The organism is Pseudobacillus badius (assembly GCF_002189605.1).
In the GTDB taxonomy this organism is placed as follows: Bacteria; Bacillota; Bacilli; order Bacillales; family Domibacillaceae; genus Pseudobacillus; species Pseudobacillus badius.
The window spans coordinates 1-42,709 of sequence record NZ_MWMM01000020.1 but is presented as its reverse complement, the minus strand read 5'-3'; the positions used below and the strand labels follow the sequence as shown (position 1 = coordinate 42,709).

General features: G+C 40.3%; 34 protein-coding genes and 2 pseudogenes. 24 read left to right on the top strand and 12 right to left on the bottom strand.

Annotated features, from left to right (window positions below; all coding sequences use genetic code 11):
- Positions 1 to 98: 98 nt before the first annotated feature.
- The 3 genes and pseudogenes from B1A98_RS18330 to B1A98_RS18315 form a co-directional block, all read left to right on the top strand.
- Positions 99 to 2,975 (top strand): annotated as a pseudogene (locus B1A98_RS18330) (Tn3 family transposase); the annotation flags it as partial.
- 303 nt (positions 2,976 to 3,278) lie between these two features.
- Complete coding sequence (locus B1A98_RS18320) at positions 3,279 to 4,655, top strand: phenylacetate--CoA ligase family protein (protein ID WP_082821782.1); 1,377 nt, start codon at positions 3,279 to 3,281, stop codon at positions 4,653 to 4,655.
- Positions 4,656 to 4,834: 179 nt separating this feature from the next.
- Complete coding sequence (locus B1A98_RS18315) at positions 4,835 to 5,038, top strand: hypothetical protein (RefSeq protein ID WP_125474375.1); 204 nt, start codon at positions 4,835 to 4,837, stop codon at positions 5,036 to 5,038.
- Between the two features lie 105 nt (positions 5,039 to 5,143).
- Here the strand turns inward: B1A98_RS18315 and B1A98_RS18310 are convergent, their stop codons facing one another.
- Complete coding sequence (locus B1A98_RS18310; protein WP_082821783.1) at positions 5,144 to 7,543, bottom strand: ATP-binding protein; 2,400 nt, start codon at positions 7,541 to 7,543, stop codon at positions 5,144 to 5,146.
- A 427-nt stretch (positions 7,544 to 7,970) separates the two neighbouring features.
- Between B1A98_RS18310 and B1A98_RS18305 the strand changes: the two genes are divergently transcribed.
- Positions 7,971 to 13,514 (top strand): S-layer homology domain-containing protein, encoded by a 5,544-nt coding sequence (locus B1A98_RS18305; protein WP_063385357.1) that lies wholly within the window; start codon positions 7,971 to 7,973, stop codon positions 13,512 to 13,514.
- Between the two features lie 125 nt (positions 13,515 to 13,639).
- Here the strand turns inward: B1A98_RS18305 and B1A98_RS18300 are convergent, their stop codons facing one another.
- The 4 genes from B1A98_RS18300 to B1A98_RS18285 form a co-directional block, all read right to left on the bottom strand.
- The gene (locus B1A98_RS18300) at positions 13,640 to 14,401 is read right to left on the bottom strand and encodes an SDR family NAD(P)-dependent oxidoreductase (RefSeq protein ID WP_063385358.1); all 762 of its coding nucleotides are present in this window, start codon (positions 14,399 to 14,401) and stop codon (positions 13,640 to 13,642) included.
- 21 nt (positions 14,402 to 14,422) lie between these two features.
- The gene (locus tag B1A98_RS18295; RefSeq protein WP_063385359.1) at positions 14,423 to 15,691 is read right to left on the bottom strand and encodes a TRAP transporter large permease; all 1,269 of its coding nucleotides are present in this window, start codon (positions 15,689 to 15,691) and stop codon (positions 14,423 to 14,425) included.
- Positions 15,692 to 15,707: 16 nt separating this feature from the next.
- Positions 15,708 to 16,211 (bottom strand): TRAP transporter small permease, encoded by a 504-nt coding sequence (locus B1A98_RS18290; protein ID WP_041098677.1) that lies wholly within the window; start codon positions 16,209 to 16,211, stop codon positions 15,708 to 15,710.
- 68 nt (positions 16,212 to 16,279) lie between these two features.
- On the bottom strand, positions 16,280 to 17,209 hold the full coding sequence (locus tag B1A98_RS18285) for a TRAP transporter substrate-binding protein (RefSeq protein WP_256682632.1): 930 nt from the start codon (positions 17,207 to 17,209) through the stop codon (positions 16,280 to 16,282).
- A 615-nt stretch (positions 17,210 to 17,824) separates the two neighbouring features.
- On the opposite strand from B1A98_RS18285, the gene B1A98_RS18280 reads away from it, so the two are divergent.
- Positions 17,825 to 19,252 (top strand): sigma-54 interaction domain-containing protein, encoded by a 1,428-nt coding sequence (locus B1A98_RS18280; RefSeq protein WP_240492488.1) that lies wholly within the window; start codon positions 17,825 to 17,827, stop codon positions 19,250 to 19,252.
- A 178-nt stretch (positions 19,253 to 19,430) separates the two neighbouring features.
- On the top strand, positions 19,431 to 19,772 hold the full coding sequence (locus B1A98_RS18275; RefSeq protein ID WP_125474377.1) for a hypothetical protein: 342 nt from the start codon (positions 19,431 to 19,433) through the stop codon (positions 19,770 to 19,772).
- Between the two features lie 116 nt (positions 19,773 to 19,888).
- Here the strand turns inward: B1A98_RS18275 and B1A98_RS18270 are convergent, their stop codons facing one another.
- A complete protein-coding gene (locus tag B1A98_RS18270) occupies positions 19,889 to 20,446 on the bottom strand; it encodes a cysteine hydrolase family protein (protein ID WP_063385362.1) in 558 nt (185 codons plus the stop codon).
- A 342-nt stretch (positions 20,447 to 20,788) separates the two neighbouring features.
- On the opposite strand from B1A98_RS18270, the gene B1A98_RS18265 reads away from it, so the two are divergent.
- Positions 20,789 to 22,699 carry an FUSC family protein gene (locus tag B1A98_RS18265; protein ID WP_063385363.1) on the top strand — a complete coding sequence of 637 codons (1,911 nt, stop codon included), beginning with the start codon at positions 20,789 to 20,791 and terminating at the stop codon, positions 22,697 to 22,699.
- Between the two features lie 74 nt (positions 22,700 to 22,773).
- On the opposite strand, the gene B1A98_RS18260 is transcribed toward B1A98_RS18265, so the two are convergent.
- A complete protein-coding gene (locus tag B1A98_RS18260) occupies positions 22,774 to 23,661 on the bottom strand; it encodes a DMT family transporter (RefSeq protein ID WP_082821785.1) in 888 nt (295 codons plus the stop codon).
- A gap of 127 nt (positions 23,662 to 23,788) precedes the next feature.
- On the opposite strand from B1A98_RS18260, the gene B1A98_RS18255 reads away from it, so the two are divergent.
- The 8 genes from B1A98_RS18255 (at position 23,789) to B1A98_RS18225 (ending at position 28,696) form a co-directional block, all read left to right on the top strand.
- On the top strand, positions 23,789 to 24,694 hold the full coding sequence (locus B1A98_RS18255) for a LysR family transcriptional regulator (protein ID WP_063385364.1): 906 nt from the start codon (positions 23,789 to 23,791) through the stop codon (positions 24,692 to 24,694).
- 130 nt (positions 24,695 to 24,824) lie between these two features.
- Positions 24,825 to 25,613, top strand: coding sequence for a CPBP family intramembrane glutamic endopeptidase (locus tag B1A98_RS18250; RefSeq protein WP_063385365.1), 789 nt, complete (start codon positions 24,825 to 24,827; stop codon positions 25,611 to 25,613).
- A gap of 146 nt (positions 25,614 to 25,759) precedes the next feature.
- On the top strand, positions 25,760 to 25,990 hold the full coding sequence (locus tag B1A98_RS18245; protein ID WP_158286043.1) for a DUF3953 domain-containing protein: 231 nt from the start codon (positions 25,760 to 25,762) through the stop codon (positions 25,988 to 25,990).
- Positions 25,991 to 26,159: 169 nt separating this feature from the next.
- Entirely contained in the window at positions 26,160 to 26,342 is a 183-nt protein-coding gene (locus tag B1A98_RS20240; protein WP_125474378.1) for a hypothetical protein, read from the top strand.
- Between the two features lie 23 nt (positions 26,343 to 26,365).
- On the top strand, positions 26,366 to 26,791 hold the full coding sequence (locus B1A98_RS18235; RefSeq protein ID WP_063385367.1) for a hypothetical protein: 426 nt from the start codon (positions 26,366 to 26,368) through the stop codon (positions 26,789 to 26,791).
- 308 nt (positions 26,792 to 27,099) lie between these two features.
- A complete protein-coding gene (locus B1A98_RS20940) occupies positions 27,100 to 27,222 on the top strand; it encodes a hypothetical protein (RefSeq protein ID WP_256682631.1) in 123 nt (40 codons plus the stop codon).
- A gap of 386 nt (positions 27,223 to 27,608) precedes the next feature.
- Positions 27,609 to 28,193 (top strand): LOG family protein, encoded by a 585-nt coding sequence (locus B1A98_RS18230; protein ID WP_041098693.1) that lies wholly within the window; start codon positions 27,609 to 27,611, stop codon positions 28,191 to 28,193.
- Between the two features lie 98 nt (positions 28,194 to 28,291).
- The gene (locus B1A98_RS18225) at positions 28,292 to 28,696 is read left to right on the top strand and encodes an NUDIX domain-containing protein (protein WP_063385368.1); all 405 of its coding nucleotides are present in this window, start codon (positions 28,292 to 28,294) and stop codon (positions 28,694 to 28,696) included.
- 159 nt (positions 28,697 to 28,855) lie between these two features.
- Here B1A98_RS18225 and B1A98_RS18220 read toward each other — a convergent pair whose 3' ends face one another.
- Positions 28,856 to 29,158 carry a hypothetical protein gene (locus tag B1A98_RS18220; protein ID WP_063385369.1) on the bottom strand — a complete coding sequence of 101 codons (303 nt, stop codon included), beginning with the start codon at positions 29,156 to 29,158 and terminating at the stop codon, positions 28,856 to 28,858.
- A gap of 185 nt (positions 29,159 to 29,343) precedes the next feature.
- Here B1A98_RS18220 and B1A98_RS18215 point away from each other — a divergent pair, with 185 nt between their 5' ends.
- The 3 genes from B1A98_RS18215 to B1A98_RS18205 are packed head-to-tail and all read left to right on the top strand — an operon-like array spanning position 29,344 to position 30,582.
- Positions 29,344 to 29,877: a hypothetical protein gene (locus B1A98_RS18215; protein ID WP_063385370.1), complete on the top strand. Its 534-nt coding sequence runs from the start codon at positions 29,344 to 29,346 to the stop codon at positions 29,875 to 29,877.
- Complete coding sequence (locus tag B1A98_RS18210; RefSeq protein ID WP_063385371.1) at positions 29,874 to 30,089, top strand: hypothetical protein; 216 nt, start codon at positions 29,874 to 29,876, stop codon at positions 30,087 to 30,089. The genes B1A98_RS18215 and B1A98_RS18210 overlap by 4 nt, the downstream gene beginning before the upstream one ends.
- Positions 30,090 to 30,141: 52 nt before the next feature.
- On the top strand, positions 30,142 to 30,582 hold the full coding sequence (locus B1A98_RS18205) for a hypothetical protein (RefSeq protein ID WP_063385372.1): 441 nt from the start codon (positions 30,142 to 30,144) through the stop codon (positions 30,580 to 30,582).
- 5 nt (positions 30,583 to 30,587) lie between these two features.
- On the opposite strand, the gene B1A98_RS18200 is transcribed toward B1A98_RS18205, so the two are convergent.
- On the bottom strand, positions 30,588 to 33,554 hold the full coding sequence (locus B1A98_RS18200; RefSeq protein WP_063385373.1) for a Tn3 family transposase: 2,967 nt from the start codon (positions 33,552 to 33,554) through the stop codon (positions 30,588 to 30,590).
- Between the two features lie 147 nt (positions 33,555 to 33,701).
- Between B1A98_RS18200 and B1A98_RS18195 the strand changes: the two genes are divergently transcribed.
- Complete coding sequence (locus tag B1A98_RS18195; protein ID WP_063385374.1) at positions 33,702 to 34,277, top strand: recombinase family protein; 576 nt, start codon at positions 33,702 to 33,704, stop codon at positions 34,275 to 34,277.
- 254 nt (positions 34,278 to 34,531) lie between these two features.
- Here the strand turns inward: B1A98_RS18195 and B1A98_RS18190 are convergent, their stop codons facing one another.
- Positions 34,532 to 34,984 carry a hypothetical protein gene (locus B1A98_RS18190; RefSeq protein WP_000701227.1) on the bottom strand — a complete coding sequence of 151 codons (453 nt, stop codon included), beginning with the start codon at positions 34,982 to 34,984 and terminating at the stop codon, positions 34,532 to 34,534.
- A 364-nt stretch (positions 34,985 to 35,348) separates the two neighbouring features.
- Here B1A98_RS18190 and B1A98_RS18185 point away from each other — a divergent pair, with 364 nt between their 5' ends.
- The 5 genes from B1A98_RS18185 (at position 35,349) to B1A98_RS18165 (ending at position 40,520) form a co-directional block, all read left to right on the top strand.
- Complete coding sequence (locus tag B1A98_RS18185; RefSeq protein WP_063385375.1) at positions 35,349 to 36,047, top strand: N-acetylmuramoyl-L-alanine amidase family protein; 699 nt, start codon at positions 35,349 to 35,351, stop codon at positions 36,045 to 36,047.
- Positions 36,048 to 36,295: 248 nt separating this feature from the next.
- A complete protein-coding gene (locus B1A98_RS18180; RefSeq protein ID WP_041114485.1) occupies positions 36,296 to 37,369 on the top strand; it encodes a GerAB/ArcD/ProY family transporter in 1,074 nt (357 codons plus the stop codon).
- Positions 37,370 to 37,378: 9 nt separating this feature from the next.
- Positions 37,379 to 38,926, top strand: a complete 1,548-nt coding sequence (locus tag B1A98_RS18175) for a spore germination protein (RefSeq protein WP_240492490.1) — start codon at positions 37,379 to 37,381, stop codon at positions 38,924 to 38,926.
- A 14-nt stretch (positions 38,927 to 38,940) separates the two neighbouring features.
- Positions 38,941 to 40,086 carry a Ger(x)C family spore germination protein gene (locus B1A98_RS18170; protein WP_063385381.1) on the top strand — a complete coding sequence of 382 codons (1,146 nt, stop codon included), beginning with the start codon at positions 38,941 to 38,943 and terminating at the stop codon, positions 40,084 to 40,086.
- Between the two features lie 194 nt (positions 40,087 to 40,280).
- Complete coding sequence (locus tag B1A98_RS18165; RefSeq protein ID WP_041114484.1) at positions 40,281 to 40,520, top strand: hypothetical protein; 240 nt, start codon at positions 40,281 to 40,283, stop codon at positions 40,518 to 40,520.
- 234 nt (positions 40,521 to 40,754) lie between these two features.
- Here B1A98_RS18165 and lepB read toward each other — a convergent pair whose 3' ends face one another.
- Positions 40,755 to 41,300 carry a signal peptidase I gene (gene lepB / locus B1A98_RS18160; protein ID WP_041114483.1) on the bottom strand — a complete coding sequence of 182 codons (546 nt, stop codon included), beginning with the start codon at positions 41,298 to 41,300 and terminating at the stop codon, positions 40,755 to 40,757.
- 240 nt (positions 41,301 to 41,540) lie between these two features.
- Positions 41,541 to 42,412 (bottom strand): annotated as a pseudogene (locus tag B1A98_RS18155) (DMT family transporter).
- Positions 42,413 to 42,709: the final 297 nt, after the last annotated feature.

The window sequence follows — 42,709 nt, the reverse complement described above, 5'->3', positions numbered from 1 at the left end:
TTGGAAAAAATCACATAAAAATCGCTTGTCTTTGATACCTGTTTTTCAAAAAACAAAAAATCAAAATTGTATTTTTTTGACATGCGGAAAGTCAGTTTGCTGTCATGTTTAAGTTTTTCCAATACGAAGCTAGGTTCCCTAATACTAAAAATGAGATACCTAGAATAGTTATCGAATACATCGCAAAGCAGCTGGAGATGAACCCCGATATTTTTTCTGAGTATGATTGGACCGGTCGTACCATTACCTATCATCGTTCGGAAATCCGCACCTATTTTGAATTTCGCGAAGCCACTCTGCAGGATGTAGATTTAATGACAGACTGGCTGTGCCAGCACGTGTTACATCATAGCCATGAATTCAACTATGTTGAAGACAAGTTATATCAACAATATAGAGAATTAAAAATTGTGCCTCCCACCCCAGATCGAGTAGAGCGTCTTATTCGCTCTGCTACCTACTCCTACGAAGACCAATTTTTCACTACTATTTATCAAAGGCTTTCTAACCAGACCTGCGAGGGACTTGATAGATTAATTAATCATTTAGAAACAGTTGATGATTCCCCAGAAACCAAAGAAGCGTTAACGTTCCATGAATTAAAGTCTGATCCCGGGCGCATTGGATTAGAAACAGTTTTTAAAGAACTACATAAACTTCAAACCATAAAAGAACTGCAATTACCCTTTGATTTATTTAGCGATATATCACCAAAGATTTTAAAGAAATATAGAAAGCGTACAGCAACCGAGGATATTCGTGAATTGCGTCGGCATCCACCGGAAATTCGCTATACTCTTTTATCTTCCTTCTTTTGGCTTCGAAGAGCAGAAATTACAGACGATCTGATTGAGCTGCTTATACAAATTATCCATCGTATTAATGTTAGGGCCGAACGTAAAGTGGATAAAGAATTGATACATAATTTAAGAAAGGTAAATGGGAAAAATAATCTATTGTTCCAAATGGCTGAACAAGCGTTAGATAATCCAGACGGAATTATTCGGGATGTCCTCTACCCTGTTATCAGCGAGGAAACACTTAAAGATTTAGTAAAGGAATTTAAGCATACGGGGCCTGCCTATAAACAAAAGGTATATACCATTATTCGTTCATCATACAGTTCCCATTACCGCAGGATGGTTCCCCGTATTTTGGATATGTTAGAGTTTTGTTCAAATAATGAAGCTCATCATCCAGTAATTGAAGCGTTAGAACTTATTAAAAAACATACAACTTTAAATGCTCACTTTTTCCCGAAGTCTGACCAAGTTCCATTAGATGGTGTGATCCGTCCCAGTTGGAGACACCTCGTCGTGGAACAGGAGACTTCAGGTGAAGAGAGAATCAATCGCATTAATTATGAGATTAGCACTTTGCAAGTCTTACGTGACAAGTTGCGATGCAAAGAAATATGGGTACCCGGTTCGGAACGATACCGTAATCCAGATGAAGATCTGCCGCAGGACTTTGAACTGCGTCGTGAAGAAAACTATAAGGCGCTGAAAAAGCCAATCAATCCCGATGAGTTTATCGCACATTTAAAGGGAGAAATGACAAAGGCATTAAATAAATTAGATCAAGAAATCCCTAAAAATAATAAGGTTCGTATTTTAACAAAAGGAAAGGGAAATGGAAACGGTCGAATATCTATCTCTCCTTTTGATCCGGTGCCGGAGCCAGTTAACCTGTCACGACTAAAAACTGAAATTATGAAACGATGGCCAATGACGAGTTTACTAGATATCCTCAAGGAAGCTGATTTGCGTGTAAACTTTACGGAACTTTTTAAAACAGCTGCATCGAGAGAGGTCATTAGTAAAGATTTGCTGCAGAAGAGGCTTATCTTATGTTTATACGGTTTGGGGACAAATGCAGGGTTAAAGCGAATTTCAAACGGGGAACATGGAGAAAAATACAAAGACCTATTATACATTCGGCGAAAATACATTGATAAAGACAATCTACGTAACGCTATTGCTGAGGTTGTTAATGCCATTTTGCGAAATAAAATGACAGATATATGGGGAGAAGGGACAACTTCCTGTGCTTCCGATTCCAAAAAATTTGGTGCGTGGGACCAAAACCTAATGACTGAATGGCATATTCGGTATAGGGGCAGAGGTGTAATGATTTACTGGCATGTGGCTAAACATTCAACCTGTATCTACTCTCAATTAAAATCATGCTCTTCTTCTGAGGTAGCGTCTATGATTGAAGGGGTTTTGAAGCATTGTACAAACATGGAGGTTGAAAAGAATTATGTAGACAGTCACGGTCAAAGCGAAGTAGCTTTTGCCTTTTGCCATCTCTTGGGGTTTCAGCTTATGCCAAGACTAAAAGCTATCCACTCTCAAAAGTTGTATAGGCCAGATAGTGGCATGAGTGATGCTTTTCCTAATTTACAACCCATACTTACAAGACCTATCAACTGGGAATTGATTCGTCAGCAATATGATCAGATGATTAAATATGCTACAGCCCTGCGTCTTGGAACAGCAGAAACGGAGGCTATCTTAAAACGATTTACCAGAAGTAACTTAAAACACCCGACTTATCAAGCCCTTTCTGAGTTGGGAAAAGTCATTAAAACCATTTTCTTGTGTGATTATTTGGATTCTGAAGATATTCGGAGAGAAATTAACGAAGGCCTCAATGTTGTAGAGAATTGGAATTCCGCCAACGGCTTTATTTTTTACGGAAAAGGTGGAGAAATTTCAACAAATAGATTGGAAGACCAGGAGGTTGCTGTTCTTTCCCTGCATTTATTACAAAATTGCCTTGTGTATATAAATACACTCATGATTCAATCTGTTTTATCAGAAAAGAAATGGATGGATATGATGACACCGGAAGATCTGAGAGCGTTAAGTCCGCTTATCTACAGCCACGTAAATCCTTACGGCATCTTTAAATTGGATATGATGGAGCGAATTCCAATTGAAGAAGCGCAATCAGAAATGGTGTATTTTTAATTTAATTCCTTATTGCGGGTAGTGACAGCTTCGCTGGTACTACCCCTTTTAGATGGGTTTGAAACAACTTCAAATCATGTAAAAGGGATTATTCCTAATCTATTAAAAGAAACTGGATTTGTCTCAATTGAAGAAACTGGTCAATTTTCCACTATTACGGGCACACTAAGGGCATATAAAGCTTTTAAGCCATAAGCTGTTTGATGTTTTATTAGACTTCTTTGATTTTTAGTACATGTAATTTTTAAATGGCCATAGTACTGACAATAAAATTTTTAAAACAGAGAGATGGGAATGACATACATGGAGAATATCTCACCTTTAAAAGCAGTTATGGAAATCTGGAAGGTTAAACGAGGCAAACCAGAAGACATTCTCTCTCGGCAACAATCTCGTTTAGCTGACCTTATTAATTTTGCAAGATCAAACTCTCAATATTACGCACAAAAATACAGCGAGTTGCCTGAACGGATTACAAGCTTACAGCAAATTCCTCCAGTCACCAAATCAGAACTCATGGACCATTTTAATGATTGGGTAACTGATCCAGAAATCACCATAGAAGGTGTGAAGGAATTCGTGTCAAATATGTCATTAGTTGGATATCTTTATTTAGGGCGCTATATGGTTTCGACCACTTCAGGGTCAACTGGAGTACCTGGAATCTTTATTCAGGATAAAGATTCAGATACTATCATGAAAACATTGATGGCTATTCGCGGAACAACAAAATTAAAATGGAGTGACATATTGAAAGTAGCAGCCAAAGGTGGACGAAATGCAGCGGTATGCTCTACAGCTGGACATTTTACAGCATTCTCCACTGCTGAACGCCTACGCTTAAAACGACCATCAAACGGAAAAATAAGAGCTTTTTCTATCCAATCCCCCCTTTCCACGCTCGTCAAAGAATTGAATGAATATCAACCAGCTTTAATTGGGGGGTATGCAACAGCGATGGAAATTCTAGCAGAAGAACAAAAAGCAGGTCGGTTAAATATTCAGCCTGTAGCGATCCTTTTGGGGGGAGAAAAATTATATCCAAATGTTCGTGAGAAACTAGGATCCGTTTTCCAAGCTCGCGTTCTAGATCTTTACGGCGGTACAGAAGCAACAGCCATGACTTTCGAATGTGAAGAAGGTCAGTTTCATGTAAATACAGATTGGATTATATTTGAACCAGTAGATGAATATTACCAACCTGTGCCACCAGGGAAGCAATCTCATTCGGTTCTAATTACAAATCTGGCCAACAGAATACAGCCTCTTATTCGTTATGAACTAACTGACCGTGTTATCATGTCCCCAGAATCATGCAAATGCGGGAGACCATTCCCGGTCGTTCAAGTAGAAGGGAGAACGGATGACATTTTAAAATTCTCTACCAACGGTCAAATCGTTCATATTCTGCCCTTGGCTCTCAAAAACATTTTGGAGGAAATACCAGGCGTAAGGTGTTTTCAACTAATTCAAACGGCACCAGATCAATTAACAGTACGTTTAGAAGTGGACGAGGGTAATCTTAGAGATCAAGTTTGGGAAAATGTTAGAGAAGCCCTATTAGATTACTTTGCAACGCAGGGACTAACTAACCTGTTAATAGAAAAATCGGATGAGTTGCCACAAAGGAACCCTAAAAGTGGAAAGTACCAGCATGTTTGGGTTGATTATCATGAATAACCAAATGGTAATGTATCTGGATTTATACAGAATGAAACGACTAGAATAATGACTTAAAAACCGATGATTCCTTAGCGTAGGAAAAATCGGCTTTTTTTAAGTCGAAATTTGCTTAGCGTGGGTTTTATGTCAAAATGTTGGTGGTTCCCCTGATTGATCTTGATGAAGCGGGGAACAACTTGCTGAGGGAAATCAAAGCTGTACATCCGTCACAAAGATTTTTAGGGCTCGTACCTGATTCATTAGATCCTTTTTCAATAGATGATGTCAGCGGCATAGATAAGGCACATTTAATTTCAAAACCTTTTCACATTAATGAATTAATCATCAAAACAAAGGATTCCCTGTATAGACGCACAGATCATACGCTTGAAAAAAATTAAAAAGCTGGACAGTGAAAAACTACACACTAGTTATACGTCTTTGAGAATTCCTGCATGAAACGCCCTAACAACAACTGTTTTGGTGAGCGACGCCAGCCCTTCCGGTTAAGGAAGAACTGGCGTTGCTGTTTTTTGTATATACTGATCGATCAGCGCCTTTAAAGAACGGATATCTACCGGCTTCACTAAATAATCGTCGAACCCGGACTCTAAGGCATATTGAATATCCTTCTTAAGTGCATGGGCACTGATCGCAATGATGGGAACCTCTTGATATTCGGGGAGGCAGCGGATTTTCTTGCAAACCTGTAAGCCGTCCATCAGTGGGAGGTTAATATCGAGCAATACTAAATCAAACCGCTGCTCTTGGACCAGCTTGAGCCCCGACAGCCCGTCAGCTGCAGTCACTAACTCAATGTTGAAAAACACTTTAAATTGCTCTTTCAGCAGGTGCCGATTTTCTTCATTATCCTCTATATAAAGAACTTTAAAGTTTTTTTTATCTTTTTCCTTCAAGAAAGGGGCCAGAGGGGCTTCAGTGGTTACATTTGCCTTAGGAAGCTCTATCCAAAAAAGCGTGCCTTTATTCTTTTCGCTTTCAACCCCATATTGTCCATTCATTTGTGTCACAAATTCTTTAACAAGAGATAAGCCGAGTCCGCGCCCTTCCGTAAGGTTTAATACTTCATCGCTGCGATAGAAGGGCTCGAAGATTCTTTCAAGATCGTGATCATGAATACCGGGTCCGTTATCCCGTACTTCAATCCTGGCTTTATCTTTCATTTCCTTATATAAAACAGTCACAAGTCCCGACGTTCCGCCATATTTGATGGCATTTGACAGTAAATTCATTACTACTTGCTTGAGCCGCAGCGGATCTCCTTCTACGAAAAGAGAGCTAGCCGGGTGTATATTAGAGGTGATGACTACTCCATTGATCTCGGCAGAAGCCATCACCATATTGATGCTATCCTGAATAATCGTCACCAGATTGACAGGTTCTTTGGCAACTTTACTGTTCCCTTCCTCTAATCCGACGTAATCCAAGATGTCATTGATTAAGTTAGTTAAATGAATAGTCGCATTTTTGATTTTCCCGGTGTGTTTATGGATCGTTCCCTGTGCTTTCAACTCTATCATTTGGGCATAGCCTAAAATAGAGTTTAGGGGCGTACGCATTTCATGACTCATCATGGAAAGAAATTTAGACTTTGCCAGATTTGCCCGCTCTGAGGCGATTTTTTCTTCTATCAATGCTTGTTCAAATGCTTTTCTCTCCGTTAAATCGCGGGCAATGATCAGGTAATAGGTTCTCCCTTGAAAGTAATGGCAAGAGATGCTCAGATCAACAGGTATCTTTTCCCCATCTTTCTTTACCCAGCTCACTTCCACAGTCATTTTCTTTTCTTGTTCGATTGTTTGCGCGACATGATCAATTATTTGCTGATACTCAGGAGCAATAATTGCCTTGGGGGGCATTTTCTTTAATTCGTCTGCCGTGTAGCCAAGTAATTGGACCACAGCCGCATTAACTTCATAGAAAAAAGGCTTGCCCCGGTTCGCGCAACAGACCAGCAGCATGGCATCTTTAGATGTGTGAAAAATCTCTCTGAATTTTTTGTTTAATGAGAGTGATAACTTAAATAAAGCCTCTTTTTCCTTTATCGCTTTCTCCAGTGACCGGTTTTTATGCTGCAATTCTTCCATTATAAGCATTCTCTCTAGTACGTGGCCGACCTGCTCACATATCTTCTCGATTAAATCGATCTCTGCCTGGGCGAAAGCTGCCCGTGATTTAGAACCAAATGACAACGTGCCGAGAACTTCTTCACCGGCGATAAGCGGGTGACACACATAACACTGGATGCCCAGTTCTTTTATCCGTTGTAACTTGGGGTCAGAAGAAGCCGGTATGTGATTGGCGACCACTCTTTCCTTCAGCTGGGCTACATATCCGCAAACCGCTTCTCCATATTCAAGCTGTTTCCATTGTTTAGCCTCTGAATGACCAATGCCCTTATAGTTAATTAAACTTATTTTTTGCGCCTTAGGATCAGCCAAATAATTGAAATAGATATCTAATCCCAGCAAGTCTGCTAATTGATCGAATAAGTGATCCAACAGTTCTTTAGGTTCTTTGCTCAATAACAGCCTTTGGGTGACTTCGTCCATTATTTGCTGTCCACCCTTAGTTTGTTCGACAAGTCCTTTCACTGTATCGCCGGAAGTTGTATTTTTAATGACCAGAACAAAATCCTCTTCGTATGGAAAAATAGAGATCCTCATCCTTTTCTCCCTGCCATGGTTAGATAGTATAAACTCGGCCTGGCTTTCCCTATTCATTCCTATATCCTTTTCTATTCCTGGAAGAAGATTGGTGACGGGTATTCCGCTTAATTGATCGCCGGTTATTCCAAAAGCCTTTCTTCCGGTCTCATTCATATATTTCACATTTAAATCCGCGCCAATTACGACAAACATCTCATTAGACGTGTGTATGTTCATTTTCCTCTCCTTATATTTACTGAATATCCGATGGCTCTTTGATGAAAATGACTGGTTTCTCTTAACATAGGAGGAAAATAAAAATCAAATAGACCAATCTCCGTTTCTTTTTTTTATATCAAGTGATCTTGAAGGCTGACAGAGGCAGTTCCTTTATCAAGCTGCTTTTTAAGTCTTTAAAAAATAAATCTAGAACCATTTTACTGCAAGAAGCACATTTTTTGTTAAAAAATATGATTATCTCTTTAGAAAATAGTAATAGTTTATATCAATAGTTTTTAAAATCTATCAAGCAAAGGAATGTCTATATAATTAACATTTTTAGAAAAACGAGTGAACTTTACAAACTTTTAACAGGGCGTTTATACAGTCATGAAAGTGACACTTTAAAATAAGTGGAGGCTTGTGCAGGATAAGGAGGAAAATCATGAAGAAAAAGTCAGTTTGTTCACTTGCTTTACTTGCTTGTTTATCTGTTTCCCCAGTCTCCCCTGAAGGGGGGATGAAAGGAATGATTTCCGCAACAGAAGCAGCGGCGATCGATCCGCAAAAAAATCCCGCTCTTTTGATTACTGAGCTGGTGCCGGATACGGCGAATGCAGGGAAAAGCGATGGCTATGAATTTATCGAAATCTACAACAATAGTAATCAGTCCGTCTCATTAAAGGATTACACTTTACTGTACCGCTATCCGGAAAGCGAGAATAAGCCGGATGCCGAGTGGACATTTACAGAAGCGAAAACAATCCAACCGCAGGAAACCATCGTGGTGTGGGTGAAGAATAGCGCCAATGCAGATATGACTCTTGAGGACTTTAACCGCAATTTTCAAACCGATTTGAGTGCTGAGCAAGTAACAACGGTAGAATCAGCCGGAATGGCGAATACTGCTTCGCGCACCCTTGTGCTGGCGGATACATATAAAAACGAAATTTCAAAAGCAAGCTACACAAAGGAACAGGTGGCAGAAAATAAAGGAATTCAATATAAAATAGCGGACGACCAAAAGAATATGGAGGTTCTTCACTCAAATGAACCGGCTAATCCAGGAGAAGTACTGCCTGATCAAGTGCCAAGCGAGCCGGTTCATAGCGGGCAAGATTTAAAAGCGCCGGTTATTGATCATACGGCAGTGACGGCCGCCGATGCCACGGAGGACTTGCGGCTTAACGCTCAAGTAACAGATGAAACAGCTGTGAAAAAAGTAAAAGTGATCTATCGCTTCGGTCAAAGCAGCTCTTGGAAAGAAGCTGACATGACAGCACCTGAAACGTCGCCTCATACATACACAGTCGTCATTCCAAAGGAAGAACTGATTAGTAAAGAGATGTCCTATCGCATCGAAGCTTATGACGGGAACCAAACGGCGACAACCGAAGAATTTAAAGTAGCCATCAAAGGAAGCAGCTTTGATGCGCAGAGAGCACCTGCACTGTTAGTGACAGAACTAGTTCCTGATTCTGCCAATGTGAACGATCTGGATGGCTATGAATTCATCGAGGTTTATAACAATACAACAGAAACGATTAACTTAAAAGACTATAAACTGCGCTATCGTTATCCCGCCGAGGGACCCGAAGCCGATTTGGTTTGGGGACCAGAAAAGGAGGACGTCATGCTGTCATCCGGAGAAACGATGGTATTTTGGATAATAAACGCAGGCAATAAAGACAAGTCTGTAGCTGACTTTAACAAGCATTATAATGTGAATTTAACCGAGAACCAGAACATTGTGAAGGTTCACTCCGGCGGGATGGCTAACAGCGGGGCGCGGGGAATCGCTATTGCGACGAATACAGGAAAAGATATTTCAGTTGGCTATTATAACGATGAAGGCACAAAGGATGACACTGTGGCGGATAAGGGCATTTTCTATACCTTCCCCCAAACGCCTGGCGACACAGTAATGAAAAAATACAGCAGCGGCACAGAAGCAGCCACACCCGGCGCCAATGCAGACATACAAGTACCTGCGGAAAAGGTGACAGTGGAGCCTGATACAGAAAAGCCTGTATTAACGGATTTAACAGAAGCCGTCCCTGTATCTGAAATGAATGATGTGAAACTAACCTTTGATATTAAAGACAATCATTCAGTGAAAACAGCTCGCTTATTTTATAAAAATAATGAGGAAGCGGCTTATCATTCGGTAGACTTAACTGAAAACTATGATGACAAACTGTATCATCATACCATTTTTTCGCCAAGCTTAATCGGCAAGCAGGAGATTGAGTACTATGTAGTCGTATCTGATGGTTCAAATGAAGTGAAAACAGCCGCCAAATCTATTTCTATTCTGCAGGATGACAAGCAGACCGGGATTGGATTGAACGTAGAGAATGACTCTTTACTAAATAAAACGGCCTTAATCAAAGCATTTCACTCTCAAAATTATGCGGACACGGCCGTCAAGATTGATGGACAGGATGTCACGGAAAAAACGACTCCCGCTCTCGCTGAGCCTGCTTATTTTGCTTTTGATGTGAAGAAAGTAAATTTGTACTTTAAAAATGGCGTAACGATTGGCGATGAAGCGTTGCATATTTTTGATGATACGATTAATACATATGTCACCAAAACAGTGCCAGTGGATCCGAAATATTTTGAGAAAGGCAAAGAAGCGGTGATTTCGATTCGTTCAGGAACAAAGGTATCGCCTTTTGATAAAGAGTCAGAGGAAAACCGCGATGATTTTTATGTCAAAAATGTACGGTTAGTGCTTAAAGACGGCACAGTTATCTATGACCCGGCCTACAGTGATCCGGACAAAGAACTATCAGTCGGTGACGGTTCATCCGCAAAGCCGGTAATTGATTTTGCCTTTGCGGTTCCTGATGAAAAATTCACAGCAAAAGCTTATAAGTGGGATACCACTCAAGTCAAGGAAGGCAAACATACGATTGAGGCCGTTAACGGCAATGAGAAAAAGCAAGCCGCCGTCATTGTCGATAACAGCGCCCCTGTACTGACACCTTCTGTAGAAGAAGGAAAAGAATATAAAGGCGACTTCACGATTCATGCTGAGGTGGAGGATCAGTTTTCCGGAGTGGATCAAATGACTGCGGAGCTGGATGGCAAGGAAATTTCTCTGCCGTTCCATACGTCCTCCGCCGAACTGGAGCCTGGGAAACACACGCTAAAAGTGACAGCCGTAGATCAGATTGGAAATAAAGCTTCTAAAACAGTCACATTTGCTGTGGTGGAAGAGCAGCCGTTCAAGCCCGAAGCTGTTTCGCCAAAGGATGGAGCCAAAAATGTGCCCGCCTCTACAAAGCTGAGAGTAAAGGTGGCCGATCCTACGAAGGATGACCTAGATGTAGAATTTAAGCAGGGCTATCAGTACAAGGCAAACGAGAAGCAGCACATAGCTGTCTATCAAAATAACGCGGACCGTGAACCCCCGAAAGCAATGATTCCAGCCGGGGAAACAGAAGTGAAAGAAGTGGACAAGCTGGAAAAAGCCGACCAGCAATATGTCACAACAAAATCTGCGGATCAGTTTCCTTACCACCGCTTTGAGGTAACCGTGGATAAAGAAGTGAACGACACGGATGAGATTGAATTAAATTGGGAAGGCAAATCACTCATTGGACGAAAGGTTTCCATGTATGTGTGGAATTACAAAGCAAACAAATGGGAGCTGACCGAGTGGAAAATAGCAGAGAACGACAAAAACTTTAAGCTGCGCGGCTCGGTTAAAGGTCCTGACTATGTCAAAGACCAAAAAGTGCAAGTAATGGTCCAAGACGAAATTGCCTCAACGACCCAGTTTGACTACTCTTTTATTTGGATGTCTGATACCCAGTATTACTCTGAAAGCTACCCTCATATTTTTAAAAGAATGACTGAATGGGCAGTGGAGCAAAAAGAAGCCATGAACATTAAATATTTGTTCCACACGGGTGACCTGGTCGATGAAGCCGATCAGGACTATCAATGGAAACATGCCGATGAATATATGGGGTATTTAGATAAAGGAAATATTCCTTATGGGGTGTTAGCCGGAAACCACGATGTCGGACACAAAACGGGCGACTATAATGAGTACGGAAAATATTTTGGAGCAGAGCGCTTTCAATCTAAAGACTACTATGGAGAATCCTATAAGAATAACCGCGGACATTATGATTTAATCAGCTCGAACGGCAATGACTTCATTATGATTTATATGGGATGGGGAATCACTGGTGAGGACATCGCCTGGATCAATGACGTGCTGGCTAGATATCCGGAAAGAAAAGCCATACTAAATTTCCATGAGTACCTGCTTGTTTCCGGAAACCGCAGTCCGATCGGCGATAAAATCTACAACAATGTGGTCCTTCCTAACAAAAACATTATAGCGGTGTTATCCGGCCATTATCATGATAGTGAAACGCTAGTAGATGAAATTGATGACGATAAGGATGGAAAACCGGACAGAAAAGTGTACCAGATGCTGGCGGATTACCAAGGAGGCCCAGAAGGCGGACAAGGATTTTTACGCATTATGCAGGTAAATCCAGTAGAAAACAAGATTTATATGAAAACATATTCGCCTTACTTAAATCAATACAATTATTATCATACGAGCGAATATCCAGGCAAGGACGAATTCGTCATTGAAACAGAGCTAACACCAAAAGAGAAGGTAGTAGCGACAGATGCCTTTGAAGCCAATGTCTACACCAATAAAAAAATGGGAGAACAAAAAGGGGTAAAAGATCAACAAACCGCAGAAGCAGATTGGAGCCATCTTGAAAGCAACAAAGAATATGGATGGTATGTAACAGTAAAAGACCAATTCAAGGGAGAGGCCCGCTCTGATATTTGGACATTTGAAACGAAAGCCGATGGCTCGAACGGCAACGGGAATGGGGGGATACCTGTCCCTCCAGTCACAGAAAAGCCGGACGTTCCCGGTGAAGAGAAAGCCATTGAAATGACACAAGAACACATTCAGATAAAGCCGGATCAATGGCTGATTGACTTAGGAGAAGAAAAAGCAAACCGCCTGAGCATTCAATTGCCGAAAGACCTGGTGGAAAGTGCCGCAAAAAGCAAACAGCCGCTGCATATCGCTTTTCACACTGGTCACGGGATCACTCTTTCACCGGAAAACATGGCGTACTTACAAAAGCAGAATGGCCCTTTTGTCAACATACAAGTAGCGAGAACAGAGGAGCCTGGCCAGTCGTTTACATCGGAGGCCGTTGATGTAGCCATTTCTTCAGGAAGCCAATCGATCGTTGAGGCGTTTCCAACACCGGTTGAACTCAGCTTGAAGCTAAATGGCCCTGTACGAAAAGATCAAACCACTGGTGTGCGTTATGACGAAACGTCGAAAAGCTGGGAGTATGCAGGAGGCTATGCACAAGGGGAGAAATGGGTTATTCCCGCACGCCGTCTTTCCACATTCGCTGTGATGTCCAATAACAAAACATTCAAAGATACAAGCAGCCATTGGGCAAGAAAAGAAGTTCACTCGTTAGCTTCCAAACTGGTGACGAGCGGAAAGACAAATGAACGGTTCGAGCCGGAACAAAAGCTGACACGAGCGGAATTCGCGGTTCTTCTTACCCGGTTGATGCAACTCCCAGTGAAAGAGTATGAAGGTATGTTCAAAGACGTCCCGGCAAAGAAAGAGTGGGCAGCTGCTCAAATCGAAGCCGCCAGCCGGGCAGGAATTGTCTTTGGAAAAAAAGACGGCCATTTTGATCCGGATGCCAATATTACCCGTGAACAAATGGCGGCGATGATTATTCGGGCGATCGAATATCAGCAGCCAGAACTGTTAAGCTCTATCCAGTCCAATCAATCCTTTACAGATGAAAAACGTATTAATGATTATGCAAAAGAAGCGGTGAAACAAGCAGCCGAACTCGGTATCATCTTTGGCCGGTCCAACGGCAAATTTGACCCCAAAAACGAAACAACAAGAGCTGAATCAGCCGTTATGCTTTACCGCATGCTGAATATCCAAGAAAAATAAGCAGAAAAAAGCTGTCCTCCAATGACCAGGCTGAGTCATTGGGAGGGCAGCTTTTTTGTAAATACATATTTATCTAAAGTTGATTGCCGATGACAAGCCCAGCGGAAAATCAACTAATAAAGTTTTTATGCTGTATATCCGCCATCAACAGGTAAGTTTACTCCTGTAATATAGACGGATTCATCAGAAGCCAAAAAGAGGGCAGCGTTTGCTACGTCTTCGGCGTAAGCAAATCGTCCAAGTGGGACACGGCTTAGTACCTTTTGGGCATTAGCTTCCATATCATCCTCCTCCTTTCTTTTCAGAAATTGTTGGAGCATAGGGGTTTCTGTAAACCCTGGGCAAATGCTGTTCACCCGGATGTTTTTTTCACCAAGGCTCAGGGCAAGTGCACGCACAAGGTTGCTTATTCCACCTTTAGCCGCTGAATATACAGGGCTAAAGTAAGAACCGACAAGTCCTGAAATAGAGGAAGTGAAAATAATTGAACCTCCCTTTTCCTCCATAAATGGAAGCGCACATTTTGTCATAAAGAAACCGCTCTTAATATTAAGGTCTAGAGTGAAGTCGAATTCTTTTTCCTCGACAGTCTCAATGTTAGCAGGACCGGGTGTGCCTGCGTGGTTCCATAATATATCAACCCGTCCGTACTTATTGCCAATGTTCTCAACGGTAGACTGAATAGCTTGGACATTGGTCATATCTGTTTTAAAGAAGTGACATTCTCCTCCCTTTTCGCGCACTTCTTTAGTAACTGCTTGTCCGTTTTCTTCATTAATATCAAGAATGTTGACTATTGCACCTTCTTTAGCAAATAAAAGTGCGCCGGCCTTTCCCATCCCCGATGCTCCTGCAGAAATAATAGCTACTTTGTTCTGTAATCTCATTTTTTTAAACCTCTTTCTAGTTTATTTTGTTAAAAGGGTGCTTAACCATGGAACGTAGAGAAGGACTAATGTAGCAATGATTAAGGCATATAAATAAGGGATAGATCCCTTAATGACAACACTCAGTTTTTCTTTAAAATGTCCGCTTACTACAAACAGACTTAAGCCGACTGGTGGGGTAATTTGAGAAATCATCATACAAGCAATCGTTAGAACACCAAAATGGATCGGATCGTATCCTAATGCCATTACTGCTGGATAGAGAATCGGAATTGTAATGTATAAAATCGGAACAGCATCCAAGAACATCCCGAAAACAAGGAACAAGGCAAGGATTGCTAACATAACAAGCCATCCCGGAAGAGATAAGGCGGATACATACTCTGTGATTTGCTGAGGAACCCGTGCGTAAGTTAATGCTGTTGAAAATAAGGTAGCTCCGCCCAACAATAAGTAAATTACAGTTGTGGTGACCATGGAGCCTACTAGACTCTTCTGGATGTTTGCTTTCGTAAATTCTTTGCGGTTAAAGATAAAGCTGATAATAATAACATAAATAACAGATACAGCAGCCGCTTCAGTTGGAGTAAAAACCCCTTTATAAATGCCGCCTAATACAATAACAGGCATTAACAATGAAGGAAGAGCAATGAAGAAAGATTTCATGATATCTTTACTGCTGCTACGCTCTTTTCTTTCTGCTTTATCCTTAATACTAATGACGATAGCGGTAAGAATTAACAACGCCGCAATAAACAATCCTGGCACGATACCAGCAAGAAAAAGATCAGCTACGTCAATTTTTACCATGGATGCATAAATAATCATGTAAATACTGGGCGGGATCATCTGGCCTAGTGTGCCGGCAGAAGCAATGACACCCATGCTGTTCTCCTTGGAATACCCAAGCTGAATCATTTGTGGAATCATCATAGATCCAACAGCTACCACTGTCGCCGTAGCAGAACCAGAAAGTGCACCAAATATTGTAGCTGTAAGAACAGCTGCTGCCGGCATGCCGCCTGGTAAATGTCCAATTAAGTTGTTAACAAAGCCAATCATATTTCTGGCAGTGCCCAGGTGAGTCATTAAGTTACCTGCCAATAAAAAGTACGGAATTGCTAATAAGATCCATTTATCTGTTGCGATTAAAAATTGAGAGATAATAGCTTCAAAGGGAAGATCCAAAAAAACAAAAGCTAATATTCCGCCGCTTAAGCCTAAAGACAACCAAATAGGTGCTCCCATAATCAAAAGGATGGAGAATATAATAACCCCGACAATTAACATAGCTTGTCCTCACTTTCTAATTCTCTGCACTGCGAATGAGGCAAAAGTCTTTAATCATTTGAATCAAGGAATAAATACACCCAAAAAACATGCCCATAACGATTGCAAATGCTGGAATGACCATTAACATTTCGCCAGAGAGAGTTTTTAGCTGCATACTGTTTAAAGAAGTAACCCATATAACTCCTGCGTATAGTAAAATAGCGAAAGAGATAAAAAGAATGATCCCAATAATAAAATCAAGGATATGCTTACTTTTTCCTTTCAGATAATCTTCCAGAAGAGACATTTTAATATGTTCATTTTTTTTGATAAGTGGGCCTATATAGGCAAAAACCCCATAGACAATAGCATAACGACAAATCTCCTCTAATATTTGATAAGAAACTCCAAATTGATACCTTAAAATGACACCTATAAACGCTAAAGCCACACTCAGTCCCAAACAAAAGATAGAGAATATTTCCAGCGATTTATCCAGGAGTCTTGTGGAGTTTTCAAGTTTTTCTATTCGGTTCATTACTTCATCTCCTTAATGACTCATTGTTATTAGTACTTAGTATTTAACCTTTAACAGAGAATCAGAGCTTACTTCGTCTCTCCTATCAGTCTTTTTGCTTCTTTAATTAACTCAGCAGCTCTGGGCTCCTTTTTGGCATAACTGTTCCAGACGGGAGCCGTCGTTTTTTTCCATTGTTCAATCTCCTCATGCGTGGGGTAATACGTTGTCACGCCTTGTTCTTGTTCCAGTTTGCTGTAGATCTTAGAAACTTTTTTTCGAACGACTTGATCCGCATGTTGTTCGAGATCCTTTCCTGTTTCTATAAGGATGTTCTGTAGGTCTGTTGGAAGAGAATCAAACTTTTTCTGTGACATGATCACCGGCATTACATAGTTCACGAAAGGATAAAGGGTTTGCGTCTTAACTGGCAGTTTATTATCGTACAAATAAAGCGGCACAGTAATTAACCCGTCAACTACTCCTTGTTGCAAGGCAGTTGGAAGCTCAGTGCCTGGAATAGAAATGCCGCTGGCTTTAATTGCTTTTAAAGTATCAGGTGCAACTTGTCCGCCAGGAGTACGCAGTTTTAAATTGGCAGCGCTGGAAGTGTCCGTTATTTTCTTGCTCTTATTTGCTGTCCAAAGGGAAGCAAATAAGTCAGTTGAACTCATGGCAAGAACTTTTAATCCTTTCTCTTCTGCCATCTTTGCAAGCAACCGGCCGCCTTGTTCACTTTCTATAAATTTTTTGCGGTTATCCAAGTAAACATTGGGGTCCTTAGGATCGTAATTGAATAAAAAAGGCAGATCAAAGAAATACCAAATAGGATCGAAACTTCCTGCAATAGAGGATAATGAGTGGGTCATGTCAATTTGCCCTTGTAAAATTCCAGGTATTTCCTGTTCGGGCGGCATCAATTGAGAACCAGAATAAATTTCTAAAGATAAACGTCCGTTGCTTCGTTTTTGGATCTCCTGGTCAAACCATTCCATATATTCATGATGCAATGTTCCCATTTGGTAAGGATGAGAGACTCTTAAAACATAGGTTTCTTTGGCATCAGCGGATTTATTTCCCCTAGGCGAACAAGCGGTCAGCAGAAGTGCAAATATAAGCAGCAAAGTTAGCGTCTTATACCTTATCATGTTTTTACCTCCTTTAAGCAAACGTTGATTTCAGCTTGATATAGTATTTAAGCCTACTGATCGTTTGGCGATATAATTGGTCGCAATGTTAAACAATGATTAACATTAGCCCTTCCTTATCAAGCTAGTTATGTATTAGCAAAAAACGTGCCAACTTATAAAAGCGCTTTCCAAGAGGTCTAAACCCTTCTTTCCTTACTTTACCGGTGAAAATAATCACCAATAAAATAGGGAAAAAGCAAACAGCCATAACATAAAAAGTTTTTATAACAATTATAGGAGAAGATTTACACAGATAATATGTAGAAAATTCCGAATACTCAACTATGTTTTTTCTTTAGCAAACAGTATAAATTGACCAGTATACTATAAAATAAAGGCGGTGATTTTTTTCAGCGAAAAGTGACAAAAATCACCACTAAAGGCTAATCAGGTATAATAAACATAATGAAAAATATAGGAAATCAGGAAGAGGGAAGGAAGAGGATGAAAGTTACTAATTCATTAATGGATTATAACCAATCTGGATCAGAATTAGAGCATTATCGTGAACTATCAAAAAAACTTGAAGTAATTATTGAATTTTCAAAGGATGGCATATACGTAGTGGATCGAAATGGAGTAACAGTGCTAGTTAACCAGGCATATGAAGATATTACTGGCTATAAGCGGTCCGAGCTCATTGGTCAGAATGTTCAAGTATTGACCGAGAAAGAATACTTTGATCGGTCGATTTCCCAATTAGTTTTTAAAGAGAAAAAACAACTATCAATCATCCAGAAAATCGGAAACATTGAAAAGATTGGCGAAAAAAAGGAGGTAGTTGTAACGGGAAGCCCGGTATTTGATGAGCAGGGAGAGCTGGATTTGATTGTTATCAGTGTGAGTGACATTTCCGAGATCAGTAAAATCAAGCAGGAGCTAACAAAAGCAAAGAAAATGGCTGAAATCAATCATCATCGTTTTTCTTTTCACATGGGGCATGAGCAAAACCAAACGATTATCTTTAAAAGCCGCCACATGAAAAAAGTATATGAGAAAGTTAAACAAGTGGCGCCGTTTCCAACTAGTATTCTCTTATCTGGCCCATCTGGTGTAGGGAAAGAAATGATTACCAATTTAATTCATCATTTTAGCGATCGAAAAGACAAACCCCTGATTAAGATTAATTGTGGAGCGATTCCAGAAAATCTGCTGGAGTCGGAACTATTTGGTTATGAAAAAGGATCTTTTACAGGAGCAAAGCAAGAGGGAAAAGCAGGATTACTGGAACTTGCTGATGAGGGAACGATTATGTTGGATGAAATTGGAGAAATGCCATTATCCCTTCAGGTCAAATTACTTCGTGTACTTCAAGAAAAGCAAGTGCGCCGCATTGGAGGAAGCAAAACAAAAGATCTGGACATACGGATTATTTCTGTTACCAATAAAAATCTAGAACGATTAGTGGAGGAAGGGGTATTTCGGGAAGACCTCTTTTATCGCTTAAATGTTATTTCTATTGATGTGCCACCGCTGGCCGATCGCCCTGAAGACGTTCATGAGTTATTGACTTATTTCTTTTTATATTTTTCTAGAAGCTACCATATTGAAAAAAAGATTTCTGAGGCTGCAAAAGAATTGCTTACTGCTTATCATTGGCCAGGAAATGTCCGCGAACTTAGAAATCTAGTTGAAAATTTAATTGTTTCTGTTCCTGAGGATACAATTGAACCTTATCACTTGCCATTTCGAATTGCACAAGTAGAAAAAGACGCCAAAGACTTGACACTGAAACAAAAAGTCCAGCGTTATGAAAAAAAATTAATTCAAGATGCTCTTCAAAAAAATCAATCGATTCGCCAAACGGCTGGTCACTTAGGCATTCACCATACAACACTCGTTAAAAAGCTGCAAAATTGGAAACAGCCATAACCATATATTTTGATCTATCGAACAACGAAAAGCATGGCAATTATAATAATAGAGGTACAGTTTAGGCATTTTTACTTTTCTTGTGACTAGGGGGACATACTACATGTGCGATGGATTGTTTCTATTCTCAAAAAATGAAATTTCTAAAGAAAACTATTCAAAAAAGAGGATCTTTCTTATGGATATGAAAATAAATACGAATAAAAACTTGACGAATACCTATCCTTATACTTACTTAATCACCAATCAGTTTTGTTCATGTGATTTGGTCCAGCCTAAAGCATTGTCTGCTAAATTAGAAGATAAACAACGAAGGGAAGAACTGTTGGATCTTTTGGAAGAAATGAAGGCGAGTGTTCCTAGCTTCGCTCTGCTCACTCATAGTTTTCAAGGATATTTTGACGAAGAACTCGTAGAAATTAAAGCTGTGAAAAAGATAGATAGAGTGGACAACGAATTTGTGGATTCACTGCATCCGGATACGTTATATAAAGTCGTTAATTATTTATGGAAAGGGTGAGGCTTTTTCAGGAAAGCCAGTCTGCTTAACGCTTAGTTTTTATATCATATAAAGAGCGGCCGTTTTGAACACAGATCGACCAAAACGACAGCTCTCTTTTATGTGTTCACGCAGCTCTACCTATAAGAGTCATGAATGGGATGAAACACATCTTCCACGGCATTTCTGACAACTGAGAAGTGTTCAACATTATAGTGGCCATGCAACGTCCTATTATGGTGCTTGATAATTTGTTCGGCGCTTAAACTATCACTGGCGGTTGTCGAGTGTCCATCACCGACTAAAGTGACATCGAAACCGCTAATAGTGGCCGTTCTAACTGCGGTATCGATACAGTATTCCGTTGCGCAGCCCATAATCACAACATGTTCAATCTCTTGAGATCGCAAATGCTTGAGCAGCCCTGTCCCATGAAATGAATTAGTGGCCGTTTTATCGAAAATTACCGCTTCCTGAGGCACGTTAATTTCAGGATGAACTTGAAATCCTTCTCCTTTGCCTTCAGCCACATCGAGGTCCCTGACACAAACGACGGGAACATCAGCCTCCCGTGCTTTTTCTATGACCAAATTGATAGTTCTAATCAGTTGATCTTTATTAAAAACCGGGCGTTCTCCTTGATTTCCATCAATTAATGCTTGCTGGGCATCAATAATTAATAATGCTTGTTTCAATATCATTTCCCCCTTCAGATACGGAAAAACGGATGAGCCAGAGGTTTTCCCCTTTATGCTGTTCGCACTAAAATATTTTTCGTTCGCCATGGATGCTGCTGGTGTTGTTTTAATTTTCTTACATTTAAATAGTAGCATATGGTGCTTAAGAATGCTTTTTCTCTTTTATAAAAAAACAGGATAATGGGAAAACTTACAGGTATTCCTGTGCGCTTTTGCGAGGTTTTCTTCCTTATTTAACCATTGGCTTCCTTGGAGGAAAACATTTTACTCATTAATATTTAGATGTTAAAATATACTCCACTAAAAAATATTTATATAGGAAGAAGTGAACAAAGTTAGGTGAACAAAAAAACCATTATTTCTAATACCATCCTATTTGTGGTCATTGTTGCTTTCATTATGGCATTTAGCGCGGTGTTTGGTCAGAAGAACGTGCTGATTGGCGTTACAACAGTGACTGCAATGTTAATGTTTCTAGAAAGAGATTTAACCATTCACCCGGTAAGCAACACAGCTAAGTTAGTTGTTTTAAACCTTTTAATTGGAGTGGCTGCTTTTCTGGCTGGTTTAAATATGTGGCTGGCTGTCCCTATCAACTTTATTAGCATGTTTATTATCAGCTATTCTTTTTTGTATAGCTTACGAACTCCGCTGTATCTGCCGTTTTCTTTACAATACCTGTTTATCTTGGCGTTCCCGGTATCCATCGATCAGATGCCTCTCCGTTTGGCCTCCCTGTTGTTTGGAGCCTTGGCAATTATGGGCTTGCAGATGCTCGTAAATAAGAACAAAATTGCCAAAAGCGGCAGCAAGAAGGTACAGGCCATCTGTACCGCCTTGATAGAAAAAATTGAGCAGGTCAAAAAAGGAGACAATACTGATAGTCTGAATGAGCAGATTGCCGCAGATATCAGCAGTCTGAGAAGCATGATCTATGATAAAAGAGAGAAAGGGTTCTATTTGACGGAAGAAGGACAAATTAAGCTGAATTTATCGGCTTCCCTTGAAAAGATTAATTTGCTGTTAAATAAGACCGCAACTGAAGAACTGCCGCCGGAAATATTGGACGATCTGGTTCGCTGCTTGCAGTTAGCCTCTGCTAAGTTAGATCCTAAACAGCCGCAGGAGAATAGACAAGATTCATTTTCTGATATCCTGAGCAAGTATAAGAGTGGGCATACCCATTCATTGCTCGTATTAAGTATTTTAAACAACATCGATTTCTTGAAGGATAATTTAACGGCGCTGGAATCAGTAAAGAAAAAATCGCCTAACATGATGAAGACGATCGAACAAATCCCGCTCAACTTCCGTAAATCGGGATTAAAGGACACACCCTCTCATACAAAATCCATGAAACTGTCTTATGCTGTTCGCATGGCCTTAGGTATCAGTATTAGTGGTTTGATTGTCGACTTGTTTGACTGGAGTGAAGGGCGCTGGATGATGTTTACCGTTTTTTCCGTCGTGATTCCGATCTATGAACAGTCCCGCCAAAAAATGCGCGACCGAATTTTTGCGACGGTTGTCGGTTCTATCCTAGTTGTCATTCTCTTTACGATCTTCCAGGATGCGACAACAAGATCCATTTTGTTAATGGTGGGCGGGTACTTAATGAACTATATAAAGGCGTACCGCTACAGCACCATTATCGTTACGTTTTCAGCGATCGGAGCCGCTGCCCTTGTCACAGATGCCACTGAAATCCTGACGATCCATCGTATCGGATTGGTCATAGCGGGAATTATATTGGCCCTGCTCATTAACAGATTTGTTCTTCCTTATAAACAGCAGGATGCGACCAACGACCTGGAAACGATGTATACAGATGTTATTAATGAGATGATGAAGGAAGTAATCGAAAAGGTTAAAGATGCCGGAACCCATCATGGAATTAAAAACCTGTTGATGGTGACAAGCATGATTGAGGAACGGATCAAGCTTCATCATCATGAATCAAAAACCGATCCCAATGTCGAGTGGCTGCAGCATCAGCGTTTAGCTGCGTGTACATTATATGAACTATACTCATGGATGGAGAAGTATGGAGTGAAAGAATCGGCCGTTTCAGTTATTGTGTCTTCTCTTCAAGGGCTGTTAGGCCGTGCGGAGAACGACTATTCTTTAAAAGCAGCCATTTCCAAGCTGAAAGAACAAATCGGGGCTGCCTCCAACATCCAAGACCAAATGACTCTCAACATGATTCTTGAGATCACAACGGAATTAGAAGGGGCGAGAGCAGCCCGTTAAGGTACGTGCTATCTGATTGTCATCAAAAGCCTTCTGCCATTCGTGCAGAAGGCTTTTGATGATTTCGTGCCGGCTCACACAAGCCGGCCTTCTTTATTAACAAGAAATAACCCGATTATAATAAGCATCATTCCCAAAATAGAAATCATTTCAAGACGATGGCCGAAAATAAGGTAATCAAACACGGCTGTGACTGGCGGAACAGCGTACAGTAAACTCGTGACGTTCGTCAGGTCGCCTTTTTGAACCATATGGTAAAACATGAATGTGGCTCCTGCTGATATAACGAGAACCATCCACCCTAGGGAGACAGCAAATAAAGGAGCCCAGTTCAGGGATTGATCAAATAATAACACAAGCAGGAAAAGGAGCAGGGCGGCTCCGCCATATTGAATCGCCAGATTGGAAGGCTGGCTGATTTGGATGTTTTTTTGCAGGAGAGTGCCGATTGTGATGCTGAAAAGTGACAGAAGGGCGCTCGCAAGACCCGCTATTGTCACTGTGCTGATTAGGATGCTATCCGCCACAACGAGCATTAAGCCAATAATCCCGAAAAAGAGCCCTATCCATTGCAGCGGCTGTCTATGATTCTTAGAGGCTATCGCTGTAATAATCGGCTGCGCTCCCAAAAGTATGGCCAGTACCCCAGGGGATAGATGGTTATCCAGCGCCAGAAAATAAAAAATTTGATAGCCTGCCTGCATGCAGATACCAGTGAACAAGACATAGCCCCACTCTCTCCATGTTGCTGGCAGCTCTGTTTTCATATAGAGCACGACTCCCCAAAAAATAAAAGCAGACAGCAAGAGCCTTAAAAACAGAAAGATAAACGGGTCGGCATAACGAAGCCCTAATTCAACGAAAATGGCTCCGCTGCTCCACATCAGAATGAAGGCGCCCGGGATGATTTTTTTCGTTAATTCGGTTTTTTGATGGTGTGCTGCTCCAATTGCGTGTTTCATAACAAGTCCTCCTGTTTTACCGAATGTCCTCTATCTCTTGTTCTCATTATAGAAGGTTGATATCGATTAATAAAATTGATATTTTAAAGCATAATGATCAATTTTTTTAAAGTAAGGGGTGAAAATAATGGAAATACGCTATCTGAAAACCTTTAAGACAATTGTTGATTTAGGAGGCTTTACAAAAGCTGCGGACTATTTAGGATACGCCCAATCAACCGTTACGTTTCATATCAAGTCCATTGAAGAAGAAGTAGGAAGCCCAGTCTTTGACCGTATTGGAAAAAAAGTATTTCTTACTGAAACGGGCCGCCTCTTGCTGCCTCATGTTCAAAAAATGCTTGCTGTTTATAAGGACATAAGGGAGGTAGCAAGCTGTGGAGAAGAGGCGAGAGGGGAATTGGTAATCTCCGCACCGGAGGCCCTGCTCATTTACCGGCTTCCTCCGGTCATCAAAAAATTTAAGGATCACTATCCCCTTGTTGACCTGAAACTGAAGCATTTGAATCCTCCTGCATTGAAATCGGAGTTAATCCAAGGGGAAGTGGACTTGGCTTTTATTATTGATGAAGAGAGGGAAGAAGAAGGTATTTACTTTGAAAAGCTGGTGAAAGAGCCCATGGTGCTTATTTCTCATGATCCGATTTCCCTCCATGAAAAAGGATCGCTAGAGAACCAAGTGTTTCTTTTCACCGAAAAAGGCTGCAGCTATCGCGCCCTGTTTGAAAAGGTAATCAGCCACAATCTCAGCCGCGAAAAACCGGAAGACCTAAAAGGAATGGAATTTTGGAGTATAGATGCCTTAAAGGAGTGCGTCCTCTATGACCTTGGCATTGGCGTATTGCCATACATAACCGTAAAAAGAGAAGTCGACCAATCCAATTTGCTGGCGCATCCAATCAAGGGCAGCGCTCTTTTCACCCAGCTGGCTTATCACGAGGACAAATGGATTTCTCCTGCTTTAAGAGGGTTTCTTGATGTGATAGGAACATGCAAAGAAGGATGGGAAAGAGAAGCCGAAAGACTCTCTTAACCTATAAATAAAGATTTCTCCTGCTTTTCAATAAGGTCTGCACTTAAAGGCCAAATGCTCTTTCCGTCTGGCTTTCCGTATTCATTTACCATATACTATGGAGAACAAACAAACGAAAGGAGGCGGGGAGATGCTTCATTACTGGAGAAAAAATGGGGTGCTGCTGCTTTTAGCGCTGCTGTTTTTTGCGGGACTGATCTTGATTTCATTTAGCATGGAGCGGGGAATGTATTTAGTGTTTCTTTGTTTACTAGTCATTTACAGCAGAAGCCCCAAACACCGCTTTGTTGCTTTAATCTTTTTCACTTTCCTAGGAAGCTTTTTCCTTTTTCAACTCACCAATCAGCTATTGGCAGACAGATTTGATTTATCAGAAGAACAGCGAATTCTTTGCAACAGAAGTTTATTGATTTTAATTATAGCGGGGTTATACATACTTCATCTCTTTTATAAACAGAAAGTATCATTTTTCCAGCAAAAGCCTGAGTGGAATCATCGCATCGTTTTGCCCTTCCATTCGACTAGCGTCTTTCACTTCTTGCTCATTGGACTCATAATCAACGGAGTCATCTTTGCTTCGCTGATCATTCAGCAAGAATTCAGTTATCTCCAATCGGTAGTTGTATGTGGCTTGTTATTTTCCATCATCAATTCTGTGTTTGAAGAAGTGATCTGGCGTGGTATCGTCCTCTCCAGCCTGCAGAAGAGAACATCGCTTTTTTATGCGGTGACAGTAACAAGCATCGGCTTTGGCCTCATGCATCTATCCATTGGGTTTTCTTTCAGTGCCAGCTTGCTATTTTCTTTTGCCGGTCTTGCTTACGCGTTTATTGTATGGAACACAAAAAGTATTTATCCGGCCATCTTATTTCATTTTATAATTAATATGGGCATGGTTCTTAGTGGTTGGGTGCTTTAATTGCCGCCTCCTGATCTCTTCGATCCATCGTACCGTACATAGGAGCAGGGAACAAACAGAAAATGGATAAATATGAGAAGAACAGAGGAAGAAGCAGATTAACAGTCAAAAGAGAGAAACGTCTTGGCGGGAAAGGAGCGGATCATGTGCTGAAGTTACTTCGGAGTCTTTTTGCTCTGATCGTTATAGCTTTAGCAGCTATTTCACTAATAACCGGCCGGTCAATGGAGATGATGGCTTACACTCAATTCTTTCTAGGGGCGCTGCTTCTAGCAATGGGGTTCAGTGAGCTGCAAGAAAAAAGAAAAGGGATGGCATGGTTTCTTTTTCTAGTGTCTGGTCTAACCTTAATTCAATCTATCTTTGCTTTCATATAGGAGAGCTGTTCATTTATATTAAGCAAGAGTTGTGCTAGTCTGCAAGATTCATAAAAAAGGAAAAAAGAACGGACAGGAACCAAAAAGTGGTTTATATAAAGTAAAAGCGGTAAAAGGTATGAGTATAGGCCCCTGCATCTTTAAAGAAAAAAAGATAAGGAGGATCACGATGAAAAATAAGACATTGGCAGTGTTATACTTGCTTCTCTTGTTCGTAACAATCCTGATAGGGATCTATCACTTTTTCATCAAACCTTTAGATACTGCATCCATGATGATCGTAGCCGTGATTAACATTGCATTTACCACACAAATATTGTTTATGTCTAGGAGAAACGGAAAAGAAGTGTAATAACTTTCCATAAAAGGTGGTGAATGACAATTAGAAAGGTGCTTAGCTGTTTGTTAACCATTGCCTTAGTCTTCGGTTTTGGATTGGTTACCAATGAGGCGAAAGCAGCAGGGAATTGCTCAGGCAAAAATAAGGTGGTCACAAATAAAGAGCATTCAGTGCAAAAGCAATATGTCTACCTAGATTCATGCAATGCAGCAAAGCTATCCGCCAAGGTAGCGAACAAAGCCACGAATGACTCTTTTATGGCGGCCCTGTCTGCATTCATTCCTGGATTCCAGCCATTTAGCGTGATTGGAGCCTTATCGGCGAAAATGGAAAGCAACAAAGGGAATGATATAGCTATTGCGAACTCTTCAGGTGAAGGGGTAGTCATGTCATTTGAAAAAGATTTGATGAATAAAGATTCTTACATGCTGTGGGTATACAAAAAAACAGCCTCTCAATAATCTGCTCATCCGTTTTTTTAAAGAGCCTTTTACGGCTCTTTTTTATTGAATCTAAACTCCTAAAACACCCCACCATATTAAGCGGGGCAAGAAGGAGAGGCCTGCCCTTTAACAGAATTTCAATCGTCAAAGCCCTAAGCGGCAAAATCTATCATTTATCAGGGGATGGACATGGCAGATTTTTGAATTTACGCCAGAAATCAGTCAAACATCTTGATTAAATGGGTGGCCCTCTTGTTTATGCAAGCGGGACAGTGAAACTTTTTCTGGGTGTATACCGTAAACAGATGGGACAGGAGGGGAATTTGATGGATAAGCTAAAAAAGAAAAAGAGTTTATCAGAAATAAAAACAAGTTATTTTGCCCTGTTCGGAGCTGCCATTGGAGCTGTGATCGGATTAGTCGCTTACGTGAATAATTGGTTAGGATAAAGGTATTGATACATAAATAAACATTTGAAAAACACCCTGTCGTTCAAGCGTAGGGTGTTTTTTGTGTTAGAATATAATTACAAATAAAGAAATAAAAGGAATGGTCTTTTATATGGAAAACATAAGCAATTTTATCCTCATCCTCATTATTACACTGACAATATGGTCTTTTGTGTTATCGTGGATTATTAAAAGCGCTCTAGAGAAAAGCAAATTGAACAATATAGACGCTAGCCTGGAAAAGATTCTTAAGGAACTGGAAGAGTTGAAACAGGACAGATAGGCTGCAGCATCAGCCGCACGCAGTCTGATCTATGGAATGCTTTACCAAGCAATTCTTTATCCTGTATAATCGATAACAGTGAGCCATTGAAGGAGGAATGTGTATGAAAAAATTAGCTGTATTTTGCGGATCAAGCAACGGAGCCTCCGCTATTTATATAGAGGAAGCAAAAGCGCTGGGAAAAGAATTGGCAAAGCGCCAGATTGGCTTAGTTTATGGAGGCGCCAGCGTAGGTGTCATGGGAGCCGTGGCCGATGCTGTCTTAGAAGCAGGCGGACATGTCACCGGCGTCATGCCAAGCTTTTTGGATGAAAGAGAAATCACTCACCGCAACTTATCCGAACTGATTATTGTGGAATCTATGCATGAACGAAAGGCGAAGATGGCAGAGCTGGCAGAGGGCTTTATTGCTTTGCCGGGCGGTCCCGGAACGCTAGAGGAGTTCTTTGAAATCTTTACATGGGCACAGTTAGGATTGCATAAAAAGCCGTGCGGACTACTCAACGTCAATCACTATTATAACCCGCTGATTGCCTTGTTTAATCATATGACGGATGAGAAGTTTCTGCAGGAAAAATACCGCTCGATGGCTCTTGTGGATACGAAGCCTGAGGGCTTGCTTGATCAATTTGCTGCTTATCAGCCGCCAGCGGTAAAAACATACATAAAAAACGAATCTCAAACGTGATGAACAGCAGCCACTCAGCTGACGAGCTCCTCATTCTATAGGGAGCTTCTGTTTAGCGGCTTTGCAGATAGGAAACAACAAATTCTGGAGGATCACAAATGGAAAAAGCAAGATGGCCAAAGGTCGGCGTGGGAGCAGTTATAGTAGATGAAAATGACCGAATTTTACTCGTTTTGCGCAAAAAGGCGCCTGAAGCGGGCTGCTGGAGCTTGCCCGGGGGCAAGGTGGATTATATGGAAACGATAGAAGAGGCCATAAAACGCGAAATTAAAGAAGAAATTGGAGTGGAAATTGAAATTTCGCGATTGTTGTGCGTCACGAACCATATCATTCAGGCAGAAGATGTTCACTACGTCGCTCCTACATTTATCGCCCATATTATAAAGGGACAAGTACAAAATAAAGAACCCCATGCTCTGGAAAAAGTCCAGTGGTTCCCGATAGACGAGATGCCGGATTCTATTACGTTGACCACTGACTATGCGCTGAAGCAATTGCGCTAATAGTTTAAGAGGATGCGAGCCTTTGTTCATACATACACCGGCGTCATTTTGAACGGCCAATGACGATTCTTAATTATCCACTGGCCCAAACTTGCGCATAAAACAGCTCAGAGTGCGAGCTCCGAACTGTTTTATGCGGTCTATTCGATTCACTCACCTTCAGCTTTGTGTTTTGCCCCGATATAGAAGGAGAGTCGTTACGTTTAGCACGACAGTCACAATAAGAAGAACGGCCGCACTAAATGCAACGCCTCCCATTATGTCCATAAGAGCTGTCCAATCCCCAATTTTCACAAGATGATAGGTATTAAAAATCTGAAAACAGAGTGAAATAGCACAAGCGCTGATGCTCATAACAGAAAAAGCAGCCCAGCTCTTGGCATGACGCTGAAGATGAACAGCGGGAAGTATCCAAGCAATTAATCCGAACACAAGGCTGCCAATATTAAGTAAACCCACCATATTTATATCCCCTTTTTTCCTTTTTATTGCTCCATTGCTGCTTACCGCATTTCTTTTTAAGCCAGCTTTGCGACACCGTATGGTTTTTGATCTGCCAGCATCTCCTCCCGAAAAGTTAGTCAGTATGTTACAATTAATAACATTAATGGATTAACACGGAAAACGAAAGAAAGGGAGGAACGGCATTGAACATTCAAAAAGCGGCGCTGTTGGTTATTTCTTCATTGATACTCGCATTGTTTATGCTGGCTAATACAATGACACCGTCCCCTGGCACCTCCTCTGGAAACGGCAATCCCGCTCTCTTCATTCTATTTATTCTAATCCCTTTATTTATAATAATGGTTGCTTTATGGATATCCCTTCTTCATACATACCCGTTCCGTCTGCCAGTTTACCTTATGAGTATGTTCCTTATTGTTCTCCATCTATCTATAGCGTTTGTCTATCAAAAAATACAATTGGCCCAATATCGGGAGGTCATCGAAAAAGCGCTCATTAAAAGAAATGGCTTTGCCGATGCCGCCTATATCGAAGACATTACTGCGGGATTGTCCTTCCATGTCAACAATCAATACTTTAACTTCAATACCTATTTAATGTTCCTGACCTTTTCACTATTCAGTGCTATGTTATTTACTCTTTTGGATTTTTGGGAAAAGAGGAAGAAAAATGGGCAGCCAGACTTTTTCAAAAAAGAAGGAGGAGGGAGACGATGATTAAATCGGTGAAAGGCCAATTGATTTTATGGGTGTTCGTTGCAGCCAGCTTCATTTATCAGTCTTTCCACTATATGGAGTTTACTGGAGAGAAGGAATTTCGTTTTTCCCACACGCTGGCTTACGTTCTCATGATTTTATCCGTGTACAATGCGGGAATGTTCACACAAAAGTATATCCAATCAAAGAAGCAGTCAGACAGCGTTAACTAATCTTGTTCTTCTCTTAAAATAGAAAGTTCTTAGATAGCAAAGGAGATATTTTATGTATCAGTTGGTGCAAGGTCAAATTCAAAGCTCAAAAGACTCTTTCTTGCCATATACCCTCATTCAACAAGAAAGAAAAGGAAAAAGTCTCTGTATTGTTTTGCCTGGCTTAAGATATACCGTTCATTCTCCGGCTTTATACTATCTTACGAATTTGTCTTTAGATTTGAGAATGGATGTCTTGCATATCAATTATCAATACGGGCAGCACTCCTTTTTGTCCTTAACAAAGGGAAGGCAAAAGGCAGAAATTATACAAGATGTTGGGCTGGCTCTGGATGAATTGCTTAATAAATTCCAGTACAGCAACTTTTATTTAATAGGAAAATCGCTAGGAACCATTCCAATGGCCTATGAATTAACCCATCGAGGGGTAGCGTCAGGAAAATGCGGATTTACAACGCTAAGCCCATTTTCAAGACGATTCCCCCAGTTTTAACAACGTTAAGAAAGTTTCAATGGTCTTAAAGAATCTAACGAGACCATTTTCTCCGAATTAAAATGGTATTCTCCAAGTAAATTAATATGTTCCCAACCTAGAGGTGACATATGGTGCAATAATTCTTCATTAAAACTACCTGACCGTTTTTGATATTCAACTGCCTTTGTTAGATGTAAAGTATTCCAGATACTGATGGCATTGATAATTATGTTTAAGGCACTGGCCCTTTGCAATTGATGCTGTACGGTTCGTTCCCTAAGCTCGCCTTGTTTTCCGAAGAAAATAGCTCTTGCCAGTCCATTCATGGCTTCTCCTTTATTCAATCCTTTTTGTATTTTTCTTCTTAATGATTCATCCGAAATATAATTCAAAATAAAGATCGTTTTTTCTATTCGGCCCATCTCACGTAAGGCTGTAGCCAAGCTGTTTTGTCTTGAATAAGAACCTAATTTCCCCATAATAAGGGATGCTGAAACTGTTCCTTCCCTTATAGAATGAGCTAATCGCAAAACATCCTCATAATTCTCTTTAATGACCTTTGTATTTATTTGTCCACGTAAAATGACTTCTAATTTTGGATACTCACTTGCCTTATCTATTGTAAATAATTTCGAGTCTGATAAATCTCGTATTCTTGGAGCAAATTTAAATCCTAATAAATGAGTCAATCCGAATATTTGGTCTGTGTAACCAGCAGTGTCTGTATAATGCTCTTCTATGTTTAGATCCGTCTCATGGTGCAACAAACCATCCAAAACATTAATCGCATCCCTTGAATTAGTATGAATAATCTTTGTGTAGTAAGAAGAGAATTGATCACTAGTAAAACGGTAGATGGTGGCTCCTTTTCCGGTTCCATAATGTGGATTTGCATCTGCATGTAGTGATGAAACACCTAGCTGCATTCTCATACCGTCTGACGAGGATGTTGTACCGTCTCCCCAATAAGAAGACAATTGTAGCTTGTGATGAAAATTTACTAATACAGCTTGGGCTTTATTCATTGCGTCTTCATACATGCGCCATTGAGACACATTGGCTAGTTGCTTATATGTAAGCCCGGGTGTTGCTTCAGCCATTTTGCTCAAGCCAATATTCATTCCCATTCCTAAAAGAGCAGCCATAATAATGATTGTTTCTTCTTTATCTGGTTTTCGTTTGTTAGAAGCATGTGTAAATTGCTCATGAAATCCTGTTATATGGGCAACATCCATCAGTAAATCGGTTAATTTTATTCTTGGTAGCATCTGATACAGGCTTGCACTAAATTTCTTTGCTTCTTCTGGAACATCTTTTTCTAATCGTGCAAGTGACAGCTTTCCTTTTTCAAGAGAAACTCCATCTAACTTGTTGGAATTAGCAGCTAACCACTGTAACCTCCCATTAAGGCTGCTAGTTCTCTCTGTAATATAGTCCTTGAATGATAAACTAACCGATAATCTTGTATTCTCCTTCGTTTGATTCCATGTATCTTCGGAAAACAAATATTCCTCAAAATCTCTATATTGTCTACTGCCCACAATAGAAACATCACCAGCCCGAATATGCTCCCGAAGTTCTGTTAAAACAGCCATTTCATAGTAATGCCGATTGATTGTTGTACCATCATCCTCGTATAAATGCTTTTTCCACCGTTTTGAAATAAAATCCAAAGGTGAGTTATCAGGTACTTTTCGCTTCCCAGATTCGTTCATTCCTCGTATAATCTCTACAGCTTGTAAAAGTGGCTCATTCGCCTTTGTGGAATGAAATTCCAATACCCTTAATAGGGTTGGCGTATATTTTCTAAGAGAATAAAATCGTTTTTGCAGTAAGTCTAAATAGTCATAGTCGGCAGGACGTGCAAGCTCCTGAGCTTCTTCCACTGAAGAAACAAAAGAATTCCATTCAATAACCGATTCTAAAACCTCAAAAACGTCTAGTTTTTCCCGTTTTGCTTTGATTAAAGCTTGTCCGATGTTCGTATAGTGTATAACCTTCTCATTCAGCTTTTTCCCGTTTTGTTTCTGAATTTCTTCTTGAGCCTTACGGCCTTTTGATAACAGACTGAGTATTTGTCTGTCGTGAATTTCAAAGGCTTTATCCGTTAAATCCTGAGTAAGGTGTAATAAATAGACGGTTAAAATCGAGTATCGTTTATTTTCTTGAAAGTCACGGAACGCATAAGGCTCATATCTTGAACCTAAGCGAGATAGCTGTAACAAGCGATTGCGATGCAAATGATTAATTTGTACCGTTTCTAATTCCATACCTCGTATGTATTCGAGTCGTTCTATTACTTTTAGAAATGTTTCGGATGAAGGATGACCCGGTGGTTCCTTTAACCAACCCAATATCGTTTTATTGGATTCGGATGGATGCTGCGAAGTAATGATCTCTTCAAGCTTTTCTTTTTGGTTATTTGTTAGAGTTTGACTAACCGTATTAAATAGCTTCTTTTCAGCCATTGCCCTTGCCTCCCACACCAATCTCTCAAGTGTAGTGATAGCAGGCAGAATGATTTTCTTTTTTCTTAGAAAATCTATACATTCATGTAGTAGATGCATGGCATCGCCATTTTCCAAAGCTAATTGATGAAGATGCTTAAATGCTATTCGATATTCTTTTAGTGTAAAAGTTACAAAGTCGTATTCACTTCGAATTTCTTTCAAATGATCCCAAAGTGTATTTTCTCTTTGAGGATAAAGACTAATCGAAGATGAAGTGGCACCGATTTGTTTCGATATATAATGTATGACTGAATCCGGGATGTTTTTGATATGAGTGTATGGCCAACTGGGATACCGAAGAACAGCTAATTGAACGGCGAACCCTAAACGGTTTTCTTCCCTCCTTCGTTTATTGATAATTTCTAAATCCCGTTTGGAAAAAGTGTAGTAGGTTCCTAGCACCCACTCATCTTCAGGAATTTGCATAAGGACCTGTCGCTGTTCCGATGTAAGCAATTCTCTACCTCTCGCAACTTTCATACAGTATCATCTCATTTCTGTAATTATTCAGTTAATTAGTTCAATTATATATCAATAGAGTGTACTCTATTGATACAAGTATAGTAGACTGATAAAATCATAGTTAAGAGTGTCTCATAAGACTTGTCTCAAAAACGAGGTGAAATTTTGCAGAAAATCGGTTATGTACGCGTCAGTTCGACTAGCCAAAATCCTTCAAGACAATTTCGGCAATTGAACGAAATTGGAATGGATATTATTTATGAAGAAAAAACTTCAGGAGCCACAAAAGATCGTGAACAACTTCAAAAAATGTTAGAGGATTTACAGGAAGGTGACATTATTTATGTTACAGATTTAACTCGGATCACTCGAAGTACGCAAGATTTATTTGAATTGATTGATTTAATACGAAATAAAAAGGCAAGCTTAAAATCACTTAAGGATACATGGCTAGATTTATCAGAAGATAATCCATATAGCCAATTCTTAATTACGGTAATGGCTGGTGTTAACCAATTAGAGCGAGACCTTATTCGTATGCGTCAGCGTGAAGGAATTGAGCTCGCAAAGAAAGAAGGGAAGTTTAAAGGACGGTTAAAGAAATATCATAAAAATCACGCAGGAATGAATTATGCAGTAAAGCTATATAAAGAAGGAAATATGACTGTAAATCAAATTTGTGAAATTACAAATGTATCTAGAGCTTCTTTATATAGAAAGCTATCGGAAGGAAAAAAATAAGCATTCATTACTTATATTAAAAATTTCCGGGGATTGTGAAACAACGTACCTAACCAAGCAGGCTATTTCTATAAGGAAGTATCAATATTTGTTTATCTAACTAGGCACGATCATCAAAGGGTTCCGAGTACATTTTAACGGAGATATACGCTAAACTCAGATTTAAAGCAAGGCTGTATTTTCCGAGAACACTTTATAAAAAACAACCTTAGTCAATCACAAACGAAGGTTGTTTTTATAAAGTCATGGTCTAATTAAAACAATTGCTGTCCCAAGAGCATACTTGAGACTGAAAAGGCACCAGCAGGTGGTAAAACATTAGTATATATGGGAGGTCCCAAACGGGGTGTAAAGGTTGTAGCAATCCAATTTCCATATTCACCAGCCAGCAAAGAGGGAGGTTTCATTATAAACCGTCCACTTAAAACGAAATGCCGAATGCTTATAGCGGTCTCATCAAATATTGTCAAGTTGCCAAAAAAGGAGGCATATGGTGAATCGAAACTTATTTGTTTAGCGCTTTCGTCCCAATACCCATTAATCGGAATAGGTATACCACGAAAATTAACTGTACCTACTACTTTGTTGTCTACAATGGAATCAATGGTAAGTATACCTCTAATAATGGATCTCCCCGCAATAGAAGCATCAATCCCCCATACGGATGGAAAGGGGATACTAACTTTTGCTGTCTTTGGAATTTTCAAAATTAACCTCTCCTTGATTATTTTATGTATGGATTGAGTTGTATTTAATCATAATCCTGTAGTAATGATACAGTATATGCACAGAGAATCACTTAGGTGTTTTGTTAAGAAAGAAGCATCAATAATCAATCAGCCTACTGTCTAGATGAACAAGAGCTTGCCTGACCCACGAAAAATATGGAACATTAATTCCTGCTGCTCATACATATGGTCTCGCATTTGGAAAATTTCTTAGCTTTAAAATAAATCATCTGATTCAATGAAATGTAATGCCTATCATCACCTATTTTTATATGTACCTCAGACGAATACCTATACCTCCGTTACTCTTCGATCATATTGTATTTGTACGAGGTGGTGTAAAATGTTTAAATTATATTTAGATCCTGGTCACGGGGGAGTGGACCCAGGAGCTATTGGCAATGGGATGCAGGAAAAAGAAATTACCTTAAATATTTCCCATAGCATCCGAAATCTCTTGGAAAACCATTATGAAGGCCTGCAAATTAAAATGAGTAGAACAGCAGATATTACGCGCAGCTTGAAAGAACGTACAGATGATGCGAATGCTTGGGGTGCAGATTATTTTCTATCCATCCACGTTAATGCATTTAACGGTTCAGCTCATGGGTATGAAGATTATATTCATAACAGTTTGTCTGATTCATCGAGAACAGCGTTAATTCGGGACATTATGCATGAAGAAATTGTCAAAGTAAATAACTTGCATAACCGTGGTAAAAAAAAGGCCGATTTCCATGTACTGCGAGAAACCAGAATGCCCGCTTTATTAACGGAGAACGGATTTATTGATCATGCAAGCGATGCCCAAAAATTAAGAGACCCGAATTGGCGGCAAGCGGTTGCCCAAGGGCATGTTAATGGGTTAGCACGCGCGTTTAATTTGAAGAGAAAATCGACTAATCTGAAAAGCAATATGGCTATTAAACGTGTAATTGTTGACGGTGTGCAAGTAGGGGCTTACGCAGAAGAAGAAAATGTGTTGAGAACTGTACAACGCAACCTGAGAACAGCACAAAGGATTATTATTGAAAATGTGTAGTTTCGTTGGGAAAACGGTTGCTTGACTGCGAGCACGTTAAAGTTTTATCAAAATGGATAGCTAGGCTGGATGAACAAAATATACGCTAAGCCTTTGTCGTGACGGGCTTAGCATTTTTTTCTTGCTCTAAGTTGGTCCGGCCGATATAAGCCAGGACTAGCTTAATATCAGATGAATAGAACGAAGTTGTTGAGGGAATTATAGCTCATGATGTTTCTATTTCCAATTGTTGAATTTGAGGTGAGTTTTTGCCTAAGATTACTCCTATTCAGTCATACATGATTATTATGCTTTCGGTTGGATTAATGAACCACGTGATTATTATCCCTTTACTACTCGAAGCATCAAAGCGAGATGCCTGGCTCGTAGTGCTTCTTGTTTTTGTCGCTTCACCTGTCTGGATTGGTTGCTTGAACTACATCATTCAAAACATGAACAATCAACACATTAAAAAGTGGCTAGATCAGCACTTTGGAAAGTTTTTATCTGCAATCTTAGTGATTATTTATAGTTTGTTATTATGGCTCATGGGCTTTATTTCCTTAAAAGATACTCTAACATGGACAATCGCATCTTACTTGCCGCAAACACCGATACTAGTTCTTGCGGGAACCACACTTGTTGCCTGCTTCTTTGCTGCTTTTCAAGGACTCCGTACAATTGCAATTGTGAGCGGAATATTGTTGCCATTTGTTGTTATTCTAGGTCATCTTGTGGCGATTGCCAATTTTCAGTTTAAAGATTATACCCTGCTTTTTCCTTTGTTAGAAAACGGGACAGCTCCATTATGGAAAGGTGTTCCTTACGTTGCCGGGGGATTGCTGGAGTTGTCTTTCTTGATGTTGCTGATTCAGCACAAATTAACAAAAAAACCAGGATTTAAAAGCTTGATGTTGATGTGCTTCATCCTTACAGGACTTACGTTAGGACCATTGATGGGATCGATTGCGATATTTGGCCCTGATGAAGCGGCTAACCAGAGATACCCAGCTTACGCTCAATGGAGAATCGTTAGACTGGGAGAATATGTGGAGCATGTCGATTTTTTTTCGATTTACCAGTGGCTATCCGGTACATTCATTCGTGTGTCCCTTTCTATCTATCTCTTGGGAGAATTGTGGAATTTACAAAAACGCAGTTGGTTACCCGTGTTATTTGGCGCATTGGCCATGCTTGTTGCCATTTTGCTGCCGATGAGCGACATGGCTTTTCTAGACTTGTTAGGAAGGTTTTATTTTCCTTCATTTTGTATCTTTACAGTAGGGACCTTGATCCTGTATGTTGGTCGAATGATCATCTCAAGAATTCGCCAAAAGGAGTGACTAGCTAGGATGAATAAACTATTCCGACGAATGAAAAGATTATTTGGAAATCAGGGGGCAGAAAGCAAGAGGCCATCGCCTAATACAGAGGCAACAGTCTTGCAACCACTTAATGAACAATCACTCATCCAACACTTTAAAATGTGTCAAGATGTTAAGCACCATGTTTACAAATTAAACCCTGATGATGAACAATCGAGAATCCTATTGCTTTATTGTGAGGGGTTAAGTGACAACCAAACATTCATTCATGAAACTGTGCTTCCTCATTTGACCCGATTTTATGAAAACAATGGTTTTCATCATCAGGAGGAAATAGTCGAGTCGAGCCAACTACAATTAGAGTTCGTTACTCTTGAGGAGTGGGAGCAAACGGCCGAAACGGATATTTTTGAAGGCAAACTGCTTTTGTTTATTCCGACCCTACGCTCCTTATTCTCCCTCGATATCTCAAAAAAACCAGCGCGAAATCCGGAAGAATCCAGTATTGAGGTCTCGGTACGGGGGCCAAAGGATGGATTTGTGGAAGAAGTGGGAGTCAATGTGGCGTTAATTCGGAAACGAATCAAATCAACCAGCATGGTTTATGAAACGAAAAAAGTAGGCGTTCGCACGAAAACAACCGTTGCAATTCTTTACATGCGTGACATTGTTGATCCTAAGATTGTTCAAGATGTAAAGAATAAATTAGATGATCTTCACATTGACGGAGCGTTTAGCGCCACTCAGCTAGAAGAATTAATGGAACCGACAAAAGCATTGTTTCCTTTGATGGGGTATACAGGCAGAGCAGACTTTACCGTGAACTGTATGCTCAATGGGCGTGTAGCGTTGATTGTGGATGGTACACCGGCTGCGTTGATTGCGCCTGCCAATTTATTTTTGCTTGTAAAAGCACCCGAAGATATCCACTTTACTGCTTTGTCAGCTACATTTGGTCAAACGCTTCGTTTACTTGGTTTGTCCGTATCGCTACTGCTTCCTGCATTTTTTGTTGCTATTCTTTCCTATCATCAAGATCAGCTGCCCTATTATCTGCTTGCCACTTTGGGGATTAACCGGTTGGGAATCCCTTTTGATGTGGCAGTTGAAATGTTTATTGCACTTATCTTCTTAGAAATATTGCGGGAAGCTGGTACCCGACTCCCTTCTTCAGTCGGCTCCACGGTAACGGTTGTAGGAGGACTTATCCTGGGGGATGCAGCCATTCGTGCTGGATTCTTATCCCCAGGTATCATTGTCATCGGAGCAATTACACAAATCTTTGGTTCAACTATATCGAGCCTATCATTGGCTGGAACAATTAGTATCTTACGCTTTTTTCTTTTCATTCTGTCTGCCACGCTTGGCATTTATGGCTTCTTTCTTGGAATATTTATTGTGCTCAGCCATTTAGCCTCTTTGCGTTCATGCGGCTTGCCTTACTTGGCCCCAATATCACCTCCATTTAAAGACTTGGCCAACGCTTTGTTCCGATTACCTTGGACATGGCGAAACACTCGACCGGACATGTTGAAGACACGAGATTCTACAAGGCAAGGGGATAAGCAAAAATGAGGAGATATAAAAGTATGGTTGCACTTTTCCTTCTCCTCACCCTTACCGGTTGCTGGAGCGAATATGAAGTGCAAAACATGAACTATGCTACGGCTGTTGGAATAGACTATGTCGATGGCCAATACACCTTGTATGTGCAATTGCTTGATTTCTCGACAGTGGCCAAGCTGGAGGGACAGCAAAAAGCGGAGCAGCCCCCGGTTTGGGTGGGCAAAGGCGAAGGTTCCTCGTTTACGGAGGCGGCAAATGATTTGTACAGTACATCACAACAACGCTTAAACTGGGGACAAATCTCTGCCATTTTGTTCAGCGAGAGATTGATGAAGGAAAACAAAGTCGGAGAAGTGCTGGAATTTATCAACCGTTATCGTGAAATAAGGTACTTGGTCTGGCTGTTTAGCACAAGAGAGCCTCCTGAAGAAATCTTGCTGGCAACCCCATTTTTTAGATTATCGCCAAAGGCATCCATTCTTCACAATCCCGAGCAAAATTTCAGACAGCGTTCTATCCTTGCTCCGGTCAGACTGCAACAATTTATACTGGACTCACACGAAAAGGCAAGAACTAGTTATATACCGGAATTATCGCTTCGCAAAGGTCAATGGCAGGAAAGTAATAAACCAAAAGAGCTTCTTAGGTATTCAGGCATCCAAGTATATGAACTAGACAATTATTATGCACGAATGGATCTTAAGGATCTGTCGGGAATGCCCTGGCTAAGTACTCACACGATCCGAGTACCTCTTGATTTGTTTGCCGAAGAAAAGCTTGCGGCTGTTCTTGTCGCAGAAAAACCCAAATATGAAGTGACTCCTATTGTGAAATTGAACAAGGCGTATTTCGATATTTCAGTAAAAGTGAAGGCAGGGATCAATGAATTGCATACGGACCTTACCGAAAAGGAACTCACACAAATGGCTCAGGAAAAAATAGAGGAGCAAATCCGCAAAACGTATCAAACTGCTTTTAAAGAGGGTATAGATATTTACAATTTGGGCGAATCTTTGTATCGCAAACATCCACATCAATGGAAGAGCATTGCCACAGGAAAACAGCAACTCGTTTTAAACCAAGATTCCCTGCGCCATGTAAAGGTTGAGGTGAATATTGTTTACCCTGGAAGATATAAATTACATGAACATGGTGAATCCACCTCGTGATTCTGGCAAGTGAAATTATTAACTCACCTTGCTTCTTCTGCTTAGCGTTGGGGAAGCAAGGTTTTTGTTTCCAAAAAAATAGTTTAACGTTGTAAATCCGCATTTTCCTGACGGAACCCCATCGAGAAAAATTAAAAGACGCCAAAGCTGTTTGGCTCACTCCCTTATTAAATATAGAGCATGTATATAAGGGGTTGTTAACTATTACTCAGCAATCAATCATTTTCATAGGAGACAACGACCATCATTATAATCAAGAGTATTTAAATTCTCTAGCTGAAAAAGCCAATATAGAAATCGCTGCATATGAACAAGTAGATCATCAGTTAAATCATCAGCAGGGCGCTTTGGCATCCATAGCGATTCTGGAATCGATTACTTTAAAGGTCAAGGAATTTATCCTTCAGTCTAATCATGGAGAAGAGAGACTTTAAAGATTTCAGAAGCAAAAAAAGGGGCTTCTTTCACTAATTTAGGTTCTTTTTTATCCTTGCCTGGCTGGTGAGAAACAACAGGTCACCTCCAGTAATGATAAATGGGGGTCATTTTCATGAAGGATTATAATATTGAGATTGCTCGACATTTTCAAGCTATTAGCCCAGGTTCCCTTTCTATCGCCAGAGACATGAGAAAACCAGACTGAACGGCCAGCCTGGTTTTCTTGCAGCTTATTTATTTACAAGGCCCATATCACTGGCTGGCCAAAACACCAGATTGGCCTTTCCGACGATATCCTTCATCTTGATCGTTCCGATATGCCGGCTGTCGGTACTATTGCGTCTGTTGTCCCCCAGTACAAACACCTCTCCTTCAGGCACCCTTTCCACCCCGGTAATGTCTTTCAGAGTAAAGCTGCCTGTGACTGGGCCCAGCTCCTCTTGTGTGTTGGCTGCCAGATAGGGCTCTTTGTAATGCTTTCCGTTTATGTATAGCTTGTCGTTTTTATATTCGATCTTATCCCCGGGCAAGCCGATGACACGCTTAATATAGTCACTATCCTCCGTGGCATGGAAAACAATAATATCAAAACGCTGGACATCTCCTATTTTATTCACGATCATACAATCGCCGTTGTTCAATGTCGGATTCATTGAGGCTCCGTCTACTATAACCGGGTTAAATACAAATATACGCAAAACTGTCACTAGACTGATAGCAATAATAAAGGCCTTGGCCCATTGAAAGAGCTCTCTTCTGCTGCTTCTATTTTTCAAGTATGACACCACCTGTTTTGTGCTTTACTTATTATATCATTTAAATGGAGGGAAACGAGAAATCAGCCTTTACTGCCCCGCTTGACAGAAGGAACATGCGAGTTTGCTGGCAATTGAAACTAGAAGGGGTTGAAAGACAGCTGCTATTAAATAAAAATCACCTGCAGTTTGCCGAGAAAAAAAGAATAAAAATAAAGAAAGTACGCCTCTATATAAAATAGAAACGCACTTTATCAGATATTATTCGTCTTTAATGACTATAAAAACACCACTAAAAATTAAAATTGTGCCTATCCAAAATGAAGCTCCAATTGTTTCCCCTAGCAATAGCCAACCCAAAAAGGTTCCGACAATGGGCTGGAAGAAAAAGAACAACCCCCCGCTCGAAGCATTCATCAATTGCAGACCTTTGTTCCACAAGAAAAAACCGCCAGCAGTTGATATCATACCTAAGTATAATAACCCGCCTGAAATTTCAGGCTGCAAAACACTAGATAAATCTAGATGATTTAATCTTGGGAGTACCACTGGTGTCAATAATATTACGGCAACCACAGATGAATAAGTAGTAATAACAATTTGTGAATATTGGGTGGGAACCTTTTTGATTAAAACGGACATGAATGCCCAAGTTAAAGCAGCAAGTAATAAATAAAAACCGCCTAATTTTTGGGTAACATCAATTTGCCCGCTTCCGACAATCATGCCAACTCCAATTGTTGCAAGTACAATGGAAAGACATTTTTTATCGTTATTTTTTCTTTCAAAATTAAACGTGCAAATAGGACCATAAAAGCAGGCGTAGTGGAAGTAAGAATAGCGCCCATTTGAGCGGTAGAAAGCATTGTACCCATTTCCTGTGTGACAATGGATATTGTATTACCAAATAGACCGACAAGGAAAATAATTAGCCAATCCTTTTTAGCGATACGCCATGATTGTTTCATGCAAACGCCAATCATGGCTAGTGTCATTACAGCGATTACATAACGCATCCAAACAAGCTCCAAAGGCGGGACAACTTCAACAACTACTTTTACCACAACATACACCGCGCCCCAAATACTCGCAGCGAGGGATAAAAATACGGCGCCTACTATTTTATTATTCATGTTTTTTCCTCCGTTTATGATAGAAATCTATATCCTTAACGGAGAAAAACTCTTCTACCGTTAAGGAAGAAGAATGGTTGGTACATCATTTTCAAACAATGGAGAAAACATCATGAAAATACACTCCAATTAAATTAAGTCTTTACTAAACTATAATTTAAATACAATAGGATGAAAAGGGTAATGGAGTTAGTATAGTTTCATGGACACAGTTTAATTAAGTCCTTACAATTATTTTGAGAGGATGTGTCCGAAATGGAACGTAAGCCTGCAGGCAAAAAATATAATGATGACTTT

What these genes read in the sequence shown, in the direction of transcription:
- B1A98_RS18200 (WP_063385373.1), bottom strand. Translation starts at nt 33,554, where the DNA reads ATGAAAGTTGCGAGAGGTAGAGAATTGCTTACATCGGAACAGCGACAG.
- B1A98_RS18225 (WP_063385368.1), top strand. Translation starts at nt 28,292, where the DNA reads ATGGAAAAAGCAAGATGGCCAAAGGTCGGCGTGGGAGCAGTTATAGTA.
- B1A98_RS18255 (WP_063385364.1), top strand. Translation starts at nt 23,789, where the DNA reads ATGGAAATACGCTATCTGAAAACCTTTAAGACAATTGTTGATTTAGGA.
- B1A98_RS18285 (WP_256682632.1), bottom strand. Translation starts at nt 17,209, where the DNA reads ATGGGAACATTGCATCATGAATATATGGAATGGTTTGACCAGGAGATC.
- B1A98_RS20940 (WP_256682631.1), top strand. Translation starts at nt 27,100, where the DNA reads ATGGATAAGCTAAAAAAGAAAAAGAGTTTATCAGAAATAAAAACAAGT.
- B1A98_RS18220 (WP_063385369.1), bottom strand. Translation starts at nt 29,158, where the DNA reads ATGGTGGGTTTACTTAATATTGGCAGCCTTGTGTTCGGATTAATTGCT.
- B1A98_RS18310 (WP_082821783.1), bottom strand. Translation starts at nt 7,543, where the DNA reads ATGAACATACACACGTCTAATGAGATGTTTGTCGTAATTGGCGCGGAT.
- B1A98_RS18290 (WP_041098677.1), bottom strand. Translation starts at nt 16,211, where the DNA reads ATGAACCGAATAGAAAAACTTGAAAACTCCACAAGACTCCTGGATAAA.
- B1A98_RS18205 (WP_063385372.1), top strand. Translation starts at nt 30,142, where the DNA reads ATGTATCAGTTGGTGCAAGGTCAAATTCAAAGCTCAAAAGACTCTTTC.
- B1A98_RS18260 (WP_082821785.1), bottom strand. Translation starts at nt 23,661, where the DNA reads ATGAAACACGCAATTGGAGCAGCACACCATCAAAAAACCGAATTAACG.
- B1A98_RS20240 (WP_125474378.1), top strand. Translation starts at nt 26,160, where the DNA reads ATGAAAAATAAGACATTGGCAGTGTTATACTTGCTTCTCTTGTTCGTA.
- B1A98_RS18185 (WP_063385375.1), top strand. Translation starts at nt 35,349, where the DNA reads ATGTTTAAATTATATTTAGATCCTGGTCACGGGGGAGTGGACCCAGGA.
- B1A98_RS18295 (WP_063385359.1), bottom strand. Translation starts at nt 15,691, where the DNA reads ATGTTAATTGTCGGGGTTATTATATTCTCCATCCTTTTGATTATGGGA.
- B1A98_RS18230 (WP_041098693.1), top strand. Translation starts at nt 27,609, where the DNA reads ATGAAAAAATTAGCTGTATTTTGCGGATCAAGCAACGGAGCCTCCGCT.
- B1A98_RS18175 (WP_240492490.1), top strand. Translation starts at nt 37,379, where the DNA reads ATGAATAAACTATTCCGACGAATGAAAAGATTATTTGGAAATCAGGGG.
- B1A98_RS18170 (WP_063385381.1), top strand. Translation starts at nt 38,941, where the DNA reads ATGGTTGCACTTTTCCTTCTCCTCACCCTTACCGGTTGCTGGAGCGAA.
- B1A98_RS18300 (WP_063385358.1), bottom strand. Translation starts at nt 14,401, where the DNA reads ATGAGATTACAGAACAAAGTAGCTATTATTTCTGCAGGAGCATCGGGG.
- B1A98_RS18320 (WP_082821782.1), top strand. Translation starts at nt 3,279, where the DNA reads ATGGAGAATATCTCACCTTTAAAAGCAGTTATGGAAATCTGGAAGGTT.
- B1A98_RS18250 (WP_063385365.1), top strand. Translation starts at nt 24,825, where the DNA reads ATGCTTCATTACTGGAGAAAAAATGGGGTGCTGCTGCTTTTAGCGCTG.
- B1A98_RS18280 (WP_240492488.1), top strand. Translation starts at nt 17,825, where the DNA reads ATGAAAGTTACTAATTCATTAATGGATTATAACCAATCTGGATCAGAA.
- B1A98_RS18210 (WP_063385371.1), top strand. Translation starts at nt 29,874, where the DNA reads ATGATTAAATCGGTGAAAGGCCAATTGATTTTATGGGTGTTCGTTGCA.
- B1A98_RS18305 (WP_063385357.1), top strand. Translation starts at nt 7,971, where the DNA reads ATGAAGAAAAAGTCAGTTTGTTCACTTGCTTTACTTGCTTGTTTATCT.
- B1A98_RS18275 (WP_125474377.1), top strand. Translation starts at nt 19,431, where the DNA reads ATGGATATGAAAATAAATACGAATAAAAACTTGACGAATACCTATCCT.
- B1A98_RS18235 (WP_063385367.1), top strand. Translation starts at nt 26,366, where the DNA reads ATGACAATTAGAAAGGTGCTTAGCTGTTTGTTAACCATTGCCTTAGTC.